Annotated in this window: 50 protein-coding genes (2 of these 50 cut by a window edge); 19 read left to right on the top strand and 31 right to left on the bottom strand. The window is 71.4% G+C overall.

Features of this window, described 5'->3' with window-relative positions; all coding sequences use genetic code 11:
- The 7 genes from ACFYL4_RS04290 to ACFYL4_RS04260 form a co-directional block, all read right to left on the bottom strand.
- Positions 1-1,764, bottom strand: the 5' portion of a protein-coding gene (locus tag ACFYL4_RS04290; RefSeq protein ID WP_357767074.1) for a penicillin-binding transpeptidase domain-containing protein. The gene continues 243 nt to the left of window position 1, outside the view; 1,764 of the gene's 2,007 nt are visible here — the first part of the coding sequence; it begins with the start codon at positions 1,762-1,764; its stop codon lies beyond the left edge, outside the window.
- A 38-nt stretch (positions 1,765-1,802) separates the two neighbouring features.
- A complete protein-coding gene (gene smpB / locus ACFYL4_RS04285) occupies positions 1,803-2,267 on the bottom strand; it encodes an SsrA-binding protein SmpB (RefSeq protein ID WP_357767071.1) in 465 nt (154 codons plus the stop codon).
- A gap of 78 nt (positions 2,268-2,345) precedes the next feature.
- Positions 2,346-3,257 (bottom strand): permease-like cell division protein FtsX, encoded by a 912-nt coding sequence (gene ftsX, locus ACFYL4_RS04280; protein WP_357767068.1) that lies wholly within the window; start codon positions 3,255-3,257, stop codon positions 2,346-2,348.
- 83 nt (positions 3,258-3,340) lie between these two features.
- A complete protein-coding gene (gene ftsE, locus ACFYL4_RS04275) occupies positions 3,341-4,030 on the bottom strand; it encodes a cell division ATP-binding protein FtsE (protein WP_357767065.1) in 690 nt (229 codons plus the stop codon).
- 338 nt (positions 4,031-4,368) lie between these two features.
- Positions 4,369-5,487: a peptide chain release factor 2 gene (gene prfB / locus ACFYL4_RS04270; protein WP_357767062.1), complete on the bottom strand. Its 1,119-nt coding sequence runs from the start codon at positions 5,485-5,487 to the stop codon at positions 4,369-4,371.
- A 145-nt stretch (positions 5,488-5,632) separates the two neighbouring features.
- Positions 5,633-10,513, bottom strand: a complete 4,881-nt coding sequence (locus tag ACFYL4_RS04265) for an NAD-glutamate dehydrogenase (RefSeq protein ID WP_387516299.1) — start codon at positions 10,511-10,513, stop codon at positions 5,633-5,635.
- Positions 10,514-10,881: 368 nt separating this feature from the next.
- Positions 10,882-11,577, bottom strand: coding sequence for a haloacid dehalogenase-like hydrolase (locus ACFYL4_RS04260; protein WP_357767056.1), 696 nt, complete (start codon positions 11,575-11,577; stop codon positions 10,882-10,884).
- 194 nt (positions 11,578-11,771) lie between these two features.
- On the opposite strand from ACFYL4_RS04260, the gene ACFYL4_RS04255 reads away from it, so the two are divergent.
- Positions 11,772-12,254: a hypothetical protein gene (locus ACFYL4_RS04255; RefSeq protein WP_357767053.1), complete on the top strand. Its 483-nt coding sequence runs from the start codon at positions 11,772-11,774 to the stop codon at positions 12,252-12,254.
- 63 nt (positions 12,255-12,317) lie between these two features.
- Here the strand turns inward: ACFYL4_RS04255 and ACFYL4_RS04250 are convergent, their stop codons facing one another.
- Both ACFYL4_RS04250 and ACFYL4_RS04245 read right to left on the bottom strand, forming a co-directional pair.
- Positions 12,318-12,566 carry a DUF397 domain-containing protein gene (locus ACFYL4_RS04250; RefSeq protein ID WP_357767050.1) on the bottom strand — a complete coding sequence of 83 codons (249 nt, stop codon included), beginning with the start codon at positions 12,564-12,566 and terminating at the stop codon, positions 12,318-12,320.
- Positions 12,567-12,568: 2 nt separating this feature from the next.
- The gene (locus ACFYL4_RS04245) at positions 12,569-13,423 is read right to left on the bottom strand and encodes a helix-turn-helix domain-containing protein (RefSeq protein ID WP_387516296.1); all 855 of its coding nucleotides are present in this window, start codon (positions 13,421-13,423) and stop codon (positions 12,569-12,571) included.
- 174 nt (positions 13,424-13,597) lie between these two features.
- On the opposite strand from ACFYL4_RS04245, the gene ACFYL4_RS04240 reads away from it, so the two are divergent.
- The gene (locus ACFYL4_RS04240; RefSeq protein ID WP_357767044.1) at positions 13,598-13,912 is read left to right on the top strand and encodes a hypothetical protein; all 315 of its coding nucleotides are present in this window, start codon (positions 13,598-13,600) and stop codon (positions 13,910-13,912) included.
- Positions 13,913-14,175: 263 nt separating this feature from the next.
- Positions 14,176-15,264, top strand: coding sequence for a methyltransferase domain-containing protein (locus ACFYL4_RS04235; protein WP_387516294.1), 1,089 nt, complete (start codon positions 14,176-14,178; stop codon positions 15,262-15,264).
- 102 nt (positions 15,265-15,366) lie between these two features.
- Here the strand turns inward: ACFYL4_RS04235 and ACFYL4_RS04230 are convergent, their stop codons facing one another.
- The gene (locus ACFYL4_RS04230) at positions 15,367-16,467 is read right to left on the bottom strand and encodes an rRNA adenine N-6-methyltransferase family protein (protein ID WP_387516292.1); all 1,101 of its coding nucleotides are present in this window, start codon (positions 16,465-16,467) and stop codon (positions 15,367-15,369) included.
- Entirely contained in the window at positions 16,464-16,604 is a 141-nt protein-coding gene (locus ACFYL4_RS04225; RefSeq protein WP_357767035.1) for a hypothetical protein, read from the bottom strand. Before ACFYL4_RS04225 ends, ACFYL4_RS04230 begins: the two co-directional genes overlap by 4 nt.
- Before the next feature lie 183 nt (positions 16,605-16,787).
- Between ACFYL4_RS04225 and ACFYL4_RS04220 the strand changes: the two genes are divergently transcribed.
- Together ACFYL4_RS04220 and ACFYL4_RS04215 are read left to right on the top strand one after the other, a co-directional pair.
- On the top strand, positions 16,788-17,591 hold the full coding sequence (locus tag ACFYL4_RS04220; RefSeq protein WP_387516290.1) for a GntR family transcriptional regulator: 804 nt from the start codon (positions 16,788-16,790) through the stop codon (positions 17,589-17,591).
- Positions 17,584-18,105, top strand: coding sequence for a GNAT family N-acetyltransferase (locus tag ACFYL4_RS04215; RefSeq protein ID WP_387516288.1), 522 nt, complete (start codon positions 17,584-17,586; stop codon positions 18,103-18,105). The genes ACFYL4_RS04220 and ACFYL4_RS04215 overlap by 8 nt, the downstream gene beginning before the upstream one ends.
- Here the strand turns inward: ACFYL4_RS04215 and ACFYL4_RS04210 are convergent.
- The 7 genes from ACFYL4_RS04210 to ACFYL4_RS04180 form a co-directional block, all read right to left on the bottom strand.
- On the bottom strand, positions 18,078-18,536 hold the full coding sequence (locus tag ACFYL4_RS04210; protein ID WP_387516286.1) for a DUF6912 family protein: 459 nt from the start codon (positions 18,534-18,536) through the stop codon (positions 18,078-18,080). The two genes, ACFYL4_RS04215 and ACFYL4_RS04210, sit on opposite strands and share 28 nt — an antisense overlap.
- Positions 18,537-18,591: 55 nt before the next feature.
- On the bottom strand, positions 18,592-19,248 hold the full coding sequence (locus tag ACFYL4_RS04205; protein ID WP_357767025.1) for an HAD family phosphatase: 657 nt from the start codon (positions 19,246-19,248) through the stop codon (positions 18,592-18,594).
- Between the two features lie 191 nt (positions 19,249-19,439).
- On the bottom strand, positions 19,440-21,113 hold the full coding sequence (locus tag ACFYL4_RS04200; RefSeq protein ID WP_357767022.1) for a glycoside hydrolase family 3 N-terminal domain-containing protein: 1,674 nt from the start codon (positions 21,111-21,113) through the stop codon (positions 19,440-19,442).
- 100 nt (positions 21,114-21,213) lie between these two features.
- Positions 21,214-21,702 carry a PTS glucose transporter subunit IIA gene (locus ACFYL4_RS04195; protein WP_357767018.1) on the bottom strand — a complete coding sequence of 163 codons (489 nt, stop codon included), beginning with the start codon at positions 21,700-21,702 and terminating at the stop codon, positions 21,214-21,216.
- A gap of 93 nt (positions 21,703-21,795) precedes the next feature.
- Positions 21,796-22,032: a glucose PTS transporter subunit EIIB gene (locus ACFYL4_RS04190; protein ID WP_357767015.1), complete on the bottom strand. Its 237-nt coding sequence runs from the start codon at positions 22,030-22,032 to the stop codon at positions 21,796-21,798.
- Between the two features lie 192 nt (positions 22,033-22,224).
- The gene (locus ACFYL4_RS04185; RefSeq protein WP_387516283.1) at positions 22,225-23,739 is read right to left on the bottom strand and encodes a PTS transporter subunit EIIC; all 1,515 of its coding nucleotides are present in this window, start codon (positions 23,737-23,739) and stop codon (positions 22,225-22,227) included.
- A gap of 48 nt (positions 23,740-23,787) precedes the next feature.
- Positions 23,788-24,525, bottom strand: coding sequence for a GntR family transcriptional regulator (locus ACFYL4_RS04180; protein WP_357767009.1), 738 nt, complete (start codon positions 24,523-24,525; stop codon positions 23,788-23,790).
- Between the two features lie 284 nt (positions 24,526-24,809).
- Between ACFYL4_RS04180 and ACFYL4_RS04175 the strand changes: the two genes are divergently transcribed.
- The 3 genes from ACFYL4_RS04175 to ACFYL4_RS04165 all read left to right on the top strand — a co-directional run bounded on the left by ACFYL4_RS04175 (position 24,810) and on the right by ACFYL4_RS04165 (position 27,608).
- Entirely contained in the window at positions 24,810-25,853 is a 1,044-nt protein-coding gene (locus ACFYL4_RS04175; RefSeq protein ID WP_357767006.1) for an SIS domain-containing protein, read from the top strand.
- Positions 25,854-26,041: 188 nt separating this feature from the next.
- On the top strand, positions 26,042-26,449 hold the full coding sequence (locus ACFYL4_RS04170) for a YciI family protein (protein ID WP_387516280.1): 408 nt from the start codon (positions 26,042-26,044) through the stop codon (positions 26,447-26,449).
- A gap of 19 nt (positions 26,450-26,468) precedes the next feature.
- Positions 26,469-27,608: an RNA polymerase sigma factor gene (locus tag ACFYL4_RS04165; RefSeq protein ID WP_387516617.1), complete on the top strand. Its 1,140-nt coding sequence runs from the start codon at positions 26,469-26,471 to the stop codon at positions 27,606-27,608.
- A 62-nt stretch (positions 27,609-27,670) separates the two neighbouring features.
- Here ACFYL4_RS04165 and secA read toward each other — a convergent pair whose 3' ends face one another.
- A complete protein-coding gene (gene secA / locus ACFYL4_RS04160) occupies positions 27,671-30,517 on the bottom strand; it encodes a preprotein translocase subunit SecA (RefSeq protein ID WP_357767000.1) in 2,847 nt (948 codons plus the stop codon).
- 330 nt (positions 30,518-30,847) lie between these two features.
- Between secA and ACFYL4_RS04155 the strand changes: the two genes are divergently transcribed.
- Positions 30,848-31,342 (top strand): hypothetical protein, encoded by a 495-nt coding sequence (locus ACFYL4_RS04155; RefSeq protein WP_387516278.1) that lies wholly within the window; start codon positions 30,848-30,850, stop codon positions 31,340-31,342.
- Here ACFYL4_RS04155 and hpf read toward each other — a convergent pair.
- The 5 genes from hpf to mtrA all read right to left on the bottom strand — a co-directional run bounded on the left by hpf (position 31,339) and on the right by mtrA (position 38,326).
- Positions 31,339-32,010, bottom strand: coding sequence for a ribosome hibernation-promoting factor, HPF/YfiA family (gene hpf / locus ACFYL4_RS04150; RefSeq protein ID WP_357768765.1), 672 nt, complete (start codon positions 32,008-32,010; stop codon positions 31,339-31,341). The two genes, ACFYL4_RS04155 and hpf, sit on opposite strands and share 4 nt — an antisense overlap.
- Positions 32,011-32,783: 773 nt before the next feature.
- Entirely contained in the window at positions 32,784-33,602 is an 819-nt protein-coding gene (locus tag ACFYL4_RS04145) for a ComF family protein (protein ID WP_387516276.1), read from the bottom strand.
- A gap of 326 nt (positions 33,603-33,928) precedes the next feature.
- On the bottom strand, positions 33,929-35,845 hold the full coding sequence (locus ACFYL4_RS04140; protein WP_387516274.1) for an LpqB family beta-propeller domain-containing protein: 1,917 nt from the start codon (positions 35,843-35,845) through the stop codon (positions 33,929-33,931).
- Positions 35,842-37,632 (bottom strand): MtrAB system histidine kinase MtrB, encoded by a 1,791-nt coding sequence (gene mtrB / locus ACFYL4_RS04135; RefSeq protein ID WP_387516272.1) that lies wholly within the window; start codon positions 37,630-37,632, stop codon positions 35,842-35,844. The genes ACFYL4_RS04140 and mtrB overlap by 4 nt, the downstream gene beginning before the upstream one ends.
- A 16-nt stretch (positions 37,633-37,648) precedes the next feature.
- Positions 37,649-38,326, bottom strand: coding sequence for an MtrAB system response regulator MtrA (gene mtrA / locus ACFYL4_RS04130; protein ID WP_014908694.1), 678 nt, complete (start codon positions 38,324-38,326; stop codon positions 37,649-37,651).
- Positions 38,327-38,987: 661 nt separating this feature from the next.
- On the opposite strand from mtrA, the gene ACFYL4_RS04125 reads away from it, so the two are divergent.
- The 5 genes from ACFYL4_RS04125 (at position 38,988) to ACFYL4_RS04105 (ending at position 44,559) form a co-directional block, all read left to right on the top strand.
- Positions 38,988-40,415, top strand: a complete 1,428-nt coding sequence (locus ACFYL4_RS04125; RefSeq protein ID WP_387516268.1) for a glycerophosphoryl diester phosphodiesterase membrane domain-containing protein — start codon at positions 38,988-38,990, stop codon at positions 40,413-40,415.
- Positions 40,412-41,047: a DUF4129 domain-containing protein gene (locus ACFYL4_RS04120; protein ID WP_387516266.1), complete on the top strand. Its 636-nt coding sequence runs from the start codon at positions 40,412-40,414 to the stop codon at positions 41,045-41,047. The genes ACFYL4_RS04125 and ACFYL4_RS04120 overlap by 4 nt, the downstream gene beginning before the upstream one ends.
- Positions 41,044-42,213, top strand: a complete 1,170-nt coding sequence (locus tag ACFYL4_RS04115; protein WP_357768755.1) for a DUF4350 domain-containing protein — start codon at positions 41,044-41,046, stop codon at positions 42,211-42,213. The genes ACFYL4_RS04120 and ACFYL4_RS04115 overlap by 4 nt, the downstream gene beginning before the upstream one ends.
- Positions 42,214-42,277: 64 nt before the next feature.
- On the top strand, positions 42,278-43,261 hold the full coding sequence (locus tag ACFYL4_RS04110) for a MoxR family ATPase (protein WP_357768753.1): 984 nt from the start codon (positions 42,278-42,280) through the stop codon (positions 43,259-43,261).
- Positions 43,261-44,559 (top strand): DUF58 domain-containing protein, encoded by a 1,299-nt coding sequence (locus ACFYL4_RS04105; protein ID WP_357768751.1) that lies wholly within the window; start codon positions 43,261-43,263, stop codon positions 44,557-44,559. The genes ACFYL4_RS04110 and ACFYL4_RS04105 overlap by 1 nt, the downstream gene beginning before the upstream one ends.
- A 159-nt stretch (positions 44,560-44,718) precedes the next feature.
- On the opposite strand, the gene ACFYL4_RS04100 is transcribed toward ACFYL4_RS04105, so the two are convergent.
- From ACFYL4_RS04100 to ACFYL4_RS04085, 4 genes are all read right to left on the bottom strand, one after another.
- Positions 44,719-46,224 (bottom strand): sodium:solute symporter family protein, encoded by a 1,506-nt coding sequence (locus ACFYL4_RS04100; protein WP_357768771.1) that lies wholly within the window; start codon positions 46,222-46,224, stop codon positions 44,719-44,721.
- A gap of 220 nt (positions 46,225-46,444) precedes the next feature.
- The gene (locus ACFYL4_RS04095; RefSeq protein ID WP_357768749.1) at positions 46,445-46,840 is read right to left on the bottom strand and encodes a RidA family protein; all 396 of its coding nucleotides are present in this window, start codon (positions 46,838-46,840) and stop codon (positions 46,445-46,447) included.
- Between the two features lie 44 nt (positions 46,841-46,884).
- Positions 46,885-48,276: an alanine racemase gene (locus ACFYL4_RS04090; RefSeq protein ID WP_387516263.1), complete on the bottom strand. Its 1,392-nt coding sequence runs from the start codon at positions 48,274-48,276 to the stop codon at positions 46,885-46,887.
- Positions 48,273-49,571, bottom strand: coding sequence for an amidohydrolase family protein (locus tag ACFYL4_RS04085; protein ID WP_387516615.1), 1,299 nt, complete (start codon positions 49,569-49,571; stop codon positions 48,273-48,275). The genes ACFYL4_RS04090 and ACFYL4_RS04085 overlap by 4 nt, the downstream gene beginning before the upstream one ends.
- Positions 49,572-49,794: 223 nt before the next feature.
- On the opposite strand from ACFYL4_RS04085, the gene ACFYL4_RS04080 reads away from it, so the two are divergent.
- The 4 genes from ACFYL4_RS04080 to ACFYL4_RS04065 all read left to right on the top strand — a co-directional run bounded on the left by ACFYL4_RS04080 (position 49,795) and on the right by ACFYL4_RS04065 (position 54,232).
- Entirely contained in the window at positions 49,795-50,682 is an 888-nt protein-coding gene (locus ACFYL4_RS04080) for a sugar kinase (protein WP_387516613.1), read from the top strand.
- An 82-nt stretch (positions 50,683-50,764) separates the two neighbouring features.
- The gene (locus ACFYL4_RS04075) at positions 50,765-51,511 is read left to right on the top strand and encodes an IclR family transcriptional regulator (RefSeq protein WP_357768745.1); all 747 of its coding nucleotides are present in this window, start codon (positions 50,765-50,767) and stop codon (positions 51,509-51,511) included.
- A complete protein-coding gene (locus ACFYL4_RS04070; protein WP_357768743.1) occupies positions 51,508-52,167 on the top strand; it encodes a bifunctional 4-hydroxy-2-oxoglutarate aldolase/2-dehydro-3-deoxy-phosphogluconate aldolase in 660 nt (219 codons plus the stop codon). The genes ACFYL4_RS04075 and ACFYL4_RS04070 overlap by 4 nt, the downstream gene beginning before the upstream one ends.
- Before the next feature lie 58 nt (positions 52,168-52,225).
- Positions 52,226-54,232, top strand: coding sequence for a tetratricopeptide repeat protein (locus ACFYL4_RS04065; RefSeq protein WP_387516260.1), 2,007 nt, complete (start codon positions 52,226-52,228; stop codon positions 54,230-54,232).
- Between the two features lie 4 nt (positions 54,233-54,236).
- Here ACFYL4_RS04065 and ACFYL4_RS04060 read toward each other — a convergent pair whose 3' ends face one another.
- Both ACFYL4_RS04060 and ACFYL4_RS04055 read right to left on the bottom strand, forming a co-directional pair.
- A complete protein-coding gene (locus ACFYL4_RS04060; RefSeq protein ID WP_387516257.1) occupies positions 54,237-54,500 on the bottom strand; it encodes a DUF397 domain-containing protein in 264 nt (87 codons plus the stop codon).
- Positions 54,501-54,550: 50 nt separating this feature from the next.
- Positions 54,551-55,546, bottom strand: a complete 996-nt coding sequence (locus ACFYL4_RS04055; RefSeq protein ID WP_357768737.1) for a stage II sporulation protein M — start codon at positions 55,544-55,546, stop codon at positions 54,551-54,553.
- Between the two features lie 116 nt (positions 55,547-55,662).
- Between ACFYL4_RS04055 and ACFYL4_RS04050 the strand changes: the two genes are divergently transcribed.
- Positions 55,663-56,490 carry an RDD family protein gene (locus ACFYL4_RS04050; RefSeq protein WP_387516254.1) on the top strand — a complete coding sequence of 276 codons (828 nt, stop codon included), beginning with the start codon at positions 55,663-55,665 and terminating at the stop codon, positions 56,488-56,490.
- Here ACFYL4_RS04050 and ahcY read toward each other — a convergent pair.
- A protein-coding gene (gene ahcY / locus ACFYL4_RS04045) for an adenosylhomocysteinase (protein ID WP_357768729.1) crosses the window boundary here: on the bottom strand, positions 56,466-57,234 show its 3' portion. The gene runs 491 nt beyond the window's last position; only the last 769 of its 1,260 coding nucleotides appear in the window; its start codon lies off the right edge, out of view; it ends in the stop codon at positions 56,466-56,468. The two genes, ACFYL4_RS04050 and ahcY, sit on opposite strands and share 25 nt — an antisense overlap.

Below are 57,234 nucleotides of genomic sequence, written 5' to 3'. Positions count from 1 at the left end.
GCCCTGGTATCCCACGAACCAGTGCAGGGCGGTCCCGTCCTGTTCGGCGCGGGCGGCCTGTCCGTACACCTGCTCCTCACCGACGTTCACCTCGGGGACGCGCAGGGTGACGGCGTCGCCGAGCCCTTCGCGGACCACTTCCAGGTGGGCGGCGTCGAGTTCCTTGGCGTTGTCAGGGCTCGGCCCCTCCTCGCGGACGAGGGTCGGGCCGTGCCAGGAGCCGTCGGCGACGGCCGCGACGGCCAGGGCCATGGAGAGCGGGCTCACCCGCACCCCGTGGTCACCGATCATCGCGGCGGCCAGTTCGGCGTCGCCGTCACCGATCTCCACGGTCCCCGGGGAGACCGGCAGGGGCAGCTGCCAGTCGGCGCCCAGCCCGAGCTGGCCGGCGGCCTCGGTGATCGCGTCGGCGCCCACTTCGGAGGCGATGTCGACGAACCCGACCGTGCACATGTAGGTCATGTTGCGGACGAGTGTGGGGTTGTCCGCGAGGAAGCCGTTGCTGGGGTTGGTGAAGACCTGGTCGCCGACCTCGGACTGGTACCCGCAGGGCATGGCGCTGTCCGCGGTGACCGCGCCGGACTCCAGGGCGGCCAGCGCCGACACCATGGTGAAGGTGCCGCCCGGGGCGTAGCTCCCGGAGAGGGCACCGTCGTCGGCGGCGCTCCCGGACGCGTTGGCGGCGGCCAGGACCTCGCCGTTGGTGGTGTCGACCGCCACGATGTAGCCGTCGCCGGGCAGCGCCTCCAGGGCGCTCTCCGCGGCGTACTGGGTGGACAGGTCCAGGGTCGTCTCGATCCCGGCGCTGCGCACGCCCTCCCAGGACTCCAGGACGTCGGTCTGGTCACCGTCCGCGCCCAGGCTCACGACCTGGGTGGTCGCGGTTCCGGCCAGTTCCTGCTGGAAGATGTTCTGGAGGCCGCTCAGGCCGACGGTGTCGCCCGCCTGGTAGGGCCCGGCCACACGGGAGGAGACCCGGTGCTCGGCCGTGCCCGCGACCTCGCCGAGGACGGAGGGCGCCACCCGAGGCGAGAGGTTGATCTCGACCTCCTGGGTGTCGACCCCGGAGATGCTCGCGGCCTGGCGCAGGAGCGCCTCGTCCGCGTCGCGCATGAGCACCAGCGGCTGGAACTGCTCGGGCGGGGCGGACCGCACGCGGTTGACGAGCGGGTCGGGGTCCTCGTCGAGGAGTTCGGCGAGCTCGGTGACGCCCGCCTCCTTGTCCTCCATGTCGGCGGGCAGCACACCGAAGGCGGTGACGCTGTCGGCGCCGACCAGGGGTTCGCCGGACCGGTCGAGGATCTGGCCCCGGTCCTCGATCTCGTAGCTGACGGCGAGGCGTTCGCCTTCGGAGAGGTCGGGGTGGATGACGCTCGGCGACCAGTCGATGAGCCAGCCGGTGGGGCCGTTGGTCAAGGACATCTGGCCGGTGTAGTTCCACACCGGGTCGCCGATGCCGAGGTCGGCGGTGGCACCGAACTCGGCGCTCGCGGACCCTCCCTCGGTGGAGATCCGGCCGAGGTCGAACCGGATGGAGGCGAGGTCGAGCTGGTCGTGCACGTCCGTGAGCGCCCGCTCGACCTCCTCCGGTTCACCGTTGGTGTGTCGCGCGGCCTCGGCGTGGTTCCCGTCCTGCCAGGCGAGCAGGAAGGACCTGACTGCCACCTCCGGACTGGGGTGGGTCGTACACGCCGCGAGACTCAGGGCGACGATCAGGCCACTGCTGGCGGCCGCGATGCTGCGGCCGAGGGGACGGGGGGACACCTTGTGTGTTCCTTTCAGGCGCCTCAGTGTGGGACGGCTCAACGCCGACGACGGAGCGCGCGCTCCATGTCGCGCTTGGCTTCGCGTTCGGCGATGGCATGGCGCTTGTCGTACTCGCGCTTACCGCGGGCCAGAGCGATCTCCACCTTGGCCCGTCCGTCACTGAAGTACAGGGACAGCGGGATCAGCGTGCGCCCGGGCTCCCGGGTCTTGCCGATCAGCCGGGAGATCTGCTCGCGGTGCAGGAGTAGCTTACGGGATCTGCGGGCGGAGTGGTTGGTCCAGGTGCCCTGTGAGTACTCGGGGATGTGGACGCCTTCGAGCCACACCTCGTTGTCATGGATGTGCGCGAAACCGTCCACGAGGGAGGCGCGACCCTCTCTGAGGGACTTCACCTCGGTGCCGGTCAGGACCAGGCCCGCCTCGTAGGTCTCGTCGAGGTGGTACTCGTGCCGGGCACGGCGGTTCTGGGCGATGTTCTTTCGCCCGGTTTCCTTGGCCACGGTTGGCTCCCTTCATGCGTCCGGGGGGCCACGCCGTGTGGCCCCCCGGTACCCTGCGCCCGCCGGACTGGTGACCCGTCAGACCTTCAGGTAGCGGCGCAGGGTGAGGAACGAGGTCACGGTGCACAGGAGCACACCGAGGATCATCGAAACTCCGATGACGTACAACAGCGAACCCGTGCCGAGCGCCACGTCGAACTGGAACCAGTCCTCGATCTGGGTGAGCAGTGTGTACCTGGTGGCCACGATGAACCCGGACGCGATGACACCGCCGATGAGACCGGCGATGGCCCCCTCCAGGAGGAAGGGCAGCTGGATGTAGAAGTTCGAGGCGCCGACCAGGCGCATGATGCCGGTCTCCCGGCGGCGGCTGTAGGCCGACAGCCGGATGGTGTTGCCGATCAGCAGCGCGGCGGCGGCCAGCTGCACACCGGCGACCACCAGTGCGGCCCACTTGAGGCCGTCGAGCAGCCCGAAGAACTGTTCGAGGACGCGCTGGTCGTTGGAGACCGAGTCGACTCCCGGAGCCCCGTCCACCGCCGCGCGCACGGTGTCGTAGTGGTCGGGGTTGGTGAGCTGCACCCGGTAGTTCTCCGGGATGTCACCCTCCTGCGCGGCCTCGGCGAGGGCCTCGTTGGAGGAGCCGATGCGCTCCTGGAAGTCGGCCCAGGCCTCGGCGGCGGTGAGGTAGCGGTACTCGTCGACCTCGGCCAGCGAGTCCAACTGCGCTTCGAGTGCGGTGCGGTCCTCCTCCGTCGCGGCGCCGTTCTCCTGACAGGCCGCGGTCGGCGAGATGTCGTTGCACATGTAGATGGTCAGCGTGATCCGCTGGTCCCAGTAGTTGCGCATCTCGGAGACCTGCTGGTTGACCAGCAGACCGGCACCGAACAAGGCGAGGGAGATGGCCACGGTCGTGATGACCGCGATGGTCATCGTCAGGTTGCGGCGTAGGCCGATCCACGTCTCGGAGAGAACGAATTGTGCTCGCATGATCTGTTAAAGGTCCATCCTTCGGGGCTTCGCCGTGCCGGTTGTCGCGGTCGCCGACCGCCCGGCGACGAGCGTGCCAGGGGTCAGTACGCCTGGCCGTAGACGCCGCGCGTCTGGTCGCGGACCACCACGCCCTCTTCAAGCTCGATCACGCGCTTGCGCATCGAGTCGACGATGGCGGCGTCGTGGGTCGCCATGACGACGGTCGTGCCCGTGCGGTTGATGCGGTCCAGCACCTTCATGATGCCGATGGAGGTCGCCGGGTCGATGTTTCCGGTGGGCTCGTCGGCCAGCAGGATCTGCGGGCGGTTGACGAAGGCGCGGGCGATGGCCACGCGCTGCTGCTCACCACCGGAGAGCTCGCCGGGCATGCGCCCGGCCTTGCCTTCGAGCCCCACGAGCTCGACGACCTCGGGGACGACCTTCTTGATGAACCGCCGGGGCTTGCCGATGACCTCCAGGGCGAAGGCGACGTTCTCGAAGACGTTCTTGTTCGGCAGCAGCCGGAAGTCCTGGAAGACGCAGCCGATGCGGCGGCGCAGGTGCGGGACCTTCCAGTTGGACAGGCGGGCCAGGTCCTTGCCCGCGACGTGCACCCTGCCCTCGTTGGGCTTCTCCTCCTTGAGCACCAGCCTGAGGAAGGTCGACTTTCCGGAGCCGGACGGGCCGACCAGGAAGACGAACTCGCTCTTGTCCACGTCGATGGAAACACCGTCGAGCGCGGGGCGCTTCTGAGTCGGGTACAGCTTGGTGACGTTATCGAAGTGGATCACAGGCGCATCACAAGGCTCTCGAAGGTATGGGCACCCGGCGGACCGAGCTCCGCGCGGGATCGTACCGGCCGCATGGCCACCGACAGTTTAGAGGGGACAGGGGCCCGGATTGTCCAGGTCCCGTCGCACCCGGGAGATCTGTGGAGATCAGAGCACTATCGGCCAACAGCCACGAGCATATCGGAGGTGTCAACCGATGATAACGTTCACATATAGCAGTTTCGGTAAAACTGCGGGGTCGTGAGTGTCACCGTCGCGACACGGGGCGGGTTCCACCGCCCCGGGCACCGCTCACGCGGCCGGGCGTGTCCCCGCCGCGCGGGCGGGGACGCCACGGGTCAGTTCTGTTCGTTCTTCTCTCGGCTGCGCATCCACCGGATCTCGGCGTCGATGAACGCGTCGATGTCGCCGTCCAGGACACCGGAGGTGTTTCCGGTCTCCGCGCCGGTCCGCACGTCCTTGACGCTCTGGTACGGGTGCAGGACGTAGTTGCGCATCTGGGTCCCCCAGCTGCTCACCGAGTCGCCCCGGATCTCGTCCAGCGCGGCCTGCTCCTCCTCGCGCTTGCGGGCCAGGAGCTTGGCCTGGAGCATCGACATCGCGGTCGCCTTGTTCTGGAGCTGCGAGCGCTCGTTCTGACACGACACCACGATGCCGGTGGGCATGTGGGTGATGCGCACGGCGGAGTCGGTGGTGTTGACCCCCTGGCCGCCGGGACCGCTGGAGCGGTACACGTCCACCCGCAGCTCGGTCTCGTCGATCTCGATGTGGTCGCTCTGCTCGACCATGGGGACGACGTCCACTCCCGCGAACGAGGTCTGGCGCCGGTTCTGGTTGTCGAACGGAGAGATGCGCACCAGGCGGTGCGTGCCGTGTTCGCCGCGCAGGGTGCCGTACGCGAAGGGGGCCCTGACCGCGAACGAGGTGGACTTGATGCCCGCCTCCTCCGCGTAGGAGGTCTCGTAGACCTCCGTGGGGTAGCCGTGCCGCTCCGCCCAGCGCAGGTACATGCGCTGGAGCATCTGCGCCCAGTCGGCGGCGTCGACGCCGCCCGCCTGGGAGTTGATGGTGACGATCGCTTCGCTCTCGTCGTGCGGGCCGTTGAGGAGCGTGCGCACCTCCAGCTCGCCGATCTCCTTGCGGAGCTGCTCCAGCTCACGGTCGGCCTCGGCGCGGGTGTCGGCGTCGTCCTCGGCCTCGGCGAGCTCGTAGAGCACCCCGAGGTCGTCCAGGCGCTGTCCGATGCCGCTGACCTTGTTGACCATGGACTCCAGGCTGGAGAGCTGGCGTGTCACCTTCTGCGCGTTGCCCTGGTCGGCCCACAGTTCGGGGTCGGCGGACTGCTCGCGCAGTTCGGCGATCTGGGTCTGCATCGCCTCCAGGTCCAACACGGCGGTCACACTCGCCAGGGTCGCCGCGAGTTCCTTGATCTTCTCTGCTGGGTCCAGTTCTGCCACGGACCCAGTGTAGGACCCAGCGGGAGGGCGGACCCCATCCGTGCCCCGGCCCCGGTCCCCCGGCCTCGCCCACCGCCCCCGGACACGCGGGAGGGGCGCCCGGGCACTGAACTGCTCCCCGGACGCCCCTCGAAGGCTCGGTCCGCTAGTCGACCAGCGAACGGATCGACCGCAGCGCCACCGAGAGGGTGGCCAGGTCGAAGCGCTCGTTCTCCTGGATCTCCGACAGCGTGATCCCGGCGCGCTGCACCGCGGCCTCGTTCTGCCCGGTCCACGCGGAGATCAGCTCGTCGTTGGAGCCCTCCCCGCCCGCCTCCAGCACACGGCTGGTGAGGTCGGCGTGGGCCGCGTAGAGGTCGTCGCGCAGGGCCGAACGGGCCATCGTGCCCCAGCGGTCGTCCCGGGGCAGGTCGATGATGCGCTCACGCCACCAGCTGATGTTGAACCGGTCGGCCAGCTCGAAGTACAGGCTGGCGACCCGTCCCACGGGCTGACCCGTGCGGCGCGCGATCTCCACCAGGTCGAGCGTGGAGTAGGCGGGGACCATCACGGCGACCCGCTCGGCGAGGTCCGTGGGCACGCCCAGCGACGTGTAGCGGTCGCGGCGCTCCTCGAACGCCTCCAGGTCCCGGCCGTGCAGCAGCTCCCGGAGCTGCGGCAGCACCTCGCCCACGCCCTCGGCGAAGAAACCGATCTCACTGGCGAGGTCGAACGGGAAGGTGCGGTTGCGCAGCAGCCACCGGGCGGACCGCTCGGCGAGCTTGCGGATCTCCAGCAGCAGCACGAGCTGGCTGTCGACCGAGATCTGGTGGTCCAGCTCCTCGATCTCGCCCCAGTACTGGCGCAGCTCCAGGATCTCCTGGGTGACCAGGTAGGCGCGGGCGATGTCGGCGGCGCTGGAACCCAGCTCCTCGTTGAGACGGAACGCGAAGGTCGTCCCGGACCGGTTGACCATCTGGTTGGTCACCTGGTTGACGATGATCTCCCGGCGCAGCGGGTGCGACTGCACGCCGGCGGCGTACCGGTCCACCCGCAGCGGGGTCGGGAAGTAGTCCGTCAAGGTCGACGCCAGGTACGGGTCGTCGGCCAGGTCGGACAGCCCGATCTGCTCCTTGAGGCTGATCTTGGTGTAGGAGAGCAGCGTCGCGAACTCGGGGCCGGTGAGCCCGGTGCCCTGGGCGCGCCGCTCGGCGATCGCCTTGTCGGAGGGCAGGTCCTCCTGCTTGCGCTTGAGGACCTTGGTGCGCTCCAGGTGGCGCATGTAGCGGCCGTGGACGTGCAGCATCTCGCCGGTCTGCTTGCGCGCGGCGGCCAGCACGGCGTTCTGCGCGTAGTTGTTGCCCAGGACCAGCGAGGCGACCTCGTCGGTCATGTCGATGAACAGCTGGTCGCGGTCGGCCTTGGCCAGCTCGCCGGAACGCACCTCGCGGTCCAGCATGATCTTGATGTTGACCTCGTGGTCGGAGGTGTCCACACCGGCGGAGTTGTCGATGAAGTCACTGTTGACCCGGCCGCCCTCGCGGGCGAACTCGATCCGGGCGGGCTGGGTCAGGCCCAGGTTGCCGCCCTCGCCGACCACCTTGACGCGCAGCTCGGTGGCGTTCACCCGCACCTGGTCGTTGGCCTTGTCGCCGACCTCCGCGTGGGTCTGTCCGCTCGCCTTGACGTAGGTGCCGATGCCGCCGTTCCACAGCAGGTCCACCGGCGAGGTGAGCACGCACCGGATGAGCTCGTCCGGGGTGAGCGAGGTGACGTCCTCGTCGATACCGAGGACCTCGCGGACCTGCGGGGTGACCGGCACGGACTTGGCGGTGCGCGGGTGCACGCCGCCGCCCTCGGAGATCAGCGCCGGGTCGTAACTCTCCCACGTGCTGCGGGGCAGGCGGAAGACGCGCTCGCGCTCGGCCCAGGAGACGGCCGGGTCGGGGTTCGGGTCGAGGAAGACGTGCCGGTGGTCGAAGGCGGCCACCAGCTTGATCTTGCGCGACAGCAGCATGCCGTTGCCGAACACGTCGCCGGACATGTCGCCGATACCGACGACGGTGAAGGGCTCCTCCTGGACGTTGACGCCCATCTCGCGGAAGTTGTACTTCACCGACTCCCACGCGCCCCGGGCCGTGATGCCCATGGCCTTGTGGTCGTAGCCCACGGAGCCGCCGCTGGCGAAGGCGTCGCCCAGCCAGAAGCCGCGCTCGTTGGAGATGGCGTTGGCGGTGTCGGAGAAGGTCGCGGTTCCCTTGTCCGCGGCGACCACCAGGTACGAGTCGTCGCCGTCGTGCAGGACGGTGCGCTCGGGGTGCACCACCCGGCCGTCGACGAGGTTGTCGGTGACGTCCAGCAGGCCGCTGATGAACTGCTTGTAGCAGGACACGACCTCGGCCATGACCTCCTCGCGGCCGGCCCCGGCGGGCAGCCGCTTGCAGACGAAACCGCCCTTCGCGCCGCTGGGCACGATGACGGAGTTCTTCACCATCTGCGCCTTGACCAGGCCCAGGATCTCCGTGCGGAAGTCCTCGAACCGGTCCGACCAGCGCAGGCCGCCACGGGCTACGGAGCCGAAGCGCAGGTGGACGCCCTCGACCCGCGGCGAGTACACGTACATCTCGAACCGGGGCCGCGGGTGCGGAAGGTCCGGGATCTGCTGCGGGTTGAGCTTGAGCACCAGGTAGGGGCGGCCCTCGGAGCCGCCCTGGTAGTGGTTGGTGCGCAGGGTGGCCTGGATGACCGCGAGGAACGAACGCAGGATGCGGTCGTGGTCGAGGCTGGCCACGCCGTCGAGCTCGCCCTCGATCTTGCCGACGATCACGTTGCCGCGCTCGGCGCGGCCCTCGTCGGGCTGGTCGGGGTCGAACCGGGCCTCGAAGAGCTCCACGAGCAGGTTGGCGATCCCGACGTTGGCGACCAGGACGTCGGCCAGGTAGTCGGGGGTGAAGGTCGACCCGGTCTGGCGCAGGTACTTGGCGTAGGCGCGCAGCACGGTGAGCTGGCGCCAGTCCAGCCCGGCGCGCACGACCAGGCCGTTGAACCGGTCGGACTCGCCGAGGTCGCGCCAGGAGGCGTCGAAGGCGTCCTCGAAGAGGCCCTTCAGGCGCTTCGGGGAGAGGTCGGAGGCTTCCAGCGGGCCCAGGCCGAAGTCGTAGATCCAGACCCGGCCGACGCCGTCGACGGTGATGTCGTAGGGCAGCTCGTCGACCACCTCGACGCCCAGGTGCTCCAGGACGGGCAGGACCTGGGACAGCGAGATGGGCTCGCCGATCCGGGCGAGGCGGAACCGCCAGGCGCCGGAGGCGGCGCCCTCGGGCTGGTAGAGGCTCGCGGAGAACTCGCCCGCGCGGTCCTCGGGGGCGGTGCGCTCGAGCAGCTCCTCGATGCGGCAGATGTCCGTGGCCGCGACCGTCGGGTCGTTGTCGATCTTGTAGGCCTCGGTCAGGCCCGGGCCGTAGCGCTCCTTGAGCGTGGTGGCGCGGGTGGGACCGAACGCGTCGACGAGGGCGTCGTCGAAGTCGGCGTCCCAGGAGCGGGCCGCCTGGCGGACCTTCTCCTCCAGCTCGACCTGGTCGATGTCGGCGAGGGTCTGGCCGCTCCGCGCCCGGGCCACCAGGTAGAGGCGGGCCAGCGGGGCGGCGCCGATCATCACGTTGTGGTCCATGGTGGCGCCCTGGAAGGCGTCCGCCAGCACCTGCTGGATGTCGAGGCGCACCTGGGTGCTGTACTCGTCGCGCGGCATGTACACGAAGCAGGACATGTAGCGGCCGCCGTACGGGTCGCGGCGCATGAACAGCTTGGTGCCGCGGCGGTCGCGCAGCCGCAGGACGCCGCGGACGATGCTGTACAGCTCGCCCACGGGGATCTGGAGGAGTTCCTCGCGCGGGAAGGTCTCCAGGAGCTCGATCAGGTCCTTGCCGTCGTAGCTGTCGGCCTCGAACCCGGCCAGGGCGAGGACCTCGGCCTGCTTGCGGCGCAGGATGGGGATCTGGGCGATGCTGCTCGTGTTGGCCTGCGAGGAGAACAGGCCGAGGAAGCGGCGTTCCCCGATGATGTTGCCCTGGGCGTCGAACTTCTTGACGCCGATGTAGTCGAGGTACTTGGGCCGGTAGACGGTGGCCCGGGAGTTGGCCTTGGTGAGCACCAGGACGTAGGGCTCGCGGGCCTTGCCGCGGATCTCCGGGGGCAGCGCCGAGAAGCTGGTGGGCGCGTCGGCGTCCATGCGCAGGATGCCCAGGCCGGTGCCGGGCTCGGGGCGCAGGGAGTCGTCGCCGTTCTCGTCGGTGACCAGGGCGTACTCGCGGTAGCCCATGAAGGTGAAGTGGCGGTCGGCGATCCAGCGCAGGAAGTCGACGCTCTCGCCGATCTCGCGCGGGTCGACGCCACCGGCGACGAGGCGGTCCTGGTAGGCGGAGACCTCGTCGGCGATCCGGATGACCCGGTCACTCATCTTGGCGGAGTCCTCGTCGGCGTAGCGGACGTCGTTGAGGACGCGCTCCAGCCGGGTGGTGATCTCCTTGACCCGCTCGGGGTCGCTCTGCCGGTCGATCTCGATGTGCATCCACGACTCGTCGGTCGGCAGCAGGCCGTCGCCGCCGATCTCCGGGTCGAACTCCCTGAGGTGCCCGGCCAGGTCGCGGCCGACGGTCATCTGGGGGTGGATGATGAGCCGTACCCCGGCACCCAGGTCGCTGAGGGCCATGGTCACGGAGGAGACGAGGAAGGGCGCGTTGTCCGTGACGATCTCGACGACGCTGGTCTGCTGCTCCCACCCGTCGTCTTCGAGCGTCGGCGTGTAGACGCGGACCTTGGCCCGGCCCTGGACGCGCTCGGCACCGAAGGAGCGGTGGGCTTCGGCGGTCCAGCAGATCTGCTCGGGGCTGCGCCCGCTGATCTCCTCGGGGTCCGTGTGCCGGTAGTAGAGGGGGAGGAAGCCGCGGACCGCGTCGGCGGCCTCGGGGCTGAGCCGGTCCCCCGGATTCCACCGGGAGGCCGCGTCACTCAGCAGCTTCTGGAGGATGACGTCTGATTGCCCGGACATAGGGATCTTCTCACTCCTTTGTGAGCAACGTCGCACGAGCGCAGTCGAGGACACCCGGTCATGTGACGTGTGTGGCTCGTCAGGCGACCTGTGAACTTCTGTGGCTGACTTGTGAATTCCCGTGAGGTCCTTGGGCCGCAAGGAACCCACGAGGGCGTTGGTTGGGTTGGTACCTGTGCGCACAGGTGGCGTCAAACGAGGTCGGGACGTCGTTGTCCCGCCCTCTGCACGACCCCCACTCGGTGGGGGCCGCCCCCAGGCTACTGCTTTTCGCGCGCGAGAACAGGACCAACACCGTTACGGGCTGGTTACGTACCGTAAGGACTGGATTGCGGCGGGCACGGAACCACGTACGCGGCCCGGCCCGATCACCGTGTGGTGGCCTGGTGGACGGCCGTCATCACGGCTCGCGGGTCGCTCAGGTCCTGGAGGACGATCTGGGCCCCGGCGTCCCGCAGCTGCCCCTCGGTCGCGGAACCGTTGAGCACCGCGACGGGGGTCGCCCCGCCGATCAGCGCCGCCCGTACGTCCGGGGCGGAACCGGTGACGAACACCGTCTCCTCCTCCGTGTAGGCGCGGCCGCCCTCGCCGGAGGCGTGCAGCCGGATGGACTGGATCAGGCTCGACTTCGGGTAGTTGACCGACCCGAACCCGCCCACCGCCAGGTTCAGGTGCGAGTCCAGGCCGAAGGCGGCCAGCTTGGCCGTGGCGTTGGCGCGCGTGCTGCCGCTCACCACGGTCTGCAGGGTGTCCGGGAGCGCGGCCACGGCGGCCAGGGAGGCGGCCGCGCCCGGCATGACCCGGCCCTTGGCCAGCAGCTGTTCGTGGCGGGCGGCGAAGGAGGTCTCCAGGGCGGCGAGGAAGTCGCCCAGGACCTCGGTGTCGGGTTCGAGCTCCACGTAGTTGCGGGCGCAGAACTCGAAGAACATCTCCGAGTCGGTGCGGCCCGCCGACGAGGTCAGGTAGACCAGCGGTTCGCCCGTGACCTTCTCGAAGGCCTCGGCGTAGGCGGCCCTCATCACCTGCCCCACGTCGAGGAGGGTGAGGTCGATGTTCCATAGCACCAGGCGGCTGATGGCTGACTCCTCGGGGATCGGAGCGGGGGTTCGGGATCTCCCTATTGTGCCGGATGGGTGATGAGAGGCGGAAACGGCGTCCGGACCCGGCCAGCGGCGGAGCACCGGGGCCTTCGCGCGCGTCTCATCCCCCGCGGACGCGTATGAGCGGACGTACCCCCCTGACGAAGGAAGGTCCCCCCGTGAACGGTTCCTGGCGGTTGCCCCTGATCGCGGCGACGACGGCGGCCCTGGCGGCGTGTTCTCCCGGCGGCCCGGCCCGTGACGGGACGGCGGTGGTCGGCGACGACCCGCGCGTCATCGTGCACGACTTCTCGTACGGGATGGACATGGGTCTCACACTGGCGCTGGAGTACGTGCCGGAGCACGGTTGCCTCCTGGTGCGCACGGCCGACCCCGAGGACGGCGGGCCCGGAGAGGCGTTCACGCCGATCTGGCCGAGCGACGTGGAGCCGTTCCATGAGGACGGACGTGCGGGGGTCAGCGTCCCGGGAGTCGGTGAGCTCGTGGACGGGGACGCGTTCACGAGCGGGGGCTCCTACACGGACGCGTCCGAACTGGACGAGGTGCCCGACCTACCCGGGGAGTGCCTCCCGGAGGGCGGGTTCGTCACCATCAACCAGGGTTCGGTGGAGAGGAGTGAGGGAGCCCCGGGCACGGAGTGACGCCCGGGGCACACGTGTTGGCGTCCCGGCCCGGTCGCGGGCCGGGACGCCAACACGGGAACCTCAGACGTGGGAGGGGCGGGCGGCGACCAGCCGCGCGAAGGCGGCCCACTCGGAGGCCCCGACGGGCAGGAAACCGTGGTCGGGGTTCTTGGAGTCACGGATGGCCGCGCCGGTCGGCAGGTCCGCGACCTCGACGCAGTTCTCCTGAGAGGTGGAGTAGGAGGACTTGCGGAAGGTGAGGATGGGCGCGACCTCGACGCAGTTGTCCTGGGAAGAGGAGTAGGAGGACTTGCGGAACTCCAGCAGCATGATCAGGCTCGCTTGTCGTGCTCGGCGGCGATGGATTCGATGAGGTCAAGAGACTTCCTCGGGTCCAAGGCCAGGTTGTGGACGCCGTCGAAGATCAGCCTATGCCGATCCACGTAGGCCTCATCCTCCACGTACAAGGACTCCACCCCAGTGGAGATGCTGACGATCCCCGGCTCCGGATTGGGAAACTCCAAAAGCGAGAAGGCACCGTCCATCGCGGTGTGTGCTCCAGCATCAAACGGCACCACCAGTAGTGTCACCTTGTAGTGCGAGGCCATGCCTTGCAGAAATCGAAGCTGTTCGGCCATCACCTCAGGTGAACGTACAGCCCGACGAAGAACGGCTTCGTCAATCACGCTGATCAGCTGTGGCCCCTTTGGAGCATCGAGCACGCTCCGACGGGCCATCCTGGATTCCACCTTGCGCTGTGTGTCTTCGGGTGGGACGACACCCCCGGACTCGAAAATCGCAGCGGCATAGCCCGGTGTCTGCAGCAATCCCGGTATCGCAAGCGCCTCATAAGAGCGGATTCGGACGGCCTCGGCTTCCAGGTCAGGCAGAGCTCCCGGGAACAAATCGGCGTATTCATGCCAGTCGCTGCGCCCGCGAGCCTCCTCGGTCAGACTGAGAAGATGCGCGCGGTCATCTCCCTCCACCCCGTAGAGGTCCAGCAGGGCCTCCACGTCAGTGCGCTTGGGAAACCGCCACTCGTTCCGCTCCGACCTGGTCAGCTTGCCCGTCGACCACTTCAGCTTCTCGGCCACCGACGCGGCGGACATGCCCCTGTCAACACGGAGCTTCCTCAGCGCGGCCGACAGCCTGCGCCGCCGCACCCCGGGCGAATGACCTCCGGCCACGACATCTCCTTCCAGGCAGCGGTTGCGTGCCTCGATCGTAGTAGCAGCCATCGTCGGGCCGATTTTTCTGACTGACTACAAAAATTGCTTGTAATCATGACTGGCTCGAATCATACTGAGATCAGTAGCACACCCATACCGGGTGTCGCCTCCTCTACGTAGGGAGATGACTCCATGGCGTCAACAACCCTGTCTCAAGCCCCGCTGATCACCGACATCGTCCAGATCATCCGGGGCGGAGAGCCCGACGAGCACGGGGTCTCGCTGGCCGGGCGCCTCTCTCCGTCCGCCCCGCGCTACCACCGGGAGTGCGCCTGCTCCTGCGTCGGGATCGCGGACTACTTCTGGGAACGGCTCGACCGCCTGAACCCCTACGGCAAGAACAGCGGATTCTGGCTGCGAGTCGTCTCCGAGGACTTCGAGGACGAGGGTCTCCCCGAGGGAGCGACCATCGTCGAGACGATCCGGGTGAGCCACCGCGTCCACTGATCCCCCTCCGTGCCGTTGGGCGGCGCCGTCCTCGTCAGGCGGCGCCGCCCATCCGCACGGATGGACATCCCTCGATTGGAGACCTCCATGTCGCTCCTGTCCCCCACTCGTGATTCCGCCCTTCCCCCGTTGAGCGACCCTCGTGCCACTGACTCTTGTACCTGCGGCGGGTCCGGAGAGATGCGCATCGAAAGCGACGGAAGCGGACCCTGGCCGGGTCACCAGCCAGTCGACCATCCGATCTGCAAGGGAAGTGGTGAGGCATGAACTCGAACGACCCGCACACCCGGCTCGTGGAGGCGCTGGACACGTCCGAGAGGGTGCGTGCGGCCTTCGCCGACCATCCCCGGCACCGGTTCGTCCCGGACATGATCTGGCCCGGCGTGTCCGGGCTCCCGCTCTTCCGCTCGGCCGACCCGGAGCGCTGGACGCGGATCGTCTACGAGAACGACGCCGTCATCACCCAGGCCAACGACGGTGGGAGCGGGCCCGTCAACAGGCCCTCCTCGTCCTCCTCCGCCCCACAGGTGATGGCGGACATGATCCACGCGGCGGGGGTCGGCCCGGGGATGCGGGTTCTGGAGATCGGCACCGGAACCGGTTGGAACGCGGCGATCCTCTCCTCTCTCGTCGGCCCCACCGGATCGGTGACCTCCCTAGAGATCGACCCCAAGGTGGCCGAGCACGCCGCGAAGAGGCTCTCCGGGACCGGAGTGTCGGTCGCGACCGGCGCCGTGCCACCCGACGGGCCCTACGACGCGGTCATCGCCACCTGCGCCGTGCGGCGCGTCCCGGAACCGTGGACGACGGGCCTCGTGCCGGAGGGCACGATCGTCCTTCCCTGGGCCACCCACGACTCTCGGGGGCCCACACCGATCGTGGCGCTCTCCGCCGGAAGTCCCCTGGCCGGGCCGTTCGTCCGGGACGGTTCCTTCATGCGCGACCGCACCCAGCGTGTTCCCCCAGAGCGGTTCCCCGGTGTGGGGGCCGAGAGCGAACGGGAGGGGCACTTCCCTCTGGGGTCTGAGGAGCTGATCGACCAGGACCGGTTGACTCGCCTGGTCCTGGCCGCGCCGTTCCTCTCGATCGACCTGCACGGACACCCGTGGCGGGAGGGACACGCCTCGATCGTCGCGCTGGGGGCCGACGACTCCTGGACGTACGTGTGGCCGGACGGCTCGACCACCGGCGGCGGCCCCCGAGACCTCGGCCGAGAGCTGGGCGAGGTCCACACCGAACTGGGCGGGGCGGGCTGGCCCGAGCTGACGGAGTTCGCCCTGGAGGTCTCCCCCGACCGCCGGACGCACACGATCCGCAGCCGCCCGCTCGGCCCCTGGGAACACGGGGTGTGAGGTACCGCCCGTCCCGGAGCCCTCGGCACTGGGACGGGCGGATCTGGCGGCGCTGAACACGACCACCCGGACGGGGAGGACACCGGAGCGGTCGGGCAGGACCTACACGGCGTGCTCCCAGCTGCCGAAGGGCGCCGTGACCCGGCACACCCCCTCGGCCAGGTCGGCTTCCAGAGAGAACTCCGTCAGGGCGGGCCACCCCTCTCCCGCCAGGAGTGCGTGGGCCGCGCGCAGGCGCTCCACCAGATCCGTGGGGCCTCCGCCGTGGGTGGCGCCGTCCGGCCACAGGTAGGCCCAGGAGCCGTCCGGGGTGCCGAGGTAGATGATGAGCCCGACGTCCCCACTGAACGGGCGCATCCCGATCCCGATACGGACTCCGGGAAGCATGAGCATGAACCGGGTGACGCGGTCGTCCTCGGTCAGGTCCGCCGCGGTGAAGGGCATGACGCGGGTGCCCTCCGACTCACAATCCATCCCGGGAAAGTCTCCGCTGGGGACCCGCTGGGTGCGGTCCCGCATGAAGAAGGCCTCACACACGAACGGCCCGGCGGCACTGGTCGGTCCGGTCTTCTCCAGGACCGCGACCGGACTGGCGTGCGAGTCCGAACTCGGCCCCCAGGGCACCACGATCCGGCCCTCCGGGCCCAGCTCGCCGAGCCAGGAGACGGGGACCCGGCTCACCGCACAGGTGGCGATGACCGCGTCATAGGAGTCCCCTGTGGGCGGCTCCGCCGCGTGCACCACCTTCACCGGCGTTCCCGTGAGACGTTTGCTCGCCCGCCCCGCGACCTTGGGGTCGATCTCCAGGGAGGTCACCGATCCGGTGGGACCCACGAGAGAGGAGAGGATCGCGGCGTTCCAGCCGGTCCCGGTACCGATCTCCAGCACCCGCATACCGGGTTCGATCCCGGCGGCCCCGATCATGTCGGCCATGAGCTGCGGTGCCGAGGAGGACGAGGAGGGGTGGTTGACGGCTCCGCTGCCCCCGTCGTTGGCCTGGGTGACCACCGCGTCGTCGTCGTAGACGTAGGCGGCCCAGCGCTCGGGATCGGCCGAGCGGATCAGCGGCAATCCCTGGATGTCCGGCCACACCAGGTCAGGGATGAACCGGTGCCGGGGATGGTCGGCGAAGGCCACACGCACCGTCTCGGAGACGTCCAGCCGCCCCACGAGATCGGAGTGCATCCGCTGGAGATCCGTCACTTCCGAACCGTTCCCGTCCCCCCGCAGTCCTGGCAGGTCACCACTTCCTTGTCCTGGCCCCAACCCTTCTTCTGCCCGTCACTGGTGAGGATGAAGGTTCCCTCACCACGGCAGGCGCCGCATGTGCTCTCAGCCACGTGGATCTCCTCATTCCAGGGGTGGGTGAGAGGGCACGTCCCTCGCCCACCAGGGGGTTCCTGAACAGCACCTCACGGAGATCGGACCAAGAGTCACTCCGTGGCGACGCTGAGTTCCATCAGAGCACAAGTGGCTTAAGCCAGTCAAGATACTGGCTCAAGCCAGCTGCGTAGAATATCTACATGACTTCCGAGGAGCACAGAGAGCAGCCGCCCCCCAGCCGGAGGATCGCCGATCGCCTGCGCTCGGCGATCCACGACGGCGATCTGCTCCCGGGGGACAGGCTGCCCTCAGAACGCGATCTCGCGCAGGAGTACGGAACGGCCCGCAACACGGCCCGTGAGGCGCTCCGCATCCTCGCCGAGGAAGGCCTGGTCGACCGTCGGCACGGTTCCGGGGTGTTCGTGCGCGAACGCCGCAGGACGCTCAGGTTCGGGGCTGAGCGGTATTCCCGACGCCTGCGGGAGGAGACCGGGCTCTCCCCCTACCGTGCGGAGCTCGCGAAACAGGGCCTCGTCCCCCGCGTGGACTGCGTGTCCATCGAACGCGTCGTCCCACCCGCGGATGTCGCCGAGCGGCTGGGGCTGACCGACGAGGCAACGGACGTGGTGCGCAGGGAGAACTGGTACTACGCCTCGGATGGCACTACCGAACACCCCGTACAGGTGGGGGTCACGTTCGTGCCCTGGGCCATCGCCGAGGGCACTCCTCTGGCGACCTCGGCGAACCTGGGCAAGGGCAGCCTGTACGCACGTTTCGAGGATCGCGGCCACCGGATCACCCGCAGCCGCGAGGAGGTGTCCGCCCGCATACCGACCCCCCAGGAGGCACGTGGGCTCATGGTTCCCTCCGGGGTTCCGGTCCTGGAGGTGCTGCACACCGGGATCGATCAGGGGGGCCGCCCCTTCGAGGTCACCCGATTCGTGATGCGGGCGGACCTGGCGGCATTGGACTACGACATGGCGGTGGAGGAGACGGATGACTGACCGAGTGCGGGTCCGGGAGCGGACCGACGACGACCTGACCGCGCTGAGCGACCTCCTCGTCCGGGTGCACGCCCACGACGGCTACCCGGTGGAGGGCGTGGCCGACCCACGGACCTGGCTGACCGACCCGGGGTTCCTCCGCTCGTGGGTGGCCGAGCACGACGGCGCGCTCCTCGGGCAGGTGAGTCTGGCCGAACCCGAGGGGGCGGACGCGGTCGCGCTGTGGAGCGAGCGGACCGGCCGCGCCCGCGACGAGGCGGCCGTCCTCTCCCGGCTGTTCGTGAGCCCCTCGGCACGCGGCCGGGGGGTGGGCGAGTCCCTGACCCGCGCGGTGATGGAGCACGCCCGCCGCCACGGCTCGGCGCTGGTGCTGGACGTGATGGCCAAGGACCGGTCGGCCGCGCGCCTGTACGAACGTCTGGGCTGGGAGCGCCTGGGCGCGATCACGCACGCCTTCGACGGTTCCCCCGGAGTGCCCGCGTACTGCTACGCGTGGGACTCCTCGACCAGGTAGCGGATCTCCTGCACGCCGAACCACATGAGTTCGTGGTCCTCGGCGGCCTCCGAAGCGGGATCGGCGGCGGACTCGGCGACGTCGTCGGCGGCGTCGGTGTCGTCGATGTGCACGGAGCGCAGCTTCTTGTAGGGCACCCCGCCCGCGACGGTGACGCGGGCGACCCCCTCGGCGTGCCGCCCGCCGTGCTCCACGGCGGCGTCGGGCATCTCGGCGGCCAGGACCACGCGGCGGCGGGGCGCCCCGGGGTCCTCGGCGAGCATGCGCAGGGAGGCCCGGGCCGCCGCGTACATGGCGTCGTACTCGGCCTCCTCGGTGTCACCGTCGGGTCCGGCGTCGGCGGTGAACGCGGTGAGGGCCTCCCCCTCCAGGCGGCCCCGGTCGAGCAGGGCCGCGAGCGCGGGGACGGTGCTGGGCAGGAAGACGTACATGGGCTCTCCAGGGCGGGATCGGGTCCCTACGAGTTTCCCAAAGAACCCGACGAGGTCAGACCGGCTGCCGCTCGTGTTCGTCCTCGGGGGTCAGGAACCGTTCCAGCGCGCGGCGGGTGGACTCCACGTCGGTGTGCAGGATGCCGGTCATGCCGAGGGACTCGGCGGTCGCCACGTTGTGCGCCAGGTCGTCGATGAACACGCAGTCCTCGGGTTCCAGCCCGAGCCGCTGGCAGGTGTGCAGGTAGATGCGCTCCTCGGGCTTGCGCATGCCGACCTCGCCGGAGATGACGACGGTGTCGAAGGTGGCCGTGAAGTGGTCGCGGGGGTAGCCGTTGCCCCAGGAGTTGGAGAGCAGGGCGGTGCCGTGCCCGCTCCCCCGCGCCGAGCGCAGGGTGTCGTACATGGCGTCGACCGGGTCGAAGTGGGCGAACATGCGCTCGATGAGCCCCTCCGCGCGCACCGGTGCGCCGTGGGTGGAACGCAGCAGTGCGGCCAGGTCGCGCTCGAACAGGTGGGTCTCGATCTCGCCGCGTTCCAGGGCGTGCACGGGGTTGTCGGGTGCGCTGCCGTCGAAGTACGGGCGCATGACCTCGTGGTAGTGGTCGATGTCGATCCGGTCGGACCTGAGCCAGGCCCGGATTCCCTCGGGCAGGGGCGGGGTGAGCACTCCGCCCCAGTCGGAGATGACCCCTCGTCGGGTGCCGTTCATCCGGTCGCCTCCATCGGTGATCGCCGCTGTGGACCACCCGTCCGGCCCGGTGCGGAGCCACCTGGAGGCCGGACGGGGAACGGTTCTTCCCGTTCCCCGTCCGGTTCAACCTTCGTCCACGGCGCGCGGACCGGTGGTGGGCGCCGCCGGTCGCGGTCCCCGGCCCGGGCCGCCCGGCGCCGCACGGCGGGTCAGTAGCCCAGCCCGGTCCCCGCGGTCACCTCGGCCCCGGGGATGTCCACCGGCAGCGTGCCGGAGGGGTCGACCTTCCCGGAGATCGCCCGGGCGGCGGCCACACGGGAGACCTCCACCGCCGAGTACAGGGCGATGTAGGCGTCCACGTCGGGGAAGGCCTCCAGGTCGTAGGGGCCGCCCTGGGCGACCGCGACCACCGGGGTGCCCTGGGCCCGGCCCGCGGCGACCATGCCGCGCTGCTCCTCGGAGCTCCGCGCGCCGTTGGTGCCCACCACGAGGACGTCCTCACCGCTGTCCACGACCTCCAGACCGGCCTCGGCGAGCGCCGGAGCGATCCGGTCGGCGCCCACCCCCTGGACGCGCACGCGCGTGCCCGCGTCGAGCGGCAGGAGGCCGCCCTCGTTGCGCACCAGGGTGACGGAGGCGTCGGCGACCCGTTGGGCCGCCTCGGCATGCTCGGGGTCCTCCATGGCGGCGTCGGCCTCGGCGGGGTCGGCGGACTCCCGTTCCAGGACGCCGCGCTTCTCCTTGAGCGTGAGGACGCGCAGCACCGACTGGTCGATGCGCTCCTCGGTGATCCGGCCGCTCTCGACCGCCTCCCGGATCGCGGAGACCGCAGCGCCCGGGTCCGGCGGCATGAGGAGCTGGTCCACCCCGGCCTCCACCACGCGCACGGCGATCTCGCCGTCCGGGTGGGTCTGGCGCACGCCCTCCATGTTGAGGGCGTCGGTGGTGACCACCCCGTCGTAGCCGAGCTCGTCGCGCAGGATGCCGTCGATGATCAGCGGCGAGAGGGTGGCCGGGTCCTCTCCGGGGTCCAACTGCGGCATGAGCACGTGCGCGGTCATGATGGCGTCCACGTCCGCGTCCACTGCGGCCCGGAACGGCGGCAGGTGCTCGGCCTCCCAGCGGTCGCGGGGCAGGTCGATCACGGGCAGGCCGGTGTGGCTGTCGACGTCGGTGTCGCCGTGGCCGGGGAAGTGCTTGATGACCGGCACCACGCCCTGTTCGGCGTAGGCGGCGGACTCGGCAAGCACCATCTCCGACACCAGTTCCGGGTCGGAGCCGAAGGAGCGGATACCGATGACGGGGTTGTCGGGGTCGGTGTTGACGTCGGCGTCGGGCGCGTAGTTCATGTTGACGCCGACCGCGAGGAGCTCGTCCGCCGTGGTGGACGCCCGCAGCGCCGCGAGGTCGGTGTCACGGGTGGCGCCGACCGCCATGGCGTCGGGGAACAGGGTGCCCACGGGCATGCGCACCACGAGTCCCTGCTCCTGGTCGATGCTGATGAACAGGGGCACGCCCGGCCCCTGACCGGCCGCCTGTTCCTGCATTCCGGCCGACATCCGGGCGATCTGCTCGGCGTCGTCCAGGTTGGCGTCGAAGTAGATGACGCCGCCGGGCCGGTACGCCTCGATCTGGGCGGCGTTGTCGGCGGCGGTGGTGCCCTGCGCGGTGAGGACGAGGAGCTGGCCGATCTTGTCGTCCAGGTCCATGTCGGCGAGCAACTGTGGAGCCAGGACCGGTTCGAAGGGCTCGGGTGTGGCCTCGGCGCTGGGTTGGACGTTCTCGGGCGAGGTGTCCACCTCCTCGGGTGTGGTGCAGGCTGTGGTGATCAGGGTGAGGGCCACGCAGGCCGGGGCCAGGGCGCGTGGAACGGACGGTCTCATAAGGGACTTCTTCTCCGCCGGATCGCTGGTTGCGGGCGGAGACTACCCGCTCGGGCGGAGCGGGTGGGACGGGCCCCTCCGTGGCGGGCGGTGCGCGGGGTCAGCCCCAGGCGAACAGCTCCTGGCCGGGTTCCACCGCTCCCCTCGCCAGTTCGGAGAGGCTGCCCGGCTGGGCGTCCAGGGCGACGACGGGTACCACCGAGGGCTTGCCCGCGGCGGCCACGGAGCCCGGCGACCAGCGGATGACCGGGGTGCCCGCGGCCACCTCGGCGCCCTCCTCGGCGAGGAGGGTGAACCCCTCCCCCGCCAGCTGCACGGTGTCGATGCCCAGGTGGACGAGGACACCGCGCGCGCCGTCGGAGGACAGGACCACGAAGGCGTGCGGGTGGAGCTTGACCAGGGTCCCGGCGATCGGGGCGACCGCCTCGTGTTCGGAGTCCTGGCCGCCCTCCTGTCCGGGTTCGGGGTGGACGGCCACGCCGGGGCCGACCATGCTCTGGGAGAAGACCGGGTCGGGCACCGTGTCCAGGGGCAGGGCGGTCCCGGCGACGGGAGAGAGTACGCGCAGCGCACCGTTGAGGTCTGACATGGGTGAGGTCTTCCCCGGGAACGGGACTTAACCCAGAAAAGGGGCGGCCGGAAGAGCACAAAGGCCCTTTTTCCCGCGGCCCGTCCAGGGGCGTCAGTCCAGCAGGTCCTGGATGTCGTCCGTGAGGGAGTCCGCCTCCGGGCCGACGACGACCTGGACGACGTTGCCCGAGACCAGGACCCCGTGCGCGCCCGCGGCCTTCAGGTCGGCCTCCCGGACCAGTGCGGGGTCGGCGACCTCCGTCCGCAGCCGCGTGATGCAGGCCTCGATCTCCTCGATGTTGGCCGCGCCGCCCAAACCGGCGACGATCGCCGTTGCCTTGTCCGACATGTGCCCTCCGTGCTCTACCCGGGATCACGTGACCCGGGGGGTCTGAGCCGAGCTTAGAGGTGGCGTGCCTCACACGCCAGGGTCGGCGCGGCGGCGCGCGCGGGCGCGCTGGTGGAGCGGGGTGGCCCGGCGCCGCCACGGGGGGGCGGTCGCCGGGCTGCCCCGGGCGGGCGGGCCGCTCGGGCCCGCCGCTCAGCCGGAGCGGTCAGAGCGGTCAGAGCGGTCGGAGCCGCCGCCGCTCGGCGCCTCGGGGCCGGTCCCGGTCGCGCCGTCCGCCCCGGCCGGGGCGGTGGGCGGCGGCGCGGGCTCGTCGGGATCGGGCTCGCGACCCGGTGTGGGGAAGTCGAACCGCCTGATCAGCACGTAGAAGATCCCGAAGTAGACCAGGAAGTAGACGACACCGAACAGCAGCAGCGCCCCCAGCCCCTGGGTGTTGCTCTTGGTGGCGTTCAGCAGCAGGTCGATCAGGCCCGCCGAGAACCCGAAGCCCAACTGCACGTCGAACAGGTTCATCAGCGCCAGCGAGACACCGGTGAGCACGATGTGTACCGCGAAGAGCACCGGGGCCACGAAGATGAACGCGAACTCCACCGGCTCCGTGATGCCCGTGACGAACGCCGTCAGCGCCGCCGGGATCATGATCGAGCCGATCTGGGCACGCCGCTCCTTCGACGCGGCCAGCCACATCGCCAGCGCCGCGCCCGGCAGGCCGAACATGAGCACCGGGAAGAAGCCGGAGAGCATGCTGCCCGCGGTCGGGTCACCCGCGAAGTAGCGGGTGATCTCCCCGTGCGAGACGGCGCCGTCCGCGTCCGTGTAGGTACCGGAGACGAACCAGACGAACGAGTTCACCACGTGGTGCAGGCCGAGCGGTAGCAGGACGCGGTTGACCACACCGTAGATCCCGGCACCCAGCGCGCCCGCGCCGATGAGGGCCTCGCCCAGGTTCTGAATCCACATGCCGACGATCGGCCAGACCAGTCCCAGCACCACGCCCATGCCCAGGCCGGCCAGGGCCGCGACGATCGGGACGAAGCGGCGCCCGCCGAAGAAGCCCAGCCAGGTGGGCAGTTTGATCCGGTGGTAGCGCTGCCACAGCACGGCGGCCACCAGGCCCACCACGATCCCGCCCAGCACGTCGGTGGGGTTCTTGACCGCGTGGTTGATGACCGGCATGAGGGCGTTCACCCCCTCCGCTCCGGCAGGTGGGTCCAGGACCGGCGGCGGGTCGAGAACCGGTTCCCTGGACACCGGATCGGTCGCGACCGGGTAGGACACGAGCCGGGACCCGATGTCCCCTGTCGCACCGTCGAAGGTCACCATCGTCCAGGTGGAGACCCGGTCGAACACCAGGTAGCCGACCACGGCGGCCAGGGCCGTGGAGCCGTCCGCGCGCTTGGCGAAGCCGATCGCCACACCGATCGCGAACAGCAGGGGCAGGGCCTCGAAGATCGCCTCGCCGGCGGTGCCCACGGCACCGGCGACCGGCGCCATCCAGCCCATGCCGTTCACACCGGCCAGTCCGTCCGCCCCGAGCAGGTCGTCCTGGCCGAGGCGGAGCAGGATCGCGGCGGCGGGCAGGACCGCGATGGGCATCATCAGGCTGCGGCCGAGCCGCTGGAGCACAGCGAGCGCGGCGGCGCGGCGACGGCGTGCGGGGGGCCCGGACCGGTCCGGGTCCTTCGTCGCTGGGGTCGGGTCCGACATGGTGGGGGGTCCTCCCTCTCGGACGCGCGCCCGACGGGGCGCGAGACGTCAGTCTCCGTGCCTCCGCGGGTCCAGGCGGGAGTGCAGCTGATAGCGGTCGGCACGGTAGGTGGACAGGGCGAGTTCCACGCACTGTCCCTTGGCGAAGCTGCGGCGCTGCATCACCAGCACCGGGCTTCCGGCGGGTAGGCCAAGGAGACGGGAGTCGGCCGAGTCGCAGATCCCGGCCTCGATGGTCTGCTCTCCGGAATCCAACAGGATGTCGAACTCGTTTTCCAGGACCTCGTAGAGAGATCGTTCGGCCAGATCGTGGTCCTCCAGGCCGGGAACCATGGCCGCCGGGATGTTGGAGCGCTCCACCGCCATCGGCTCGTCGTCGGCGGTACGCATGCGCTCGATGTGGTGCACGAGCGTGCCGGGGGCGATGTCGAGCATGCGGGCGGTGTGACCGCTGGCCGGGATGACCTGGCGGATCAGTTCGCGCGCGCCCGGCTCGAAGCCCCGGGCGCGCATGTCCTCACTGAAGGAGGCCAGGACGAGGGACATCTCGATCTTGGGCCGGGCCACGAAGGTGCCCTTGCCCGGAACCCGGTACAGGCGCCCCTCGGCGACCAGGAGGTCGATGGTCTGGCGCACGGTCATGCGGGAGAGGCCGTAGGTGGAGCTGAGCTCCCGCTCGGAGGGGACCATGTCGTCCACGCCCAGCCCGGCCGCGGTGATCCAGTCCAGGAGCAGGTCGCGGAGTTGGACGTACTTGGGCAGGGGGTTGCTGGCGTCGATCGGCATGGGGCGGATGGCCTTCTCGGTCGGCGGGTCGGGTGGTCCGGTGGTCGGCGTTCGACCTTAGCGCGGCATCCGCCCGGACTCGTGACACTTGCCGGGTCATGCCGGGATCTGACTGGTATAGTCCGGACTAGACCATAGCTCGACCCGCGTGTCAATCCTCCTTGTGCCACGCGGAGTGAACCAGCATCGTGGCTGGCCAGCGACGTAGTCCGGGCCGTCCACGAGCGACCAGCGCGGCCCCCGGCGTACGTCCAGGACCGCACGTCCACACCGGAAGGCTCCGTATGACCACCACGACGAGCGTGATGCGCTCCGAGATCGCCGAACAGCCCGAGGCCCTGCGCCGGACCTTCGCCGAGCTCCTCCCCCTGCGCGGCGAGATCGAGGCGCTCGGCCGCTCCACCCAGCACGTCCTGTTCATCGCCCGGGGCTCCTCGGACAACGCGGCGGTCTACGGCAGCTACCTCCTCCAGGCGCACACCGGACGACTGGCCACCCTGGGCTCCCCCTCGATCGCCACCGCCTACGGTGCGCGCGTCGACCTGTCCGGGGTCCTCGCCGTGGCCATCTCCCAGTCCGGCAAGACCGAGGAGATCGTCGAGACCATGCGCTGGGCCGCCGACTGCGGCGCCCGGACCGTCGCCGTCACCAACGGCGCCGACTCCCCGCTCGCGACCGAGGCCGACGTCGCCCTGGTCACCCGGGCCGGGAACGAGCTGGCGGTCCCCGCCACCAAGACGTACAACACGCAGTTGGCCGCCCTCGCCGTGCTGGCCCTGGGTCTGGGCGCCAAGCTGGACGCCGGGGAGCTGGACCTGGTTCCGGAGGGCATCGAGCAGACCCTCGCCGCGCCCACCGACTCCCTGGAGGAGATCGTGGAGCGGATGGTGGCCGTCCAGGGCGCCGTGATCTCCGGCCGCGGCATGGCCTTCTCCACCGCGCTGGAGGCCGCCCTGAAGCTCAAGGAGGCCTGCTACCTGCACGCCATGGGGCTGTCCTACGCCGACCTCCAGCACGGCCCCATCGCCGTGGTGGACCCGCGCACCCCCGCCCTGCTGGTGGCCGCCCCCCACGGCCCCACCCTGGAGGGCACGGTGGCCCTGGCCGATCGGGTCCGCTCCGCCGGAGCCCCGGTGTTCGGCTTCGGCGGCGGTGCCGCCCTGGCCGCCGCGAGCGACCTCTCGGTACCGGTGCCGGACGTCCCCGAGTGGGTGTCGCCGATGAACCTCATCGTCCCCGCCCAGCTGCTCACCGAGCACCTCGCCCGCCGGCTGGGCTACAACCCGGACGTGCCGCGCGGCCTCAACAAGGTCACCCAGACCACCTGACCTCCGGCCCCTCCGCTCCCCCGAACCCGGTGCGGCGCTCACGGCCCGGCACCGCACACGCGGTGCCGGGCCGCCGGTGTTCCAGGCCCCGGTAAAGATTCCGACGAGGGTGTCGAGAACGCGCGCCCGGCTCCGTCCCCGCTGTGAACGCGACCACAATGGTTCGCACCGCGACAAGGAGAGGGACCATGGCCAAGTACCTGCTGCTCAAGCACTACCGGGGCGCCCCGGCCTCCGTGAACGACGTCCCGATGGACCGTTGGACACCCGAGGAGGTGTCCGCGCACATGCGGTACATGAACGACTTCGCGGCCCGGCTACAGGAGACCGGCGAGTACGTGGACTCCCAGGCGCTCGCCCCGGAGGGGACCTTCGTCCGCTACGACGGCGAGGGGCGCCCTCCCGTCACCGACGGCCCCTTCCCCGAGACCAAGGACGTCATCGCGGGCTGGATGGTGATCGACGTCGACGGCTACGACCGGGCGCTGGAACTGGCCGGTGAACTGTCGGCCGCGCCCGGGGCGGGAGGACGCCCCATCCACGAGTGGCTGGAGTTGCGCCCGTTCCTGGGCGCCTCGCCCACCATCGAGGAGTGAGCCCGACGTGACCGCCGACGTGGACGAAGCGCTGCTCCGGACTCTCACTCCCGAGGTGACCGGTCTGCTCGTCCGACGAGGTGCCGACTTCGCGTCGGCCGAGGACGCCGTCCAGGACGCGCTGATCGAGGCGGTGCGCGTCTGGCCGGGGGACCCGCCCCGCGACCCCAAGGGATGGTTGGTCACCGTCGCCTGGCGCAGGTTCCTGGACGCCACCCGCGCCGACACCGCTCGCCGCAGACGCGAGGCGGCCGTGGCAGAGGAACCGGAGGCTGGAACCGCACGCGCGGTGGACGACACGCTCCGGCTCTACTTCCTGTGCGCCCACCCGTCACTGACCCCATCGTCGGCGGTCGCGCTCACCCTGCGCGCGGTCGGCGGACTGACCACCCGCCAGATCGCCCGCGCGTACCTGGTCCCCGAGGCCACCATGGCTCAGCGCGTCAGCCGTGCCAAGCGAACCGTCTCCGGCGTGCGGCTGGACCGCCCGGGAGACGTCCGCACCGTCCTCCGAGTGCTCTACCTGGTCTTCAACGAGGGCTACTCGGGGGACGTCGACCTGTCCGCCGAGGCCATCCGGCTCACGAGGCGGCTCCACACCGCCGTGGACCACCCCGAGGCGGCCGGTCTGCTCGCCCTCATGCTGATCCACCACGCCCGCCGCCCCGCGAGGACCACCCCGGACGGGTCCCTGGTACCGCTCGCCGAGCAGGACCGTTCTCTGTGGGACACCGTTGCCATCGCCGAGGGAGTCCGCGTGCTCCAGGGAGCGCTGGCGCGCGACCGCCTGGGCGAGTACCAGGCCCAGGCCGCGATCGCCGCGCTGCACGCCGACGCCCGGACCTCGCAGGAGACGGACTGGCCGCAGATCGTGGAGTGGTACGACGAACTGGTGCGCCTGAGCGGCAGCCCGGTGGCGCGGCTCAACCGGGCCGTCGCCCTGGGTGAGGCGCAGGGGCCGCGGGCGGGACTGGCCGCCCTCGGCGAACTGGACGAGTCGCTACCCCGATACCGGGCCGTGGCCGCGCACCTGCACGAGCGCGACGGCGACCTCGGGCGTGCGGCGCGACTGTACGCGCGAGCGGCTCTGGACGCCCCCGACCTCGCCGAACGCGCCCACCTGACCCGACAGGCCGCCCGGATCAACAGCGGGCGCTGACGCGTGTGGGCGCGGCCCCTCGGGAGCCGCGCCCACACGCGTGTTCGTGGTGCCCTCAGCCGTTACCGGGCCGTGGGGTCACCGTGGCACTTCTTGTACTTCTTGCCGGAGCCGCAGGGGCAGGGCGAGTTGCGGGCGGTTCCCGCGTACTCGTTGTCCACCGTCTCGCTGTGCCGCTCGACGGTGCCGTCCTCGCTCGGCGCGGAGTACTGGAGCTTGTTCGGCTGGTCCTCGCCGAACCCGGGAACCACCACGTCCTCGGCGGGCGCGGCCTCCTCCTCGGGAGAGTCGGCCCTGGCCGCCTCCGGGTCGTCCTCCACGGCCGTGGCGACGGCGGTCGCACCAGAGGAACCGCCGACCGTGGCGGCCGTCTTCGCGGCGGCCGACGCGGTGAGCGTGGGCTCCTCCTTCTTGCGGACCTGGACCTCGACGTTGAAGAGGAAGCCGACCGACTCCTCCTTGATGGCCTCCAGCATCTGCTGGAACATGTCGAAGCCCTCGCGCTGGAACTCGATCAGCGGGTTGCGCTGGGCCATCGCTCGCAGGCCGATGCCCTCCTGGAGATAGTCCATCTCGTAGAGGTGCTCACGCCACTTGCGGTCCATGACCTGGAGGATGACGCGGCGCTCGACCTCGCGCATCGCCTCCTCGCCCAGGTCGGCCTCACGGGCGTCGTAGGCGGTCCTGGCGTCCTCGACCACCCGGGAGGCGATGAGCTCGCCGGTGAGGGTGTGCAGGTCGCCGTTCTCCTCGATGAACTCGTCCACCGTGAAGCTGATCGGGTACACCTGCTTGAACGCGCGCCACAGCTTGTCGAGGTCCCAGTCGTCCGGGTCGCCCTGGGCGGTCTCCTCCACGACGTAGCCGCGCAGGACCTCGTCCAGCATCTCGACGACCTGGTCGCGCAGGTCCTGACCCTCCAACACCTTGCGGCGCTCGGCGTAGATGACCTTGCGCTGGCGGTTGAGGACCTCGTCGTACTTGAGGACGTTCTTGCGAATCTCGAAGTTCTGCGTCTCGACCTGGCCCTGGGCGGAGGCGATCGCCTTGCTCACCATGCCGGACTCGATCGGCTGGTCGTCGGGGATGTTCAGCTGGTTCATGAACACCTCCAGACGGCTGGAGTTGAACAGGCGCAGCAGGTCGTCCTGGAGCGACAGGTAGAAACGGGACATACCCGGGTCGCCCTGACGGCCCGAACGACCGCGCAGCTGGTTGTCGATACGGCGCGACTCGTGGCGCTCGGTGCCGAGCACGTAGAGACCGCCCGCCTCGACGACCTTCTCGTGCTCCGACTCGAACTCGGCGGTGGCCTTCTCCAGCGCGGCGGGCCAGGCCTCCTCGTACTCCTCCGGGGTCTCCAGCGGGCTCAGGCCACGGGACTGGAGCTCCTCGTCGGCGAGGAAGTCGGGGTTGCCGCCCAGCATGATGTCGGTACCGCGACCGGCCATGTTGGTGGCCACGGTGACCGCGCCGAGCTTGCCCGCGCGGGCGATGATCGACGCCTCACGGGCGTGGTTCTTCGCGTTGAGGACCTCGTGCGGGACGCCCTCGCGCTTGAGCATCCGGGAGAGGAGCTCGGACTTCTCGACGCTGGTCGTACCGACCAGGACCGGACGTCCCTCCTCGTGGCGCTCCGCGATGTCCTCGGCCACGGCCTGGAACTTCGCGTCCTCGTGCTTGTAGACGACGTCCTTGACGTCCTCGCGGACCATCGGCTTGTTGGTCGGGATGGGGACCACGCCGACGCCGTAGGTCTGGGTGAACTCCGCCGCCTCGGTCTGGGCGGTACCGGTCATGCCGGACAGCTTCTCGTAGAGGCGGAAGTAGTTCTGGAGCGTGACCTTGGCGAGAGTCTGGTTCTCGTCCTTGATCTTGACGCGCTCCTTGGCCTCGATGGCCTGGTGCATGCCCTCGTTGTAGCGGCGGCCCGCGAGGACGCGGCCGGTGAACTCGTCGACGATGAGGACCTCACCGTCCTTGACGATGTACTCCTTGTCCTTGCGGTACAGCTCCTTCGCCTTGAGGGAGTTGTTGAGGAAGCTGATCAGCGGGGTGTTGACGGCCTCGTAGAGGTTGTCGATCCCCAGCCAGTCCTCCACCTTGGCCACACCGGACTCGGTGATGCCCACGGTGCGCTTCTTCTCGTCGACCTCGTAGTCGGTGTCCTTCTTCAGACGGGGCGCGATCTTCGCGAACTCGGCGTACCAGCGCGAGTTCTGCTCGGAGGGGCCGCTGATGATCAGCGGGGTGCGCGCCTCGTCGATGAGGATCGAGTCGACCTCGTCGACCAGGGCGAAGAAGTGGTCCCGCTGGACGGTGTCCTTGAGCGAGAGCGCCATGTTGTCGCGCAGGTAGTCGAAACCGAACTCGTTGTTGGTTCCGTACGTGATGTCGGCCTGGTAGGCCTTGCGGCGCGCCTCGGCGGTCATCTGGGGGCCGACGACGCCGACCTCCAGCCCGAGGAAGTGGAAGATGCGGCCCAGGTTCTGGGCGTCGCGTCGGGCGAGGTAGTCGTTGGTCGTGATGACGTGCGCGCCCTTGCCCGCCAAGGCGTTGAGGTACACCGCGAGGCTTCCGGTCAGGGTCTTGCCCTCACCGGTCTTCATCTCGGCGATGTTGCCCAGGTGCAGGGCGGCGGCGCCCATGATCTGCACGTCGAAGGGGCGCTGGCCCAGGGTGCGCTTGGCCGCCTCGCGGACCGTCGCGAAGGCCTCGGGAAGGAGGTCGTCGAGGGACTCACCGTCCTCGTGGCGCTCCTTGTACTCCTTGGTCAGGTCGCGCAGTTCCTCGTCCGTGAGGTCGACGTAGTCGTCCTCCAGGGCGTTGACCTGGTCCTTCAACTTCTTGAGCCGGCGCAGGATCTTACCTTCACCCGCGCGCAGGAGCTTGTCGAGTATGCCTGGCACTTCCTATGCGCTCCTCGCAGATCGCGGTTGGCTCCACCGAGGGTGGAGAGTCAGATCTAGGCCCGCTGACCGCTTCCCGTGGCCACGGAGGTCAAGGGGTCAATCCTGGGTCCTCGGGCCTACATCCTAGAGGACCCGGAACCGCTTCCCGTCCTCTGGACAAACGAGCGGGACGGGCTTGGATGTTCCCTTCTTTTTCGTGAACATTCGTGCGGAGAGCGGCATTGTTCCGGGTAGTTCTCCAAGGGAGAGCGGTGGTTCCGGCCGACCGTTTCCACCGGTTCGGACGGAACCCGACCGGACGCGACCGTGTTCCCAAGGGGGGACCACATGCGAAGCAGAAGAGAGCGCGAATCCGTCCCGGCCCCCGGTTCCGGGCCCCGCCTGTCGAGGACCCCGGACGACGCCGTGAACGAGTTCCTGAAGGGGCGCCGGCCCACCGTGCTCGGGCCCAGCGACACGGAGGACCCCGGGCTCGCGTGGGAGCTGCACCGCCCCACGGACGAGGAGAAGGGTCGGCACGGCGATATCCGGGGCTTCCAGCGCCAGGGCGGTTCGCTGGCCCCGACCAACGGGCACCGGGGAAGCGCGGCGTCGTGGGTCTGCGTGGCGGTGGCCGTGGCCGGGTTCGCTCTGGGCGGCCTGGCCGTGGTACTGGACGGCTCCGTCGTCCTGCTGGTGATCGGGGCGGCCCTGATGCTGGCCTCGCTGGTCGTGGCGGTGTCCACCGACATCCTCAGCGACGTGGTGCTCGACCCGCCGCGACGCCTGTCGGGTCCACCTCCGTGCGGGGGAAGGGTCAGGGACGAGGAACGCGCGGACTAGTCCACGAGACGCAGGACGCCGTAGTTGAACCCCTTGCGCCGGTAGACGACGCTCGGGGCGTCCTTGACCTCGTCATGGAAGAGGTAGAAGTCGTGGCCGACGAGTTCCATCTCCATCAACGCCTGGTCGATGCTCATCGGCTTGGCCCGGTGGAACTTCTCCCGCACGACCACGGGGGTCTCCCCCTGGGTGTCGAGTTCCACGAACTCGTCCGTGAAGCGGCCGTCGAGCTCCACGCCGTCGATCGCGTCCTCACCGCCGCGCTGGGCCGGGGGGGCCTTGGTGGCGGTCGCCGTGGTCGAGGGCAGGTCTCCGGGGAGGTGGGCCGTGGCTGCCGCGACGGAGACGGGAGTGTGGTTTCCGCGGTGCACCTTGCGGCGGTCAGCGGACTTGCGGAGGCGGGCCTCGATCTTGTCGATCGCGAGGTCGAGAGCGCCGTGACGGTCCACCGAAGCGGCCTCGCTGCGGATGACCGGGCCGTCGGAGTGGATGGTCAGTTCAACCCGCTCGCGGACGTCGGCGAGCTTGGGGTTGCGCTCCTGGGACACCTCCACATCGACGCTCATGCCCTTGCGCTCCCACTTGGAGAGCCTGTCGAGCTTGTTCTCGACGTGCTGTCGGAACTTCTCACTCACACCAGTGCGTCGACCTTTGACGATGATGTCCATAGGACCCCCTTCATCGCGTGGCCGCCGTGAAGGCGACGGCCAGGCTGGCTCTGCTCCCCTTCCGCTGGGGAAGGGGTGTGACGCGTCAGCCCTCCTTCCCTTCGTGCCCCGCTTCCTGGAGGGGCACCTCTCGGTTGGAAGTGCGTATACCCATCCGAGGCAGGGTCATCACGTGCACCAGGGGCCCGATTAACCGAGGACCTCGGATGGGAAAGAAGGACATGTGACCCGATCGGGGCGTGTCGCCCACCAGCCGGTGAACACCGGACGGGTCGGTCGGGGCCCGGTGAGCTCCGGTGACGGAGGGGGCCGAGGGGACGTCGGAGAACCGTGTGGGGGTCCGCGCCCCCGGAGTTCGCACCCCGGGCACGACGAACCCCCCAACGTCGGTATGCCACCCGTCCGGCCGACCTGGTCTTCGTCCCCACATCCGCCTGCTGAGAGTGTCGCCGCTCTTGTACGCGACTACTGCTCTTCTCCCGGTCATGAGGGACATCGGGACCCTCAGCGGGGCAGGGCTTACCTCTAAGGCGCACCGTGATCGGTCGACGAAAAGTCGCCTTACGTGGGCCGTTTCGCCTGCGCCTGGCATCGGCTTGCCGGAGGTGCTCCACGGTCTTCCCGGGAGCTCTGAGTATCCGGCGCAACCACGGACCCGGACGGGTGCCATACCTGGACCGTAACCTGTCCCAGCGCGGATGTCAGGTAGCGAACGGGGTACCAAGCGGTCGACAAGCGCCGCAAACCCTTGTGAACAGGCATGTTTCGCCCGATCAGGGGGGTTTGTAAAACCTTCTTTCAGGACGCTCCCGGGAGGCCTCGGGAGGTGTGGGGCGGTCCCGTTCGGCGAGAACCAGGGCTCCCACCACCCTCGCGCCCTCCGCGCGCAGGGCTCGGGCGGCCTCCTCCAGCGTCGCCCCCGTGGTGAGCACGTCGTCCACCACGACCACACGGCGGCCCCGGAGCCCTCCCGTCGCCGGACCCGGCCCCCGCGCCGCCGGGAGCGCGGGGCCGCGCGCGGGCGGAGCGGCGGTGAGGACCCCCACCCGGTTGACCAGGCGTCGCGCGCGGCACAGACCCGTCTGGGGGCGGGCGCGGACACGGTAGCGCAGCACCGGCGCGACCCCCGCGGTGCCGCCGTCGCCGATCGCGTGGGCGCAGGCGCGGGCCAGTCTCCAGGCGGCGCCGGAGCGGGACGGTGCGCGACCCCGTCCCGGAACCGGCACCAGGAGCGTGTCGGGCGCGGCCCAACCGGAGGCGCGGTAGGCGGCGGCCAGACGCGCCCCGAGCGGGGCGTCCAGCTCGTGCCGTCCGCCGTGCTTGAAGGCGAGCAGGACACGGCGGTGGCGACCGGCGTACGTGCCGACCGCCCACACCGGGGGGCAGCGTGCGCGCCCGGGAGCCCGGTGCGGGCGGTGCCCGGTGAGGCCGAGGCAGCGCGCGCACAGCGGATGGTCCGGGCCGCCGCAGCCCGCGCAGTCCCGTGGGGCCAGGAGTTCGAGGAGGGGTTCCAGGAGTGAGGCGAGCAGCCGGAACACGCGAAGGAGCGCGTCCGGCCGACGCCGTGAGGCGGGAGCTCCGGTGGGGTTCACTCCTCCAGGTTGGGCGACGCGGACGCGATGCGCCAGAGGACGCGGGGACCTGTGGACAACGCCTCCGCCCGAGGTCGGAGCGGCGGGAGGAGGGCGAACCTCTGCCAACCGCGGGGAGGGCCGGGCGGGACGGCCGTCCGCCCGCGAGCCCGCCACACGGAGATCCCAGCGACGCGGCGCGCGCGGGCCGGGCCCCCCGGAACGACCACCGGAGGGTCGGCGCCGGGTGCGCCGCCGGCACCGTCACCGCCGGAGCGGTCGCGGGGCGGGTTCGGGCCACACGGGCGCTCGAGCCCCCACGAGGGTGGGACCCGGGTCCCGGCCGGTCAGCCCGGGAAGGTCGGCGACCCGCCCTCCACCACGTTCTGCCAGTTCAGGGGGTCGTTGGACACCCAGATATTGCCGTCGTCGGCCCCCACCAGCAGCGGCTGTCCGGGGGCTCCGGAGATGGTGATCATGCCGGCGACCGGAGCACCCGCGCTGGCCGCGGGCGTCCCGCCGTCCAGGGACACCAGCAGCGCCTGGGGTGTCCCCCCGTCGCGGCTTCCCACGACCACCAGCTGGTCGCTGGAGCGCCACGAGATGCTGGTGACGTCCTCCAGCTCCTGGTCGGCGAGTCCGATGAAGGCCCCCACCGAGACCTGGCCGTCCTCACCCTCGACGACCCGCCCGACCTGGAGCGAGCGCTCCCCGTCCCGTTCGGTGACCACCGCCGCCCGGGCCCCGTCGCGGGAGATCCTGAAGTGCACCAGCGAGTGGTCGCGCAGGCCCCGCAGCTCGGCCTGGACCACCTCCTCGCCGTCGCGCAGCAGCCAGAGGGCGGTGTCGCCGGGGGCGGGCGGTTCCTCCTCGGCCAGCCCCGCGGCCCCGGTCTCCTCGTCGGCGCGCGCCGTGTCGTCCCCGGACCCCTCGTCCGCGTCCTCGTCGTCGGACTCGCGCGCGTCCCGGGTCTCCTCGACGACCCAGAGGTTGCCGTTCACGTCCCAGGACAGGTCGGTGAACATACCGTCCCCGAGCACCTCGCGCGTGTGCGCTCCGGCGCTGGTGAAGCTGGTGACGACCTCGCGCCCGCCCAGGGTGATGCCCGCGACGGTGCTCTGGTCGAGTGAGACCGCGAACCGGTCCAGCTGCACCTCTCCCGCGCCCAGCGGTCCCTGGACCCGTTCGGCGCTGTTGAAGTCGTCGGCGTCCCAGTCGGGCGCCGACCACAGCTGGCCCTCGTGCGTGTAGTAGGCGTGGATTCCGGCGAGGGTGGCGCCGGGGCTGACCCGCGTCCAGTAGTCGCTGCCCGGCCGGGGGCGGTCGGAGCTGTCGCCGTCGGACTGCGGGAAGCTCACCTCGTCGCCGTTGATCCGGAGGGTGAACTCCTGGATCTCCGGGAGCTGGCGCAGGGTCCAGGCGATCTGCGCGCCCATGCCGTACTCGTCCGCCTCCTCGCGGGTGGTGACGCCGATGATCGCGCGTTCGCCGTCGATCTCCAGCCTCGGGGAGGCCTCCTCGGGGAAGGCGGAGAGCACGGCCGGGTCCAGCCAGTCGGTGGGGCCGCCGATGAGCTTGCGGAGCAGGCGTTCGGCCAGCTGGTCGGTGCTCACCGGAAGGTAGACCGGGTCGGGCACCAGCGCGGTCGCGGCCGGGTTGAAGAAGTACAGGTTGAACGGACGGTAGGTGCGTTCGACGTCGAGCTGGCTGAGGATGATCTCGTCGGGCAGGTCCCGGATACGCCACTCGCCGTCGGGGTCCTCGCCCTCCCTGGCGAGGGTGAAGGTCTCCTCCACCATCGAGCCCGCCTCGGCGGGGACGTACTTGCCGCTCTGGTCGATACTGGCGATCTCGTTGCTGCGGATGCGCACGGTGGCGGTGAGCCCGTCCGCGGCGATCTCGGAGTCCATGTCCACGGCCTCCAGGTCGGAGAAGACCCGGACAGCGGCGTCGGGGGTCCACTCCTCGCTCCGCTCGGGGAGCATGTAACTGCGGGCGGCCTTGTGGTCCTCCTCGAAGCTGCCGAGGTCCTTCAGGAAGCCGTTGATGAGTCCTTCGGGCGCCACACCGGGCTGGGGGCCCGCGGGTAGGAGCCGCACGTAGCCACCGTAGGGGTCACCGGAGCCGTCGCCGCCCTCGCTCGGGACGACGGGGCCGGTCATGGGAACGCTCGCGCAGGCCACCAGGGACACGCACGCGAGCGTTCCGGCCGCGATGGTGCGCACGACCCGCCTCAGGCGTCCGGGGCTCTCCACGTGGCTCACAGCGCCTCCTCGTCGTCGGGTCCGAACCGGCCCCTCTCCATGCCTCGGACCTCCTCGGTCCCGTTGGAGTCCGCGCCGTTCCCGTCCTTGTCGCCGAAGGGCGGGAAGGCGCGGCCCAGGGCGATCTCCGGCGGCACCAGCGGCAGCGGCGAACCGCGCAGCTCCGCGCCGGACCGGCGGGGCAGGGAGAGCCGGAACTGCGACCCCTGCCCGGGCAGGCCCCACGCCTGGAGCCAGCCGCCGTGCAGGGTCGCGTCCTCCTTGGCGATGGACAGGCCCAGACCGGTCCCCCCGGTGGTGCGCACCCGCGAGTAGTCGGCCCGCCAGAAGCGGTCGAAGCACAGGTGCTCCTCGCCCTCCTTGAGCCCCACCCCGTAGTCGCGCACGGCCACGGCGACGGCGTCCCGGTCGCCCGCCGCCGCGACCACCACGTCGCGCCCCTCGCTGTGCTCGATGGCGTTGACCACCAGGTTGCGCAGGATGCGGTTGATCCGTCGGGTGTCGAACTCGGCGACCACCGGGTCCGCGGGCAGGCGCAGGATCACCTTGATGCCCCGGCGCTCGGCGATCTGCTCGGCGTCGCCCACCGCCTTCATCACCGAGTCCCGGATGTCCGACGACTCGATGCCGAGGGTCGCGGCCCCGGCGTCGTGGCGGCTGATCTCCAACAGGTCGGCGAGGAGTTCCTCGAACCGCTCCACCTGGCTCTGGAGCAGCTCCACGGACCGGCGGTGGGAGGCGTCCAGCTCCTCGCGGTCGTCGAACAGCAGGTCACCGGCCATACGGATGGTGGTGAGCGGTGTGCGCAGCTCGTGCGAGACGTCCGAGACGAACTGGCGCTGGAGCTTCGACAGCTCCTCCAGCTCCTGGATCTTCTCCTGGAGGTTGCCCGCCATGTCGTTGAAGGACACCGCGAGCCGCGCGAGGTCGTCCTCGCCGCGCACCGTCATGCGTTCGGTGAGGTCGCCCGCGGCGAGCCGCTCGGCCGACTGGGCCGCGGAGCGCACCGGGTTGACCACCTGCCGGGTGATGGTGAACGCGATGAGCCCGAGGAGGATCACCAGCAGCACCGCGACCAGGGCGACCGTGCCCTGCACCAGGTCCAGGATCTCCTGTTCGTGCTGGAGCGGGAAGATGTAGTAGAGCTCGTAGGCCTGGTTGATCTGGGCGCCCACGACCAGGGCCGGTTCGACCGAACCGTCCTCCATGTCGATGCGCGTGTACGTGTGGTACTGCTGGTCGAACACCTCGGACTGGCGTACCTGGTCCACCAGTCGCGGGGGGACGCTCCCCTCGCCGGTGGCCCACCCCAGTTCGTCGCTGACCGACGGCAGGATGAACACGCTGTAGAGCCCGGTGTCGCCGCTGCGGCTGGTCAGCTCGCTGGCGACGTTGTTCAGGAGGCGGTTGCGGTCACCGATCTCGTTCTCCTGGAGTTCGGTGAGCGCGTAGCTGAGCCCCGCCCGGTGGTCGTTGACCGCCGTGTTGGTCTTGGCGTCCAGGAGCCCGCTGCGCACCTCGGAGACGAGTACGTACCCCAACCCCGCCATGACCAGCAGGGACAGCACCAGCGTCGTGCTGATCACCCGCAGGTGCAGGGAGCGGCGCCAGTTGGTGTGCGCCCCCCGCACCAGCGCGCGGGCCGCGCGCTGGGCGAGGAGGTAGGAGCGGGTCAGGCCCGTGTTGCCGTCCCTCCAGCCGCCGCTCTCGGGCAGGCCGGAGGGAGGGGTGGTCCGTTCTCCCTCGAAGTCGGCTCCCCTCCCCTCCTCGGGTACGGACGCGGTCATGTGGCTTCCGGGCGGGTCAGGCGGTCCCGGCCTTGTAGCCGACACCGCGGACGGTCACGACGACCTCGGGGTGCTCCGGGTCCTTCTCGATCTTGGCGCGCAGCCGCTGCACGTGCACGTTGACCAGGCGCGTGTCGGCGGCGTGGCGGTAGCCCCAGACCTGTTCGAGCAGGACCTCGCGGGTGAAGACCTGGCGCGGCTTGCGGGCCAGGGCGACCAGGAGGTCGAACTCCAGCGGGGTGAGGCTGATCTGCTCGCCGTCGCGGCGCACGGCGTGCCCCGCGACGTCGATGGTGATGTCCCCGATCTGGAGGACCTCGGGCGCGGGCTCCTCGGTGCGGCGCAGGCGCACGCGCACGCGGGCCACGAGCTCCTTGGGCTTGAACGGCTTGACGATGTAGTCGTCGGCGCCCGACTCCAGGCCGAGGACGACGTCCACGGTGTCGCTCTTGGCGGTGAGCATGACGATGGGAACCCCGGACTCGGCGCGGATCTGACGGCACACGTCGATCCCGTCGGCCCCGGGCAGCATCAGGTCGAGGAGGACCAGGTCGGGCTTGGTCTCGCGGAAGGCCTCCAGGGCCTTGTCGCCGTCGTGGACGAACGAGGGCTCGAACCCTTCACCGCGCAACACGATGCCCAGCATCTCGGCGAGGGCGAGGTCGTCGTCGACAACCAGTACACGTCCCTTCATCGGTGTGTCCGGCGCGGGGTCTCCGCCTCCGCCCGGGGGCGGGGAGGGTACCGGCGCCTACTCCTCTCTCCTGGAACACTCAAGCGGCCTCAGTGGTCGGTGCCCGTGACCCCCGGGGCCGGGGAGCGATCCCCGTCCGGGAGACCGCGTCCCGTCACCCCCCAACCTTGCCAGCTTCGGCCGGTGTTGGAGGAGCGGTCAGCGGTGTTGGGACCTTTTGGACCGAATTCGGTCACCGGCGGCGTCATCCCTGGCAAGGAAGGCCCGGAAAGCTTCGTGACTTGGCCGGTTGGTAACAGAAAGCATACAAAAGGAATGAAGTGCGTGGGTTGTCTAGGACACACTGCAAGCCCACTGAGAAGCGGTGGAACCGGCCGGTAGGTTGGTTTCCGACACATCAGAACGGGCGCGGACACGCTCGCGCGCGGTAACCGAACCTCACGGAGGGCGGCAGATGAGCCAGGAGGACGACCACCGGGAGAGGCCGGGGGACGACCCCGACGTTTCCGGAGGACCGGGGTCGCCTGACTCTGGAGACGCTCCCGGCACGGGCGGTTGGGCCGCCCCCGGGCAGGGGTCGGCCGACGCGCCGGGCGGAGGCGGGCCGGCACCCGACCGCTCCGCACCCGGGCACCCGACGCCTCCGCCGCCCGGTGGGGCGATGCCCGGCTTCGCGCCGCCCGGCGCGGGCGCCTCCGGCGGCCAGGGAGCCCCCGGCGAACACGGGACTCCCCCCGGGTACGCGCACGGGTACGCGCCTCCTCCCGGCTACGGCCCGTCGCCCGGACACGGCCCCGCCCCCGGGTCCGGAACCCACCCGGGGTACGCGCCGCCCCCCGGCCAGGGGGACCCCTACGGCCGTACGCCCCCGCCCGGATACGGCGCCGCCCCGGGCCACGGCACTCCGCCCGGATACGGCCCTCCCCCCGGGTACGCGCACGGGTACGCGCAGGGTCCCGGCTACGGACCCCCCGGGTACGCTCCCCCGCCTGGCCCTGGCAGCCCCGGCGGCCGCTTCGGTCCCGCGCCCCACACGCCGGAGTCCGACGGTCTGTCTCCCGAACCCGTCCGTCCCGGCGTGGTCGCTCTGCGCCCGATGTCCCTCGGCGACGTCTTCAACGGCGCGTTCGGCTACGTCCGCCAGAACCCCCGCACCACCTTCCTGCTGTCCCTGATCGTCATGGCGATCGCCTCGATCGTGGGCAGCATCGCGGCGACCTGGTCCACCAGCGACTCCCTGTCGACGCTCTCCATGTTCGACCAGATCATGGCGGACCCGGAGGCCTTCGACCCCGACGACCCCATGTACGCGTCGTCGCCGATCGCCACCCTGCTCGGGTTCACCGGCAGCCTGATCAACCTGGTGGGCATGGCCGTCCTCACCGGCATGCTCTCCGGTGTCGTCGGCATGGCGGTGCTCGGCCGCCGCCTCACCGTGGAGCAGGCCCGGGCCGTCGTACGCGGCCGGGTCGGCTCCGTCATCGCCCTGGCGTTCATCCGCCTGGGCATCCAGATCGTCATCTGGGTCGTCGTGTTCGTCGCCCTGATGGTGGCCCTGTTCGTCGGGCTCATCATCGGCTTCGGCATGGCCGACCCCACCGCGGGCGTCATCATCGCGGTCCTCATCTCGCTCCTGGCCCTCGCGGTGATCTGCGCCCCGGCCGCGTGGATCTGGGTCCGGCTCTACTACGCCATGCCCCTGATCGTGCTGGAGCGGCTGGGCGCGGGCCAGGCCATGGCCCGCTCGTGGCGGCTCTCCCAGGGCGCCTGGTGGCGCACCTTCGGCTACTGGCTGCTCAGCGGGGCCGTCGTGGTGGTGGTGAACCTCATCCTGACCATGCCGCTCGGGTTCGCCATCGCCCTGCTGTTCGAGATCGACACCTTCGGCCCGGTCCTGGCCGGTGTCGTGAACTACGTGGTCACGGTACTGATCTACGCCCTCACACTGCCCTTCCTCGCCGGGGTGAACACCCTGCTGTGCGTCGACCTGCGGATGCGCGGCGAGGGCCTGGACCTCCAGCTCAACGGGATCGCCCAGCGGGGTCAGCCGGTGGGGTCGGAGGTCTTCCTGCCGGGGTACCGCGCGTGAGGGCGCCTCTCACCGCGCCCCTAGACGTGACCGGGGAGGAGGGTCGGCAGCGCGCGCTGGACGAGCTGTCCGACCCCGTCTACGGCAGCAACGAGCCCTCCCTCCTGGACCGGTTCCTCAACTGGCTGGGCGAGTTCCTCGACTCCCTGGCCCGGGCGGGCGAGGGAGTCGTCCCGGGCGGGTGGATTCTCGCCCTGGTGCTGCTGGTGCTCGCGGTGCTGGTGGTCGCGCTGATCGTCTACCTGCGCCCCTCACGCAACCGCCGGTCCGAACCGCCCCTGCACGAGGGCACGGTGCGCACCGCCGCCGACCACCGAGCACTGTCCGAACAAGCCGAGGCCCGGGGCGACTTCGCGGAGGCGGTCACCGAGCGTCTGCGAGCGATCAGCGTGGACCTGGAGGACCGGGCGATCGTCGGTGCCCGGCCCGGACGGACCGCCACCGAGCTGGCCGTCGAGGCCGCCCGGTCACTGCCCGGTGAGGCGGAGCCGCTCGACGCCGGGGCGCGTCTGTTCAACGACGTGGTCTACGGCGACCGCGCCGCCACCGCGGACTCCGCCCGCACCATGCGCGAACTCGACCTGCGCCTGGGCGCGGCCCGACCCGTACTCGACGACGAGGTGTCCCCATGACGACCACCGCGACGGGGCGGTCGCCCCTGCGGGCCACGGCCGGGCGCGTGTGGCGCGCCGGACGCGTCCCGCTGGCCGTCGTCACCGCGCTGGTCGTGGTGGCGGTCCTGCTGTCGCTGGGCGAGGAGCAGTTCCCCTCCGGCTACCTGGAGCCCGGCAGTCCCGAACCCCAGGGTTCGCGCGCGCTGGCGCGGCTGCTCGACGAGGACTCCGACGTCACCGTCACCCGAACCTCCGAGGCGGCCGCCCGGGCCGTGGAGCGGTCCGGCGACGACACGATCCTGATGTTGTCCCTCGACCACCGGCTGCTCCCCGAGGAGCTGGACGCGCTCGCCGCCCTGGGCACCGACACCTTCCTGGTGCAGCCCTCGCTGCGTTCGCTGCACGCCTTCGCCCCCGGCTCGGACGTGGTCGGCCGCGACCACGGCGACCAGGCGGCCGCACCCGACTGCCCGCTGCCCGACGCGACGCTCGCGGGGAACGCCCGGGTGGCCGGTGAGCTCTACGCGGCCGAACCGGGGGTGGAGGCCCTGGGTTGCTATCCGTCCGGGGACGGGTTCGCGGTACTCCAGGTGGCCACGGACAGCGGTGCCACGACGACGGTGCTGGGCACCGGCTATCCGCTCACCAACCGCGGCCTGGCCGTGTCGGGCAACGCGGCGCTGGCGCTCAACCTGATCGACGCCGAGCACGTGGTCTGGCTGCGGCCCGACCCGCCCACCGAGGTCGGCAGCGCCACCCTGTGGGAACTGGTCCCGCCGGGCCTGCGCTGGTCGTTGGTCCCCCTGACGCTGGCCCTGCTGCTGTTCGCGTTCTGGCGCGGGCGCCGGATGGGCGCGCTGGTGCCGGAGTCGCTCCCGGTGGTGGTCCGGGCGTCCGAGACCACCGAGGGCCGGGCCGGGCTGTACCAGTCCCGCAAGGCGCGCGACCGCGCCGTCGCGGCGCTGCGCGCGGGCTTCCTGGAACGCTCCGTGCCCCGGCTGGGCCTTCAACCGGACGCCTCGCCGGACGCGGTCGTGGCGTCGACGGCCGAGCGCACCGGACGGGACCCGCGGGTCCTCGGTGAGCTGCTGTACCCGGCCCGACCGGACCCGTACACGGCGGACGACGCGGCGATGCAGCGTCTGGCCGCGGAACTTGACCGACTCTCCGAGGAGCTGCGGTGAGCCCGGCGCCACCCCCGCACGGACGAGAACTGACCACTGAGGTATCGAGAGAGGTAGACGGCACGTGAGCGCCTTCACACCCGAGGCACTGCCCTCCGCCGACGAGGCCCGGGCGGCGCTGACCGCCCTGCGCCGAGAGGTGGCCAAGGCGGTCGTTGGCCAGGACGAGACGGTGACCGGCCTGGTCGTGGCCCTGCTGTGCCGGGGCCACGTCCTGTTGGAGGGCGTGCCGGGTGTCGCCAAGACACTGCTGGTGCGCACCGTCGCGCAGGCCCTGTCACTGGACCACAAGCGAGTGCAGTTCACCCCGGACCTGATGCCCGGAGACGTGACGGGTTCGCTCGTCTACGACCAGCACACGGCGAAGTTCGAGTTCATGAAGGGCCCGGTCTTCACCAATCTGCTGCTGGCCGACGAGATCAACCGCACCCCGCCGAAGACCCAGGCCTCCCTCCTGGAGGCCATGGAGGAGCGGCAGGTCACCGTGGAGGGCCGTCCGGTCGCGCTGCCGGACCCGTTCATGGTGGCGGCCACCCAGAACCCCGTCGAGTACGAGGGCACCTACCCGCTGCCCGAGGCCCAGCTGGACCGGTTCCTGCTCAAGGTGACGGTGCCGCTGCCCGAACGCAACGCCGAGGTGGCCATGCTGGGCCGCCACGCCGCCGGGTTCGACCCGAGCGACCTGGTCGCCGCCGGAGTGGAGCCCGTGGCCGGTGCGGCCGAGCTGCACGCCGCCCGCGCCTCGGTGGCCCGGGTGCGGATCGCGCCCGAGGTCCTCGGCTACATCGTCGACCTGTGCCGGGCCACCCGCTACTCGGCCTCCCTCCAGCTGGGCGCCTCGCCCCGTGGCGCCACCGCGCTGTTGCGCACCAGCCGCGCGTGGGCCTGGCTCTCGGGGCGCGACTACGTGACCCCGGACGACGTCAAGGCGCTGGCGAAGGGCACGCTGCGGCACCGGATCGGGCTGCGTCCGGAGGCCGAACTGGAGGGGGCGACCGCCGACGGCGTCCTCGACGGCGTGCTGGCCTCCGTTCCGGTGCCGCGCTGATGGTGGTCACCGGCCGGGCCGCCCTCCTGGCGCTCGTCGCGGCCGCGGCGGTGGCGGTCTCCGGCGGCATCGGCGGGATCGTCACCTACGTCTCGGTGGGCCTGGTGGTGGCGCTGGTCGTGCTCGACGCGCTGTTGGCGCCCGCCCCGAAGCGCCTGCGGTTGGCCCGGGAGGGCGAGACCACACTGCGCCTGGGCGAGACGGCCGAGGTGATCGTGACGGTGGCCAACCCGTCCCGGCGCCGTCTGCGCGGCCGGGTCCGCGACGCCTGGCCGCCGAGCGCGCACGCGTCTCCGAAGTCACAACCGCTGCTGGTGGGCCCCGGGGAGCGCCGACGCGTCCGGACCTCGCTGACCCCCACACGGCGCGGCGACGCCCGCGCGGCCGGTGTGACGGTGCGTGCCGTGGGCCCGCTCGGGCTGGCCGGGCGCCAGGCCACGCTCCCCGCGCCGTGGTCGGTGCGGACCCTGCCGCCGTTCCACAGCCGCAGGCACCTGCCGGGCAAGCTGTCCCGGCTCCGTGAGCTGGAGGGGCAGCACACCGCGATGGTGCGCGGCCAGGGCAGCGAGTTCGACTCCCTGCGCGACTACGTGCCCGGCGACGACGTGCGCTCCATCGACTGGCGCGCCACCGCGCGCAACGACGGCGTGGTGGTGCGGACCTGGCGTCCCGAACGCGACCGGCGCATCCTGGTGGTGCTGGACACCGGTCGCACCTCGGCCGGGCGCGTCGGCGACACCCCGCGGTTGGACCACGCGATGGACGCCGCGCTGCTGCTGACCGCGCTGGCGGGCAGGGCGGGCGACCGGGTGGACTTCATGGCCCACGACCGGACGGTGCGCGCCCAGGTACGGGCCTCGGGCAGGGGCAGCCAGGTCAACCGGGTCGTGGAGGCGATGGCTCCGCTGGAGTCCAGCCTGGTGGAGTCGGACCCGGCCGCTCTGGTGAGCGCGGTACTCGCCCAGGGGCGGGCGCGCAGGCTCGTGGTGCTGCTGACCGACCTCAACGCCACCTCCCTGGAGGAGGGGCTGCTGCCGAGGCTGCCGCTGCTGTCCGCGCACCACCTGCTGTTGGTGGCGGGAGTGCGTGATCCGGCCGTCGAGGAGATGGCGGCGGGCCGGGGAACCCCGGAGGCCCTGTACCGGGCTGCCTCGGCCGAGCGGACACTGGGCGAGCGGCAGCGGATCAGCCGGGAGCTGCGCCGGATGGGCGCGGAGGTGGTGGACGCGGGCCCCGAGCAGATCGCTCCGGCCCTGGCGGACGCCTACATCAACCTGAAGGCCCAGGGCAGGCTCTAGGTGGACTGACCACGGAGGTTGGTAACACCAACCCCGGCTGAGACAAGCGCAGAGGGCCTCCGGTAGCGGTGTGGATCGCGAGATCCGCACCGACGCACCGGAAGGCCCTCCATGCCCCGCACCCCACGCCGACGCACCCCTGCCCCCCGGCGTTCCGGGTCAGTCCTCGCGGGGATTCTCCCGGGCTTCCCCAGGCGTGCCCTCGCCGATCCCCTCACGGGGCTCCCCCTCGGCCCCCTCAGGGGCGCCGCCGCGCAGGTGCGTGCCCACTTCGAGCACCGCGCGCTCCTCGGCCAGCCTGCGCACGGCCTCCTCCTGGGAGACGGTGGAGCGCGGGGTGACCAGGCTGACCAGCACCCCCGACACCAGGGCCGCGCCCAGCGAGGGGATCACCGCGTTGCCCCAGAAGGCGGCGAACGACGCGACACCGTTGACGACCAGGGCAGCCGCCGAGCCGCCCAACATCGCGGCGACACCGCCCTGCCAGGTGGCACGGGGCCAGAACCGGCCCAGGAGCGACGCCACCAGCAGACCGGTGAGCACGGTGGAGATCATCAGCGTGATGTAGCCGATGAGGGTCGTGGCCATGAGCGCGAACACGAGGGCCAGGCCCATCACCCCGACCAGTCCCCAGCGCGAGTACCGGACCACGTGCTCGGGGTCGGGCAGCCTGCCCGTGACCAGCTGGGAGATGTCGCGCACCAGGATCGTGACGCTGACGATGGCGTCGGAGTCGCCCGAGGACATGGTGGCGGACAGCCCGGCGACGAGCAGGAACGCGCCCAGCCACACCGGGAACAGCGTGGTGACCAGGTACGGGAAGGCCATGTCCGGGTTGGCGAGGTTCGGGTCGAGACCGCGCGCCGACATCCCGGCGATCGCGGGCAGGATCGAGAAGGCCGCGAAGAGCAGCCCGGCCAGGACGAAGCTGCGGCGCACGGTCCGCACGTCGGCGGCGGCGTAGATCCGCTGACGGTACGAGGGGGTGGCCAGCACGCCCACGGCGATGACCACGGCCAGCGAGAGCGCGGGCAGCGGACCCAGGGCCTGGTATCCGAAGAGCGAGAGCGCCTCCTCGGAGGAACCCTCGCCCAGGCCCTCGAAACCGCCGACGCTCACCAGTGCCAGGACGGCGAGGACCGTGAATCCGAGGAAGAGGATGGTGCCCTGGATGGCGTCGGTGACGACCACTGCGAGGTACCCGCCGACCACGGTGTACACGCCGAAGCCGAGGGCGATGACCACCTTGGCGGTGCCCTGGTCCAGGTCGGTGAGGAAGGACAGGTACATGGCCCCGCCCATGATGTGGGCGCCCAGCCATCCCACCGAGGCGAGGAGGAGCAGGACCGCCACCAGCCCCTTGATCGCGCGGCTGGCACCGAAGTAGGAGCTCATCTCCTCGGGGAAGGTCATGAACCCCTTCTCCCGCACGTCGGAGAACAGCCACAGGAGGAGGAAGACTCCCACCGCGCCGCCGACCCCGTACAGGGTCCCGGCCCACCCGTTCTGGTAGGCGAAGCCCACGGCTCCCAGGCTGGAGCCGGTGCCGACGAGGGTGGCCAGGGTGCTACCCATGACCAGCGGGGTGCCCAGACCGCGACCCGCGAGGAGGAAGTCCTCGCCGTTCTTCGTGCGCCGGGCGACCCACCAGCTGACGGCGATCATCAGCAGCACGGACGCGAGCAGGGCCGACAGGTAGACGGCGTGGGAAGGGTTCACGACGAACCTCCGGAGGGTGACGGGGGGTCAGGGGGTGGGGATGGGGGGATGTGCGGGTGGGGGTCCGGGAGGAGCCGGGGGCGGGACCCGGTGAGGGGTGCGGGTGGAACGAGGGGGCCGCGCGGCCCGGAACCGGGCCGGACCGCGCGGGCGGAGAGAGCGCTGGTCAGAGCCCCGGGTGGTAGAGGACCGCGTCGACCTCGATGTCGAAGCCGGGCAGGTCCGCCTGGATGGTGGTGCGCACCGGCGCCCGGTCCCCGAAGTACTCCGCGAACACCCCGTTCATCGCCTGGAAGTCGTCGAGGTCGCGCAGGTACACCCGGGCCTGGACCGCGTCGGTCAGGCTCGCCCCGGCGGCCGCAGCCACCGTGGACAGGTTGTCGAAGGTGGCCTTCGCCTGCTCCAGGAACGTGCCCTCGATCACCGTGCCGTCGGTGCGGTGCGGCGTGGCTCCGGCCAGGTAGACGAAGTCCCCGGCCACGACGGCGTGGGAGTAGGGGCCGCCGGGCGGGGCGGCGTCCGGGGTGTTGACGATTCTCTTCTCGGCCTTGTTCTCGGCCATGTTTCCTCCTGGGTTGGGGTGGTTCCGGTCACGTGCGGAGCGGATCAGAACAGGGTGCGGACGGCGTCGACGACCCGCCCGCCCCCGTCGACGACGGGGATCAGCGGCCACTTGTCGAACACCGTGCAGGCGTGGGAGAGACCGAGTTCGACGACGTCGCCGACGCGCAGCGCCTCCCCCTCCGGGCCGCTGAGGTCGAGGAACGCGTGGTGGTCGTTGAGCTCGACCACGCGCACGCCTCCGGTGAGGGGTACCCGTTCACCGTCGCGCAGCACCGCGCGGGGGACGGGCAGGTCGACGTCGAACGACACGTCGCGCTTACCGACCCCGAGCAGGGCGCGTCCCGGTTCGGGCCGGGACAGCACCCGCGCGTGGCAGCTCAGGGCGGGGCGCAGGGGGTCGTCGTCGGCGGCGGAGCGCAACGGCGACGCCCGTTCCATGAACAGGTCGTCGTGGGTCACGTAGCATCCCGACCGCACGATCCGGCGGACCGGGAGCGACAGCTCCGGGGGCGCGGCGAGGGCGTCGGAGACCAGGTCGGGGTAGCTGCTGCCGCCCGCGGTGACGATCACCTCGGCGGCGCCGTCGAACAGTCCCTCGGAGTCGGCCCGCCGGGCGAAGTCGTACAGGCGGTCCAGCCAGGCGCGGACGCGTTCCGGGGAGTCGTCGTCGCGGCGCTGCGGGAACACCCCCTCGAAGGCCTCCACGCCGACGAGGGCGAGGGTGGGGCGGGAGGCCACGACGCGGGCCAGGTCCAGGGCCTGGTCGAGGTCGCGGACGCCGGTGCGGCGTCCGGTCACGCCCAGTTCCACCAGAACCGGCAGCGGGCGCGCCGCCCCGATCAGGGCACGGTCCATGGCGTCGACGCCCTCGACGGAGTCCACCAGGCACAGCGGCGTGAACCCGGGGTCGGCCAGGGCGCCGGACAGCCAGGCGAGCTGGTCGGGGTCCACGACCTCGTTGGCGATGAGTACCCGGGGGACGCCGAAGCGGCGCATCACCCGGGCCTGGGCGACGGTGGCGGCGGTCAGGCCCCACGCGCCGCGTGCGAGCTGCTCCGACCAGAGCCGGGGCGCCATCGTGGTCTTGGCGTGCGGGGCGAGGTCGACCCCGCGTTCGGAGCACCATCGGGCGAAGCGGTCGAGGTTGTGGCGCAGGGCCGCTTCGTCCAGGGTGACGGCGGGCAGCCAGAGGTCGCCCAGGCACAGGTCGGCGGCCCGGACTCGGTCGGCGGAGGTGGGGCTGTCGGGCAGGGAGCGGGCCTCGACGGGGTCGGAGTCGAGGGCGGACAGGGGGCCGGCCGGGAGCGGCCCGGCGGCGGGCGGCCCGGAGGAGGACCCGGTGCCCCGGCACTCCCCGGTGGTGGAGTCCGGGGTGGCGGTGACGCCGCCCGGGGTGTCCGGTCGCGGTTCCGTGGGCGGGGTGGTCTCGGTCAACGTGCGCTCCCGTCGTGTTCGGCGCCCCGGGTCCGTTCGCGGAGGGACGGTTGGGGGAAGGGTTCGTCGAAGTCCTCGGGTCGGTCCAGGCGGCGCACGGCCGAGCGCACCCGTGCCTGCCGCTCCTCCTCGGCCCCGCGCTGGGCCCCGCTCAGGGGCACCCACACGGGCGGCGGCTCGGCGGCGCGCGGGGTGAGCAGGCGGCCGTCCGCGTAGGTGGCGGTGTTGGTGAGGCGCAGCGGGGCCGCCCGGGTGCCGCCGTGCACGTCGACGACGGGGAAGCTCCCCTCCTCCGCCTCGAAGACGGCGATGTCGGCGGCCGCGCCCGGGCGCAGGGTCCCGGCGTCCAGACCGAAGGCGCGCGCGGGGCGGCAGGTGGCCGCGGCCACGGTGTCGGTCAGTTCCATGCCCGCGGCGAGGGCCTTGCCCATGACGGTCGGCAGGTCGAACGCGGGACCGTAGACGGAGCGGATGTGCAGGTCCGTGGAGAGGAGGGGGAGCAGTCCGGCGGAGAGCTCGGCTTCCAGCACGTCGAAGGCGAAGGCGCCGGAGCCGTGGCCGAGGTCGAACAGCACGCCCGCGTCGCGCAGGCGCAGGAGGGTGTCGGAGGGTCGGCCGTTGACGACCAGCCCGGCGGCGACCCCGGTCGCGCAGTGGGTGACGACGTCCCCTTCGGTGAGCAGGGGCGCGAGGTCGGCGAGGTCGGGCGGGCCGTAGCCGATGTGCACCATGAGCGGGAGTTCCAGGCGGCGGGCCAGGGTCACCGCCCTGCGGAGGGGTTCCAGGCCGTGCGCGCCGACGGTGTGGGTGTCCATACGAGCCTTGACCCCGCGCACGAGGCCACCATGCCGGGCGGCCTCGGAGACCGCCGCGTCGACGTCGAGGTTCTCCAGGACGTGGTGTTCGCCCGTGCGGCCGACGAGCCCGATCCCGGAGACGTTGACCAGCGCGTGGACGCGGAACGGCGCGGGGTCGGCCACGGCGCGGCGCAGCCCCTCCAGCCCGTAGGCTCCGGCGGAACCCGCGTCGATCCAGGTCGTGACACCGGTGCGCCAGGCGATCGGTTCGGGGTCCACGCCCCAGTAGGTGGCGCCGTGCAGGACGTGGGTGTGCGCGTCCACGAGACCGGGGAGCACCAGTCGGCCGTGGACGTCCTCGACCCGGGCGGCCCGGCCGGGCGGGAGGTCCTCGGCGACCTCGGCGATCCTTCCGGCCCGGACGGCGACGTCGGCGATCGCGTCGCGTCCGGAGGCCGGGTCGATGACGCGGCCTCCGCGCAACAGGAGGTCCCACATTCCAGCCACCCCCTTTCGTTGCGTATAGCGCAACACTGTTGCGCCATGAACAACATATTGAATAGCATTCGCCGGTGACGCGGGTCAATACACCCCCGAAGGCCCGCCACCACCGAACCGGAGGCCGTGAGTGAGCACGCAGCGACGGAACGAGGCACCCGTACCGCCGGTCCCCGCGCACTCCCCCGACGACACCCCCCGACCCGCTCTCGACGCGGTGTGCGTGGGCGAGACGATGGCACTCCTGGTCCCGGAGGCGCCCGGTCACACCGCCCCGCGGTTCCACACCGAGATCGGCGGCGCGGAGTCGAACGTGGCGGTGCACCTCGCCCGCGCAGGCCGGCGGGTCGCCTGGCGCAGCGCCCTCGGCGACGACGTGTTCGGACACCACGTCCGCGAACGCCTCACCGACACCGGCGTGCGCTGCCTGGTCCGCGAGGACACCGAGCGCTCCACCGGGCTGTACATGAAGGAACCCTCCTCCGGAGGCACCCGGGTGCGCTACTGGCGCCGCGGCTCGGCCGCCTCCGCCCTGCACCCGGGGGACGCCGCCGAGGTCTGGCGCTGGCGCCCCCGTCTGGTGCACACCACCGGCATCACCGCCGCCCTCTCCGATACGGCGCGAGGTCTGGTCGGGGAGCTGTTCGAGCGCACTCCCCCGGGCACACTGCGCTGCTTCGACGTGAACTACCGTCCCGCGCTGCACGGGCCCGCCAACGCCGGGCTCCTGCTCGACCTGGCCCGCGGCGCCGACGTCGTGTTCTGCGGTCTCGACGAGGCGCGGGCGCTGTGGGGCGTGCGGACCCTGCCCGACCTGGTGGCGCACCTGACCGGCCGCGCCCCCTCCCCCGGCCTCCTCGTGGTCAAGCAGGGCGCCGAGGGAGCCACCGCCGTGCGCGACGGGCACAGCTGGTTCGAACCCGCGCCCCCGGTGGAGGTGGTCGAACCCGTCGGAGCCGGGGACGCCTTCGCCGCCGGGTTCCTGCACCGCCTGCTGGACGACGCGCCCCTGCCCGACTGTCTCTCCGAAGGCGCCAGACTGGCCGGGGTGGTGCTCGGGCTCCCCGGGGACATCCCGCCCCGGCCGGAGGGGTCCGCCGCCGCCCGGTGAGGGGCCGAAAGCGCGGCCCGGAACCACCTCCGCACACACCAGGGGCCGCCCCGGCCCCTGCCGACCAAGGGGAGATCCACCGGTGTCCAACAGTGTCGAACGCGCCCTGCGCGTCCTCGTGGAGCTGGCCGAGGGCCCCGTCACCAACAGTGAGCTCGGCCGCCGCCTCGACGTGCACCGCGCCACCACCCTGCGTCTGCTGCGCACCCTGGAGGAGGAGCGTTTCGTGCGCCGCGAAGAGGACGGCGCGTACCGGCTGGGCCCCCGGCTGGCCGCCCTCGCCGCCGCCGCCTTGGAGGGGCTGGACGTCCGGGCGAGCGCCGCGCGCCACCTGGCCGCGCTGGGCGACGCCTGCGGGCAGACCGTCCACCTGGGCGTGCTGGAAGGCGACAGGGTGATGTACCTGGACAAGGTGGAGTCGCGGCAGGCCGTGCGCATGTACTCCCACATCGGGGCGCTGGCCCCGCTGCACGCCACCGGGATCGGCAAGGTGCTCCTCGCGTCGATGTCCGCCGCGGAGCGGGACGCGCTGCTCGGACCGGACCCCTACCCCCGGTTCACCCCGAACACGCTCACCGACCGCGCGTCCCTGGACGAGGTGCTCGACCGCACCGCGCGCCAGGGGTGGGCCCTGGACGACTTCGAGCACGAGGAGTTCATCCACTGCGTGGCCGCGCCCGTGTACGACGCGGCCGGGCGCGTGGCCGCCGCGATCTCCGTCTCCGCGCCGAGCATGGTCCTGGACCGGCCCGGGCTGCTCGCGATGACCGAGGACCTCACCACCACCGCGTACGCCGTCAGCGAGGAGCTGGGATGGAGCCGACGATGAGCACCACGTGTACCGACGACACCGCCGGGCGGTCCGGCGGGGTCCCCTCGGGACCGGTCCCGACCTGGGCCGACTTCTTCGACCGCGGCCTGGCCGCCGTCCCCCTCGTCCTCATCCTTCGGGGCCTGGCCCCCGACGAGGCGGTGGCCGCCGCCCGGACCGCCTGGGCGGCCGGAGTAGGCCTGGTGGAGGTCACCCAGGAGTCGGCGGCCGGACCCCCCGCCCTGGAGGCCGTCGTCCGGGCCGCCGGGGGACGTCTGCCCGTGGGAGCCGGGACGGTGACCACCCCGGAGCGGCTGCGCCGCGCGGTGGACGCCGGAGCACGGTTCGGCGTGGCCCCCGGGCTCGACCCGGACACCGTCGCCGAGGCCGACCGCCTCGGCGTACCGTTCCTGCCCGGGGTGTCCACGCCCACCGAGGTCGGGCAGGCGCTGCGGATGGGCCTCACCCGGGTGAAGGCGTTCCCCGCGAGCGCGCTGGGACCGTCCTGGGTGTCCGCCGTCGCCGGGCCGTTCCCCGAGGTACGGGTGGTGGCCACGGGCGGGGTCACCGCCGCGAACGCCGCCGCGTTCCTGCGCGCGGGCGCGGTCGGCCTGGGCGTGGGCCGCTCCGCGACCGAGGGCGGCGGGCTGTCCGCGCTGGTCCGGGCGCTCTGAGCGCCGCACACGGAGGGCCCCCCGCGTCGGACGTCCCGCGTCGGGCATCATGTGACCCATGGCTCCTCCCCCCGAAGCCCGTAACCGCGCCGACGGACCCGTGTACGGACACCTGGTCCAGGCCCGCGACATCCACGGCGGCGTGACCGTGCACACGGCCCCGGCTGCCGGTCCGGTACCCGACGTCTCCCTCGATCCACCGCGTCCCGCCACGGCCACGCGCGGACGCGACGACCTGCTGACGACGCTGCGCCGGGCCATGCGTGACGGCGAACCGGTGCCGCACGTGCTCACCGGGCCCGGCGGGTTCGGCAAGACCACCATCGCGGCCGCCCTCGCCGAGCACGCCCGAGCGGAGGGCTGGACGGTGTTCTGGGTGCGCCCCGACACGATCCTGCCGAGCATGCTGGAGGTCGCCGTCGAACTGGGCGGCGCCCGGGAGGAGGCCGACAGCTTCCGGGCGGCACCTCGCCAGGCCGCCCGCTGGGTCTGGCGGCACCTGGACTCCGCCCCCCGGCCCTGGCTGCTGGTGATCGACAACGCCGACCGGCCCGAGCTGCTGGACCCGGAGAACCGGCCCGGAGAGCAGCGCGGCTGGTTGCGCTCCAGCCCGGGCGGGTTCGTCCTGGTCACCAGCCGTGTCGACGACCCCGCGCTGTGGGCGCCCGCGACCGTGCACCACGTGGACTCCCTTGGGGACGCGGACGCGGCGACGGCCCTCACCGACCACGCGGGTGGGCAGCGGTCACCGGGCGCCGAACGACTCGCCGCGCGGCTGGGCGGCGTCCCCCTGGCCCTGGCACTCGCCGGTCGCATCCTGGCCACCCACGGTGTCCTCTTCCCCGACGCGGACGCGCTGCTGGGCCACCTCGACCAGGACCTCACCCGACTCGACGCGCTCTCCGCCCCGGCGGCGGCCGGTGAGGACGACGAGCGCCGCCTGCTCTCCGGGGTGTGGGAGCTGTCCCTGCGCGTGGTGGGCGAGCGGAACCCGCAGGCGATCCCCCTGCTGCGGGTCCTGGCGGTCCTCGGAGCCGACTCCCATGCCGTCCCCCTGCGCAGGCTCCCGCTGAGCGAGTTGGCCGAGGGTCCCATGGCCTCCCTCGACGAGGCGGGGTTGGCCCGGGCGATCAACGCTCTGGTCGTGCACGGGTTGGTCACCACCTCCCGTCAGGTCACGGGCACGGTCTCCCTGCGGCTGCACCCGCTGGTGTCCGAGACCCTACGGGCGCACCTGGGGCCCGACTCCGAGCCACTGCTGGAGACGGCACGGCGGCTCCTGGAGTGGCGGGCCGACCACGATCTCGCCCTGGAGATGGGGGCGTACTCGGCCCTGCACGTCGTTCTGCTGCGGCTCCACGGCCACGCCCACCCGGACACCGTTCGGGCGCACATCCGGTTCCACCGGGCCGTCATGCTCCTCGGGTTCGAGGAGAGGGCGGAGCTGGGCCTGCGGGACATCGTCGACCGGAGTCGCGCCGACCTGGGTGATGAGCACGTGGAGACCCTGCGCGCACGGCACGCGCTGGCCGACGCCCTACGCGCCCGCGACCGGATCGAGGAGGCGGAGGACATCTACCTCGCCGTGTTCGACGCGCGCGAACGGGTGCTGGGCCCGCTGCACCCGGACACGCTGAGCACCCGCCACCAGGTCACCCTCATGGCCGCGCTCCGTGGCGACCTGGACACTGCGGAGGAGGGGTTCCGGGCGCTCTGGCGGACGTACGCGGACCATTCCCAGGAGGACGACCAGGTCGCGCTGAGCACGCTGGAGAACCTCTCCTTCGTCCTCCTGTACCGAGGTGACCACGACGGCGCGGAGGAGGGGTTCCGCAGGGTCGCGCGGTTCCGCGCCACGGCTCTCGGGGAGATGCACCCGACCACGATCGACGCCCACTTCGGCCTGGCCAGGGTCGCCTTCGAGCGGGGAGACCACCGGGCCGCGGCCGAGGCGTTCGGCCGGGTCGTGGAGTGGCGTGAGGAGGCCCTCGGCGGAGACCACGCCCTGACGGACCAGGCGCGGGAGTGGCGGGAGAGGGCGATCCGGTCCCTCGGGAGCGGCTGACCCGTCAGCGACAGGACGCGACGGCGGCGACCAGCGCCGACCACTCCCGGGCCCCCAGCCCCACTACGGCGGCGTCACGGTTCCCGGTGTCCCGGACCAGCACCGAGGCGTGCTCCCGGAGCGCCACCTCGACGCAGTGCGCGTTCTCCATACTGCTGTGGCTGCTCTTGATCCACTCCTCCGGGCCGGTTCCCCGGTACCCGACCTCCACGCAGTGGTTCGCCATGTTACTGTGACTGCTCTTGAACCATCGCAGGGACTCGTCCATACAACAGATGGTGCCACCGAGGGCCCGGAATCACAGGCCCTTCGACCCGTTCACCCCGCCACGGGCACGGCGGCGGGGGCGTTCTCGATGTCGCCGGTCTCGCCCTCCTGACACGCCTTCTTGCCCACGGTGAACACGTAGACGAAGAACAGCACCTCGGCCACCACGCCGATGCCGATGGCCGCCCAGGTGTTGGTGACCCACCCGGTGACCAGGCCCTCGATCAGGCCCGAGACGAACAGCACCACCGCCAGACCCAGGACCACCGCGATGGCCGCCCGGGCCTCCTCGCCGAGGGCCCGCAGACGGGTCCGCTCCCCCGGGGCGACGAGCGTCCACCCGAGCTTGAGGCCCACTCCCCCGGCCACGAACACGGCGGTCATCTCCAGCAGGCCGTGCGGGAGGATCAGCGCGAAGAAGACGTCGCCCCGCCCCATCGCGAACATCATCCCCCCGGCCATGCCCAGGTTGAGGGCGTTGACGAACAGCACGGCGAGGGTGGGCAGCCCGAAGGCGACCCCGTAGATGATCGCCTGCGCTGCCACCCAGGCGTTGTTGGTCCACACCTGGGCGGCGAAGGAACCGGCCGGATTCTCCACGTAGTAGTTCGCGAAGTCGTACTCGACGTACCGGGCGATGGACTCCGGTGTGCCCAGCGCGGCGAGCACCGTCGGGTCGTTGGCGACCCACGCCCCGGCCGCGGTGGCCACGGCGAGGGTCCCGGCGGTCACGCCGATCCACCACCAGCGCAGCCGGTAGAGCACGGCCGGGAACACCCGGGTGAAGAATCCGGCGACGTCCGTCCAGGTGGAGGCGTGCGAGCCGGTGACCGCCGACCGGGCGCGGGCCACCTGGGAGGTGAGCCGCCCGGCCAGCTCGGGGTCCTGGCCCGAGGAGCGCACCACCGACAGGTGGGTCGACACCCTCTGGTAGAGGTCGACGAGCTCGTCGACCTCCTCGCCCGTGAGCGAACGGCGCCGACGCACCAGGGCGTCGAGCCGCTCCCACTCGCGGGCGTGCGCGGCGGCGAAAACGTCGATATCCACGTAAGGGACACTACTGGATACGGTCCCGGCCGCCGCGACGGGTGCGAACGCCGCCACGCGCGGGCGGGTAGTGTCAAGGGGACGGTTTCAGACACCCGGTAAGGGAGCGTGCGCTGGTGTCCTATCCCGGTGGTGGCGAGACCCGTGACGACGTGTACGGCACGACGCCGCTGGTCACGGGTGACGCGGTCGTGCTCGAACTGCGCCCCGCCGGGTTCGCCACGCGCGCCGCCGCCTACGCGATCGACTTCCTGCTCCAGGTCATCGCCCTGATCTCCCTGGGTGTGGTGGCGTCCTGGATCGGGGTCACCGTCGACTTCGCCGCGACCAGCGCGATCTACCTGGGCGCCTCGATCCTCATCATGGTCGGCTACCCGACCGCGTTCGAGTCGATCTCGCGCGGGCGATCCCTGGGAAAAATGGCGCTGGGGCTGCGGGTGGTGGGTACCGACGGCTCCCCCGAACGCTTCCGGCAGGCGCTGGGCCGCGCCCTCTCGGGGTTCGTGGAGCTGTGGCTGACCTTCGGCGTCGTCGCCCTCGTCACCTCGATGATCAACCGGGACGGCCGCCGGGTCGGTGACTTCGTGGCCGGGACGATGGTGGTCGAGGAGCGCTCCGGCCGCCGCCGCGACACCGCCGTCCCGATGCCCCCGCACCTGGCCGGGTGGGCGGCGACGATCGAGTTGTCCCGTCTTTCCCCGGAGACCGCCAACGCCGCCCGTCAGTACGTGCTGCGCTACGGCGAGCTGGCCGAGCACACCCGGCACGAGATGGGCACCCGGCTCGCGGACGCGGTGGCCGCGCAGGTCAGCCCGCTGCCGCCGCCCGGTACCACCCCGCCGTACTACCTCGCGGCCGTGCTGGCCGAACGTCGCCGCCGGAGCCTGGAGGCCATGAACCACGGCCGACCGGGCGGGTTTCAGGGGCGCCAGGAGTTCAGGTAGGCCCGTTGGTCCGGGGTGAGGGCGTCGATCCCCACCCCCAGTGCCGCGAGTTCGAGGCGGGCCACCTCGTTGTCGGTCTCCTCGGGCACCTCCACCACACCGGGGCGGAGGGAGCCGTGCTCCCGGGCCAGCCACTCGGTGGTGAGCGCCTGCACGGCGAACGACATGTCCATGACGGCGGCCGGGTGGCCCTCCGCGGCCCCCAGGTTGACCAGGCGCCCCTCGGACAGCAGGAGCAGCCTGCGGCCGTCCGCGAACTCGTACTCGTCCGCCTGCTCACGCACGCCCCGGTCCACCGACACCGTCAGCGACTCCAGCGCGTGCAGGTCGATCTCCAGGTCGAAGTGGCCCGAGTTGGCCAGGATCGCGCCGTCGCGCATCACCGCGAGGTGCTCGCGGCGGATCACGTCCCGGTTCCCGGTGGCGGTGACGAACACGTCCCCGACCGCCGCCGCGGTCTCCATGGTGGCCACCGTGTACCCCTGCATCACAGCGTCCAGCGCCTTGACCGGGTCCACCTCGGTGACGACCACGTTGGAACCCATGCCCCGGAAGCGCTCGGCCAGGCCCCGGCCGCAGTAGCCGAACCCGGCCACGACCACGGTCCGGCCCGCCAGCAGGGTGTTGGTGGCGCGCAGGACCCCGTCCACGGTCGACTGGCCGGTGCCGTACCGGTTGTCGAACATCCGCTTGGTACGGGTGTCGTTGACCGCGACCATCGGCAGCCGGAGCTCGCCCTCCGCG

Origin of the sequence: Nocardiopsis sp. NPDC006938 (assembly GCF_042869555.1) — a bacterium.
Taxonomy (GTDB): Bacteria; Actinomycetota; Actinomycetes; order Streptosporangiales; family Streptosporangiaceae; genus Nocardiopsis.
Note: the sequence above shows the minus strand (reverse complement) of the source record. Positions and strands in the feature narration are given on the sequence as shown.

Bases quoted from the DNA above. Each gene is read 5' to 3' on its own strand.
- ACFYL4_RS04195 (WP_357767018.1), bottom strand. From the start codon at position 21,702: ATGTCAGACCTCAACGGTGCGCTGCGCGTACTCTCTCCCGTCGCCGGG.
- ACFYL4_RS04180 (WP_357767009.1), bottom strand. From the start codon at position 24,525: ATGCCGATCGACGCCAGCAACCCCCTGCCCAAGTACGTCCAACTCCGC.
- ACFYL4_RS04235 (WP_387516294.1), top strand. From the start codon at position 14,176: ATGAACTCGAACGACCCGCACACCCGGCTCGTGGAGGCGCTGGACACG.
- ACFYL4_RS04205 (WP_357767025.1), bottom strand. From the start codon at position 19,248: ATGAACGGCACCCGACGAGGGGTCATCTCCGACTGGGGCGGAGTGCTC.
- ACFYL4_RS04210 (WP_387516286.1), bottom strand. From the start codon at position 18,536: ATGTACGTCTTCCTGCCCAGCACCGTCCCCGCGCTCGCGGCCCTGCTC.
- ACFYL4_RS04170 (WP_387516280.1), top strand. From the start codon at position 26,042: ATGGCCAAGTACCTGCTGCTCAAGCACTACCGGGGCGCCCCGGCCTCC.
- ACFYL4_RS04100 (WP_357768771.1), bottom strand. From the start codon at position 46,224: ATGATCGCCGTCAGCTGGTGGGTCGCCCGGCGCACGAAGAACGGCGAG.
- hpf (WP_357768765.1), bottom strand. From the start codon at position 32,010: ATGGACATCATCGTCAAAGGTCGACGCACTGGTGTGAGTGAGAAGTTC.
- ACFYL4_RS04155 (WP_387516278.1), top strand. From the start codon at position 30,848: ATGCGAAGCAGAAGAGAGCGCGAATCCGTCCCGGCCCCCGGTTCCGGG.
- ACFYL4_RS04190 (WP_357767015.1), bottom strand. From the start codon at position 22,032: ATGTCGGACAAGGCAACGGCGATCGTCGCCGGTTTGGGCGGCGCGGCC.
- ACFYL4_RS04215 (WP_387516288.1), top strand. From the start codon at position 17,584: ATGACTGACCGAGTGCGGGTCCGGGAGCGGACCGACGACGACCTGACC.
- ACFYL4_RS04175 (WP_357767006.1), top strand. From the start codon at position 24,810: ATGACCACCACGACGAGCGTGATGCGCTCCGAGATCGCCGAACAGCCC.
- ACFYL4_RS04115 (WP_357768755.1), top strand. From the start codon at position 41,044: ATGACGACCACCGCGACGGGGCGGTCGCCCCTGCGGGCCACGGCCGGG.
- ACFYL4_RS04265 (WP_387516299.1), bottom strand. From the start codon at position 10,513: ATGTCCGGGCAATCAGACGTCATCCTCCAGAAGCTGCTGAGTGACGCG.
- ACFYL4_RS04070 (WP_357768743.1), top strand. From the start codon at position 51,508: ATGAGCACCACGTGTACCGACGACACCGCCGGGCGGTCCGGCGGGGTC.
- ftsX (WP_357767068.1), bottom strand. From the start codon at position 3,257: ATGCGAGCACAATTCGTTCTCTCCGAGACGTGGATCGGCCTACGCCGC.
- ACFYL4_RS04060 (WP_387516257.1), bottom strand. From the start codon at position 54,500: ATGGACGAGTCCCTGCGATGGTTCAAGAGCAGTCACAGTAACATGGCG.
- ACFYL4_RS04185 (WP_387516283.1), bottom strand. From the start codon at position 23,739: ATGTCGGACCCGACCCCAGCGACGAAGGACCCGGACCGGTCCGGGCCC.
- ACFYL4_RS04095 (WP_357768749.1), bottom strand. From the start codon at position 46,840: ATGGCCGAGAACAAGGCCGAGAAGAGAATCGTCAACACCCCGGACGCC.
- ACFYL4_RS04125 (WP_387516268.1), top strand. From the start codon at position 38,988: ATGCCCGGCTTCGCGCCGCCCGGCGCGGGCGCCTCCGGCGGCCAGGGA.
- ACFYL4_RS04220 (WP_387516290.1), top strand. From the start codon at position 16,788: ATGACTTCCGAGGAGCACAGAGAGCAGCCGCCCCCCAGCCGGAGGATC.
- mtrB (WP_387516272.1), bottom strand. From the start codon at position 37,632: ATGACCGCGTCCGTACCCGAGGAGGGGAGGGGAGCCGACTTCGAGGGA.
- ACFYL4_RS04250 (WP_357767050.1), bottom strand. From the start codon at position 12,566: ATGCTGCTGGAGTTCCGCAAGTCCTCCTACTCCTCTTCCCAGGACAAC.
- ACFYL4_RS04240 (WP_357767044.1), top strand. From the start codon at position 13,598: ATGGCGTCAACAACCCTGTCTCAAGCCCCGCTGATCACCGACATCGTC.
- ACFYL4_RS04065 (WP_387516260.1), top strand. From the start codon at position 52,226: ATGGCTCCTCCCCCCGAAGCCCGTAACCGCGCCGACGGACCCGTGTAC.
- ACFYL4_RS04085 (WP_387516615.1), bottom strand. From the start codon at position 49,571: ATGTGGGACCTCCTGTTGCGCGGAGGCCGCGTCATCGACCCGGCCTCC.
- ACFYL4_RS04200 (WP_357767022.1), bottom strand. From the start codon at position 21,113: ATGAGACCGTCCGTTCCACGCGCCCTGGCCCCGGCCTGCGTGGCCCTC.
- mtrA (WP_014908694.1), bottom strand. From the start codon at position 38,326: ATGAAGGGACGTGTACTGGTTGTCGACGACGACCTCGCCCTCGCCGAG.
- ACFYL4_RS04105 (WP_357768751.1), top strand. From the start codon at position 43,261: ATGGTGGTCACCGGCCGGGCCGCCCTCCTGGCGCTCGTCGCGGCCGCG.